Here is a 56,015-nt window from a genome sequence, read left to right on the forward strand (position 1 = left end):
CCAGCTCGCGTGCCACCGCCTTGGCCAGTTCGGCGCCGTGGTCGTCCTCGATCAGCGCCAGCGCCAGGTCGATGCCGGCAGAGATGCCGGCCGAGGTCCACACCGAACCGTCGCGCGACCAGATGCGGTCGCTGTCCACCAGCACCCGGGGGTGCATCTTCTGCAGCTTGGCCGCCATGCGCCAGTGGGTGGTGGCACGCTTGCCGTCCAGCACGCCGGCTGCCGCCAGCACGAAGGCGCCAGTGCACACGCCGGCGAGGCGGCGCGAGCGCTTCGCCGCGCGCAGGATATAGCCGCGCAGCTCCTCCGACACCAGCCCCTCGCGCGGCGCGCCGCCGCCGGCCACCACCAGCGTATCGAAACGCCGCTCGCCGATGCGCTCGGTCTGCACGCAGGCGCCGGCCGAGCTGCGGATCATGCCGCCCGGTTCGGACAGCAGCGAAAGCCGGTACAGGGTCTTGCCCGATACCCGGTTGGCGGCGTCGAAGGCCGACAGCGGGCCGGTGAAGTCGAGCATGCTGCAGTCGGCGAAGATCAGGAAGGCGGTGTCGCGGGCGGGCATGGCGCTCTCGGTCAGGATGGCTTGAAATGCCGGAATTATGACATTTTGGACAAAGGCTTGCCGGGCACACTGCGCAGGTTCCCACGCTCAACCTTTCATCCAACAGGAGCCTGTCATGCAACCAGCCGCCGCCCATGCGGGCGACACCGCGCCCGCCGCCAGCCATCGCTGGAAGGTGCTGGCCGCCGGCGTCGCCGCCAACGCCAGCTTTTCGGCGATCTTTTCCGGGATCCCGGTCACCTCGGTGGTGCTGCGCGCCGACTATCAACTGAGCAACGCCGAGCTGGGCCTGGCGCTGGGCCTGCTGAGCCTGGGCGTGGCCCTGGGCGAGCTGCCCTGGGGCGTGCTGACCGACCGGCTGGGCGACCGCAAGGTGCTGCTGGCCGGGCTGACCGGCACCATCGCCGCGCTCTGGCTGCTGGTGCTGATGGCGCTGCCGGGGCAGGGCGGGGCCACCTATTTCTGGCTGTGCGCCGGCCTGATGCTGGCGGGGCTGCTGGGTGGCAGCGTCAACGGCTCCAGCGGACGCGCCATCATGGGCTGGTTTCGCGACGGCGAGCGCGGCCTGGCGATGAGCATCCGCCAGACCGCGGTGCCGCTGGGCGGCGGCATCGGCGCGCTGCTGTTGCCGACGCTGGCGGCGCACGCCGGATTCGGCGCGGTCTACGGCGCGCTCATCGCGGGCTGTCTCGCCAGCGTGGGGCTGACCCTGCTGTGGCTGCGCGAACCGCCGCCCGCGGCGCACCCGCATGCCACCGCCGGCGCGCCGGCGCGGCCGGCCCTGCGCAGCGCCGTCGTGTGGCGGCTGGCGCTGGCCACCGGGCTCCTGTGCGCGCCGCAGGTGGCGCTGATCAGTTTCGGCGGCATCTTCCTGCACGAGGTCGGCCATGCCGGGCTGGCGCTGATCAGCGCGGCCATGGCGGCGGTGCAGGTGGGGGCGGCGGTATGCCGCATCGGCAGCGGGCGCTGGACCGACAAGCGCGGCAACCGTCGCGCCTACCTGCGCGGCTGCGCCCTGGCCAGCGCGGCGCTGTTCGCGCTGCTGGGCTGGTTGGCCACGCCCGGGGCCGCCGGCATGACGGCGCTGCTGCCGGCCTTGATCGCCGCCGGCGTCGCGGTCTCGGCCTGGCATGGCGTGGCCTATACCGAGCTGGCCGTGATGGCGGGGCCGGCGCAGATCGGCACCGCGCTCGGCCTGGGCAACAGCTGCGTGTTCTCGGTGTTCTTCCTGACCGCGCAGGCGGTGCCGCAGCTGCTGCAATGGCGCGGCTGGGCGGCCGTGTGGCTGGCGATGGCGGCCGTCGCATTGGCTGTGTGGCCGCTGTTTCCGGCGCCGCGCAGGGGCTGATTTCCTGAAAAAGACCGGTCTTAGACGACCGGTCTAATTTTTCGCTAAAATGGCGCCATGAGAGAAAGCTATGGCGAAAACAAGCGGAACATCCTGACGGCCGGGCGCGCGATCATCGCGCAAAAAGGCTTCTCGGGCGTGGGCCTGTCCGAGATCCTCACGGCGGCCGACATCCCCAAGGGATCGTTCTACCACTACTTCGGCTCCAAGGAGCAGTACGGGCGCGAGCTCATCGAGCACTACGTCGAGGGCTACCTGGAGCTGCTCGGCAAGGTGCTGGACGACGGCGCCTACGGCGCCAGCGCGCGCGAGCGCCTGCTGACCTACTGGGGCTACTGGCTGGAAAGCCAGTGCTGCCAGGAGTTCGAGCAGCGCTGCCTGGTGGTCAAGCTCTCGGCCGAGGTGGCCGACCTTTCGGCCGACATGCGCGTGGCCCTGCACGAGGGCACCGGCCGTTTCATTTCCCGCATTTCGGATGGCATCGCCGCCGGCGTCGCCGAGGGCTCGCTGCACACCGTGCTGGAGCCGCAGGCCACGGCCACCATGCTCTACCAGCTGTGGCTGGGCGCCAGCCTGCTCTCGAAACTGAGCCAGGACCGGGTGCCGATGGAAAGCGCGATGCACGTCACGCGCCGCGTCCTGGTGCCGCCGCAGTAACTCTCCTCCTGACGAACATTTTTCCTGAAAGGGCTACCCATGAGCGCAACTCACGCCGTCAACCGCCGCATCGTGCTGGCCTCGCGTCCCACCGGCGCGCCTACCGCCGATAATTTCCGCCTCGAAGAAGCGGCCGTCCCCGCGCTGCAGGATGGCCAGCTGCTGCTGCGCGCCGAATGGCTGTCGCTGGACCCGTACATGCGCGGGCGCATGAGCGACGCGCCGTCCTACGCGCCGCCGGTGGAGATCGACGGCGTGATGACCGGCGGCACAGTCTCGCGCGTGGCGGCCTCGCGTCATCCGGATTTCCACGAGGGCGACCTGGTGATGGCCTATACCGGCTGGCAGGAGTACGCCGTCTCCGACGGCACCGGCGCCACCCGGCTGCCCGAAGGCTTCGCCCATCCGTCGCATGCGCTGGGCGTGCTGGGCATGCCGGGCTACACCGCCTATGCCGGCCTGATGGATATCGGCCAGCCGCGCGCCGGCGAAACCCTGGTGGTGGCCGCGGCCACCGGCGCGGTCGGTTCGCTGGTGGGGCAGATCGCGAAGATCAAGGGCTGCCATGTGGTCGGCGTGGCCGGCGGCGCCGAGAAGTGCGAATACGCGGTCAAGGAGCTGGGCTTCGACGCCTGCATCGACCATCGCGCACCGGACTTCGCCGCGCAGCTCAAGGCCGCCTGCCCCAAGGGCATCGACATCTATTTCGAGAACGTCGGCGGCGCCGTGTTCGACGCCGTGGCGCCGCTGCTCAACATCCATGCGCGGGTGCCGGTGTGCGGCCTGATCGCGCACTACAACGGCGGCTCGCTGGCCACCGACAGCACCGCCTTGCTGCGCAGCGTGCTGACCAGGCGCATCCAGATCCAGGGCTTCATCATCTTCGACTACTACGTCAACCGGCCCGACCTGCACGCCGCCTTCCAGCACGACGTCGCCGGCTGGCTCAAGGACGGCAGCCTGCGCTACCGCGAAGACGTGGCGCATGGGCTGGAGAACGCGCCGCAGGCCTTCATCGGCCTGTTGCAGGGCAAGAACTTCGGCAAGCTGGTGGTCAAGCTGTCCTGAGTCGTCAGCAGATTCGTCAGAAGATTCGCAAGCAGATTCCGGACCGAGCGTCCGGCAACCCGGCGCGGCGGCGATCCCGGCGCGCCCTGAGGATCCATTCATGATTCCCTTTTCCGTACTCGACCTGTCCCCGATCAACAAGGGCAGCACCGCCACACAGGCCTTCAACAACACCAAGGAGTTGGCGCAGCTGGCGGAGAAACTGGGTTACAAGCGCTACTGGCTGGCCGAACACCACAACATGACCGGCATCGCCAGCGCCGCTACCTCGCTGGTGATCTCGCACGTCGCCGCCAACACCAGCCGCATTCGCGTGGGCGCCGGCGGCATCATGCTGCCCAATCATTCCCCGCTGGTGATCGCCGAACAGTTCGGCACGCTGGAGTCGCTCTATCCCGGGCGCATCGACCTCGGCCTGGGTCGCGCGCCCGGTTCCGACCAGCGCACCGCGCGGGCGCTGCGTCGCCACATGGGCGGCGACACCGCCGAGAATTTCCCGCAGGACGTGGTCGAGCTGCAGGACTACTTCGCCGAACCGTCTGACTACCAGGGCCTGCGCGCCGTCCCCGGCGCCGGCCTGCATGTGCCGATCTGGCTGCTGGGGTCCAGCATGTTCAGCGCCCAGCTGGCCGCCGAGCTGGGCCTGCCGTTCGCCTTCGCCTCGCACTTCGCGCCGGGCTTCATGAAGTCCGCGGTAGAGATCTACCGCGCCCGCTTCAAGCCGTCGGCCGCGCTGCAAAAGCCCTATGTGATGCTGGGACTGAACGTGTTCGCGGCCGACACCGACCGCGAGGCCGAGCGCCTGTTCAGCTCGCTGCAGCAGCAGTTCATCAACCTGATCCGCGGCACGCCGGGCCAGCTGAATCCGCCGGTGGACGACATCGCGCCCTACTGGCAGCCGGGCGAGCAGGCGCACGTCGAGCGTTCGCTGGCCTGCGCCGTGGTGGGCGACCGCGAGACGGTGCGCGAGGGCTTGCAGAACTTCATCGACGACACGGCGCCGGACGAGCTGATGATCACCGCGCAGATCTACGACCACGCGGCGCGACTGCATTCCTTCGATATCGTGGCCGAAGTGCGGGAAGAGTTGGAGAGCAGGGTGTCGATTTGAGCGCCGTTGACGTATCGACGGCGCCAATGTCGCTAGAGCTCCGCTTGGCGCGAATCCGGTGACCTGGCCATCGGCTGCCACACATTGACAGCCGCAAACAAAAACGGCATTGCCCATGACCGGCAATGCCGTTTTTCATTGGAAGAGAAAGAACTATTCCATCCCCAGCATCCGCGCCAGGTTGTTTTCGCTCTTGCCGCTTACCAGGTGGATGTGCTCTTCCAGCGATACCAGATGCGACTCCATCGCCGCCACCGCGCCCTCGGCGTCGCCGCGTTCGATCAGGTCGACGATGTGGGTGTGCTCCTCGTGCTCGCAGGAGGCGTAGCCGGCCGGCTCATGCAGCGCCACGATCAGCGAGCAGCGCGACACCAGCTCGCCCAGGTAGCGCTGCAGCGTGGCGTTGCGCGACAGCTCCGCCACCCGCATGTGAAAGGATGAGGCCAGCCGCGCCCAGCGGGTCTGGGCATAGCTGTGCATGACTTCGTGCTCCTCCTTGAGCTGGCGGCGCAGCTTGGCAAGGTCGGCGCGGGTCGCGTTCCTGACCGCCAGCCGCATGATGGCGGCCTCCAGCGAACGGCGCGCCTCGAAGATCTCGCGCGTTTCTTCCGGCGTCGGCATGGCCACCACCGCGCCGCGGTTGGGACGCAGTTCGACGATGTGTTCGTGTGCCAGCTTTTGCAGCGCCTTTTGCACCACCGTGCGGCCGACCCCGAAGAGTTCGCACAGCGCCGCTTCGGGCAGCTTGGTGCCGGGCGTCAAGCGCTGGTCCATCACGCTCTCGAAGACCGTGTTGTAGATGCGGGTGATGATGTCCTCGCCCGGTTCGGACTCGGCCTGCAGCACCGGCGCCTCGCCCAGCGCGTCGTGGCGCACGCGCGGGCGGCCGGCGCGACTCTGGCGGGCGGGCGCGGCAGCCGGCCCGGCGTGCTTGCCGGTACGCTTGGCTGCGCTCTTTTCGGCGGCCGCGCCGCTCTTGCCGGCGCGTTTGGCGGTATTGCGTGTGGAGGTGTCGCTCATCGTCTTTGCATCATTCGTGGTTGGCGCCGCCTTCCCTGGCGCGGGAGGCGGCGGCCGCTCAGTGCTGCTCCTGCAAGGCCCGGCGGATGCCGGTCGCCAGCCTGATCAGCGCCAGGTCGCTGCCGGCCGGGCCCAGCAATGATACGCCGATCGGCAGGCCGGCGGGCGTGGCGAAGGGGATGCTGACCTGCGGCAGGCCCGACAGGCCGGCGATGCAGGTGATGCGGAAGCAGCGCGCGCGGATGTCGTCGATCTCCTGCGGCGAGGCGTCGCGCAACGGCGCCACGCTGGCCGCCGACGGGATCACCGCCACGCCGTCGGCACCGAGGAAGGAGCGTACCTGGTGGCGCACCAGGTCCTGCTTCTCGCGCGCGGCCCGGGCGGCCTCGGCGCCGGTGTCGCGCGCCATGTCCCAGCGTCCTTGCACGGCCGGGCCGAACGAGGGCGCATGCGTTTCTATCCAGTCGCGGTGCGTTTGCCAGGCTTCATGGGCCGAGGCGCTGATGTAGGCGCGACGCCAGTTCTCCAGCTCGCCCCCGCCGGTGGTGAGGCGGCAGTGCTCCGCAGGCATCAGGCCGCGCAGCGCCTCGTAGACGCGGTGCACCACCGGGTGGAACACCTCGTCGGCCTGTTCCAGCACGTCGAAGGGCAACAGCGCGCGCCTGAAGGCCACGCCGCCGGTCTGCGGCAGCAGCGCCTGGCCCACGCGCTCGAAGGTGGCGGCATCGTGCGCCAGCCAGGTGGCGGTGTCGAATCCCGGCGAAAGCGGCGCCATGGCCGCGCAGGACAGCAGGCCGTGCGTGGTGCGCAGGCCCCAGATGCCGCAGTAGCTGGCCGGCACGCGGGTCGAGCCGCCGGTGTCGGTGCCCAGCGCGAAGTCGCACAGGCGCGCCGCCACCGCCGCGGCCGAGCCGCTGGAAGATCCGCCGGGCACGCGCCCCGGCGCTGCGGCGTTTTCGGGCGTGCCGTAGTGGTGGTTGTCGCCGTGGATGCTGTAGGCGATCTCGTCGGTCAGGGTCTTGCCGACCAGGTCGGCGCCGGCGTCCAGCAGCGCCTGCACCACGGCATTGGTGCGGGCCGGGACACCATGCGTGCGCAGCCAGTCGGGGTTGCCGGCGCCGGTGGGCCGCCCGGCGATGTCGAACAGGTCCTTGACGCCGAAGCGCAGCCCCGACAGCGGACCGTCGGGTGTGCCGTCCACGCGGTAGCGGCCATGGGGGACGAAGGCGCCGACCTGGTCGTCGATGTCGAAGGCGCCGAAGTTGAGGGAAGTGCCGGACTGCTTCAATGTGTTCTCCAATGCTTGTTCCATGCGCTCAGAAGGCCTGGCGCAGTTCTTCCAGCGCATCCACGTGTTCGCAGATCGCGCCCGGCGTGGTGAACCAGATCTCGCCGCGGTCGCGTGCCGCGGCCAGGTGTTCGAGCGCCGCGCGCAGGTGGCGCAGGCGATAGGGCTGGCCCACCAGGTAGGGGTGCAGGGCGATGCCCATCACCAGCGGTTGCGCGGCCGACTGCGCCAGCATCTCGTCGAAGTTGTCGACGATCATCTGCGCGAAGTCGCGGCTGTCCATCTGGCGCGCCACGATCATGGGGATGTCGTTGAGCTCCTGCGGATAGGGGATGGACCACAGGCTGCCGCCGTCGCGCGTGTTCATGCGTACCGGCTGGTCGTCGTGCGCCCAGTTCAGGTTGTAGCGGTAGCCGGCCTCCTTCAACAGGTCGGGCGTGAGCAGGCTCTCGGAGATCCAGGGCGAGAGCCAGCCGGTGGGCGCGCTCCCGCTTTCGGCGGCGATGCGTTCGCGGCAGTGGCGCAGCAGGGCCAGTTCTTCCGCCTCGGCCAGCGTGCCTTGCTGGCGCGCATTGGTGTGGCCGTGGCCGATGATCTCGTCGCCGCGCACGGCGAAGGCCGCCACCAGGTCCGGGCAGTGGTCGTACAGCGCGGTGTTGATCAATACCCCGGCCGGCAGGCCCAGTTGTTCGAACAGCTCAAGGCAACGCCAGGCGCCGACGCGGTTGCCGTACTCGCGCCAGGCGTAGTTGAGCACATCGGGCTCCGGGCAGACCGGGCCGAGCTTGGCGCCCAGCCCCTCGCCGAAGGCGAAATGCTCGATGTTGAAGCCCAGATAGACCGCCAGCCGCGCGCCATTGGGCCAGCGGTATTGCGGCCGCGCGTTGATCGCCGAGTAGCCGAAGCGGCCGTGGCTGCGCAGCGCGCCGTAGGGCGGCGCGATATGGTCGATATCGTGGCCCAGCGCGTCTTCGGCGCCCGGCGGCAGGATGGTGGCGTGCATGTTCATGGTCGCCCCTTCACAGTTCGGCCAGGCCGGCGCGCGCCAGCAGGCGCTCGGCGCTGTCGTTCCACACGTCCATCTGCACGATCAGGCCGTGCCGGATCACGTAGCGGTCGACATAGCGGTTGCCCTCGAAGGCCTGGCCGTCCGGCCACACGCCGTACAGCGTGCCGCGGTTGTAGACCACCGCTTCCTCGGCACTGGCGCCGGCCACCACTTCCGTACCCTCGAACTGCTTCTTGACCCAGCCGTAGCGGCCGGCGTTGAAAGCGGCGCACTGCGCCGGGTCGATCATTTCGCGCCCGCCGGTGAAGCGGATCTTCAGCTCCGGCGAGACGAAACGGCGCGCCGCCACCGGATCGGGAATCATCAGCACGCGCAGGTATTCGTCGACCAGGGCGGCGGGATCGTAGGGCAGGGATTTCTCCTGCGTCGTGTTTGATGATGGTGCGGCGTGCATCATTTTCTCCATGTCTTGCACAAGCTTTGTGCGTTATTGGCTGCAAAGTGATTCGATTATCAGCGGCAATAAATGAAGATATTTGCTACGTATATTAGATATATATTGTCGGCAAAAATTATCTTCACCAGCGGCGCTTGGCATAGCCCTTGCATAAGTCATGCCGGGAGCAATACCACTCATCAAGCCAACCTGGAGGGAAGTCAAATGATCCGTTTCACCCGCCGTACCCTGATCGCCGCGGCAGCCGCCACCGTCGCCGCCGCACTGTCGCCGCTGGCGCTTGCCGCCGACACCATCAAGATCGGCCTGGTCACCGCGCTGTCGGGCCAGTCCGCGCAGGCCGGCGAGGCGCTGACCCGCGGCATGACCATCGCCATCGACGAGATCAACGCCAAGGGCGGCCTGCTGGGCGGCCGCAAGCTGGAGCTGGTGCGCCGCGACGACGAGGCCAATCCGGCCAAGGGCGTGGTGGCCGCGCGCGAGCTGATCTTCAAGGAAAAGGTGGCGGTGCTGTTCGGCGGCCTGGATACCCCGGTGTCGATGGCCATCGTGCCCATCGCCAACCAGGAGAAGGTGCCCTTCGTCGGCCCGTGGGCGGCCGGCACCGGCGTGACCAAGAACGGCGCCAACCCGAACTACGCGTTCCGCGTCTCGGCGGTGGATGAGCTGGTCGACAAGGCCATGCTGAACTATGCGCAAAAGACCTTCAAGAGCAGCAAGGCCGGCCTGATCCTGGTCAACAATCCCTGGGGCGAATCCAACGAGAAGGGCATCGTCGCCGCACTGGCCGAGAAGGGCCTGAAGCCGGCCGGCGTGGAGAAGTTCGAAGCCAGCGACGTCGACATCGTGCCGCAGCTGTCGCGCCTGAAGGCCGCCGGCGCCGACACGCTGTACCTGGTCGGCAACGTCGGCCCCTCGGCGCAGGTGGTGAAGTCGCTGGACCGCATGGGCTGGAAGGTGCCGGTGGTGTCGCACTGGGGCCCGGCGGGCGGGCGCTTCACCGAGCTGGCAGGACCGAACGCCAGGAACGTGCACTTCATCCAGACCTTCAGCTTCTTCGGCAAGCTCTCGCCGGTGGGCGAGAAGGTGGTCGGCGAACTCAAGGCCAAGTATCCGGCCATCAAGGGCCCGGACGACATCACCCCGGCCGTGGGCGTGGCCAACGCCTATGACGGCATGCAGCTGGCCGCGCTGGCCATTGCCAGGGCCGGTTCCACCAACGGCGACGCGATCCGCGAAGGCTTCTACAAGATCGACCGCTACGAAGGCCTGATCAAGACCTACGTCAAGCCCTTCAGCCCGACCGTGCACGACGCGCTGCAGGCCGACGACTACGTCTGGGCGCAGTTCATCGACAACCGCATCCTGCCGGTGGGCCTGAGCCAGTAACGCCCGCAGGGCAAGCCGGGCGCGCAGGACCTGCCGCGCGCCCGGCGTATCGATCACAGGAATAAACGCAACACCAACGGGAAAGACCTGCGGCATTTGCCGGCAGGGCTGGGAGAACAAGATGCTGCTGTTGTCGGCACTTATCAGCGGATTCGGACTGGGCAGCATGTACGGTCTGATGGCGCTCGGTTTCTACATGACGTATGCCGTGTCGGGCACCGTCAATTTCGCGCAGGGCAGCTCCATGATGCTGGGCGCCGTGCTGTGCTTCACCTTCGCCCAGACGCTGGGCTGGCCGATGTGGCTGGCCGTGGTGCTGGCGCTGGCGCTGTGCGCGCTGTACGGCCTGCTGGTCGAAGTGCTGGCGGTGCGCCCCTTCGCCAGGCAGGGCTCGAACGCCTGGCTGATGTCCACCGTGGCGCTGGGCATCGTGCTGGACAACCTGGTCATGCACACCTTCGGCAAGGAGCCGCGCAGCCTGCCTTCGCCGCTGGCGCTGTCGTCCATCGAGGTGGGCGGCGTCGGCCTGGGCGTGTATCCGCTGCATCTGCTGATCCCGGCCATCGGCCTGGCGCTGGCGGCGCTGCTGCACACCGTTTCGCGCCGCACGCGCTGGGGCACGGCGTTGCTGGCGGTGGTGCAGAACCGCGACGCCGCGCGCCTGATGGGCATTCCCATCACCCGCGCCATCGCCGCCGCCTTCGCGCTCTCGACGCTCTTGGCCGGGGTGGCCGGCGTGCTGATCGCGCCGCTGTTCAACGTCAACGCCGACATGGGCACGCTGTTTGGCCTCAAGGCTTTCGCCGTGGCCATCCTGGGCGGCATCACCAGCGCCTGGGGCGTGATGATCGCCGGCCTGCTGTTCGGCATCGCCGAGGCACTGATCACGGCCACGCTTGGCTCCGGCTACACCCAGATCATCACCTTCGCGCTGGTGATCGCGGTGCTGGCAATCCGTCCCAATGGCCTGTTCGGCCGCGCACAGGTGAAAAAGGTATGAACAATCTTCCGCATTCGGTCACCGAGGCGCTGCGCCGCGCGGCGCAGGCGTCCTCGTCCGCTCCCGCCGTCGCCGATCCGCGCAGCAAGGTGCGCCTGGGCCTGGGCACGCCGGCCGCGCTGGCCTGGAGCGCGCTGGGCTTCATCGCCGCCGCCACGCTGGCGCTGTCGGTGAACAGCTACTACGTGTTCGTGCTGGCCGGCATCGCGCTGGTGGCCATCGTCGGCATCGGCCTGAACGTGCTGATCGGCCTGACCGGCCAGGTCTCGTTCGGCCACATCGGCTTTTACGCCATCGGCGCCTATACGGTGGCCATCCTCACCACCAAGGCCGGCTTGTCGTTCTGGCTGGCCTGGCCACTGGCGGCGCTGGCCGCCGGCGCGCTGGGCGTGCTGCTGGCCTTGCCGGCGCTGCGTGTGAAGGGGCCGTATCTGGCGATGATCACCATCGCCTTCAGCTTCATCATCCAGCACGCCATCATCGAGATGCGCGATCTGACCGGCGGCCAGAACGGCATCATGGGGCTGACGGCGCCGTCCTTCCTCGGGCTGCAGGCCGAGCGCGCCATCGCCGTGCTGGGCCTGGTGACGGCGGCGGTCATGCTGGCCTGTTACTGCTGGCTCTCGCGCGGCAGCTGGGGCGCGGCGATGCGCGCGGTGCGCGACAGCGAGACCGCCTCCGAATCCATCGGCCTGAACCCGCTGGTGATCAAGACCGCCGCCTTCGCCATCTCGGCCGCGCTGGCCGGGCTTGCCGGCGGGCTGTTCGCGCCGCTGTCGACCTTCGTCACGCCCGACACCTTCAGCTTCATGCAATCGATCCTGTTCGTGCTGGTGGTGGTGGTGGGCGGTTCCGGTTCCATCATGGGGCCGGTGATCGGCGCGGTCATCGTGGGCGCCTTGCCCGAGCTGCTCTCCAGCATGGAGGATTACCGCCTGCTGTTCTTCGGCGCCTTGCTGTTGCTGGTGCTGTGGATCGCGCCGGACGGCGTGACCGGCCTGCTGCGCAAGCTGGTTGCCGCCTTGCGCAAGCCCTCCGCCCCGGCGTTGCCGGCGGCGGGCGCGGCTGAAGACGTCTCGTTGCCGGTGCGCACCCGGCGCACGCTGTCGGCCGAGGGCCTGACCATGGTGTTCGGCGGCGTGCGCGCGGTCGGCGGGCTGGGCTTCGACGTGCCGGCCTCGGCCGTCACCAGCCTGATCGGCCCCAACGGCGCCGGCAAGACCACGGCGCTGAACATGCTTTCCGGTTTCTACCGGCCGACGTCGGGCGGCTTCAGGCTGGGCGACACCGCGCTGGCCGGCCTGCCGGCGTTTCGCATCGCCCGCCACGGCGTGGCGCGCACCTACCAGACTTCGCAGCTGTTCGGCAGCCTGAGCGTGCTCGACAACGTGGCGCTGGCCTGCGGCCGCGGCCGCCTGGGCGGCCTGCTGTCGGCGCGCGGCTTCGGCGACGCCGCGGTGCGCGAGCGCGGCATCAGCCTGCTGGCCTATTGCGGCTATCACGGCGCGGTCGATATCGTCGCCGCCGACCTGGCCCACGTCGACCGCCGCCTGGTCGAGATCGCGCGCGCCCTGGCCGCCGACCCCGATGTGCTGCTGCTGGACGAGCCGGCCGCCGGCCTGTCCCGCGAAGACAAGAGCATGCTGGCGCGCCTGCTGCAGAAGATCGCCGCCGCCGGCATCAGCGTGGTGGTGGTCGAGCACGACATGGAGCTGGTGATGCAGATCTCCAGCCGCATCGTGGTGCTGGACGCCGGGCAGCGCCTGGCCATCGGCACCCCGCAGCAAGTGCAGAACGATCCGGCGGTGCGCCAGGCCTATCTGGGCGAGAACGCGCAGCAAGCCGCGGCGGCGTCGCGCGCGCCGGTGCAGGGTGCGACCGAGCTGCTGGGCGTGGGCGAACTGGTGACGGGCTACGGCGCCGAGCCGGTCCTGCACGGCATCAACCTGCAGGTGAAGGCGGGCGAGATGGTTGCCCTGCTGGGCGCCAACGGCGCCGGCAAGTCGACGCTGATGCGGGCGCTGGCCGGCCTGCATCGCCCGGTCCAGGGCGGCATCCATGCCGGCGGCGTGAACCTGATGCACCTGCGCGCCGAAGAAATAGTGCGTCACGGCGTGGTGCTGGTGCCGGAGGGGCGCCAGGTGTTCCCCGAGCTTTCCGTGCTGGACAACATTCGCCTGGGCGCTTTTCTTTATCCACAGGACGTCGACGCGCGCGTGGAGGAAATGCTGGGTCGCTTCCCGCGCCTGCGCGAGCGCCTGCATCAGCGCGCCGGCCTGCTCTCCGGCGGCGAGCAGCAGATGCTGGCGATCGCGCGCGGCCTGATGTCGCGTCCGCGCGTGCTGCTGCTGGACGAGCCTTCGCTGGGTCTGGCGCCCAAGGTGATCGCCGAGCTGTTCGCGGCGCTGGACCGCCTGCGCAGCGAGAACATGACCATCGTGCTGGTGGACCAGATGGCGGCGCTGGCCTTGTCGCTGGCCGACCGCGCCTATGTGATCGAAGGCGGTCGCGTGGTGGCGCAGGGAACGGCGGCCGAGATCGCCGCCAATGACGCATTGGCCAAGGCTTACCTTGGCGGACATTGAGGAGTGATCCGATGGAAGCGAGCTTGCCGTTCGAGGTGAATATTCCGGAAGTGCTGGCCGAGGTGACGGCCGCCTTCCAGCGTTATGAAGTGGCGCTGACGACCAACCAGGTCGAGGTGCTGGACGAACTTTTCCTGGATGGGCCGCATACCGTGCGTTACGGGGCGACCGAGAACCTGGTGGGGGTCGACGAGATACGGGCGTTCCGGCTCGGGCGCTCGCCGAAGAACCTGATGCGGGTGCTGGGGCGGACGGTGATCACTTCCTACGGGCGTGATTTTGCCGTGGCCAATACCGAGTTCACCCGCGAGGGGGAGCGGCGGATTGGGCGGCAGAGTCATAGTTGGGTGCGGTTTGGGCAGGGGTGGAGGATTGTGGCTGCGCATGTTTCCTGGATGGGGTGAGTGTTGCGGTTTTTGTTGGTGCTGTCAGTTGCGTGCTTTCAGCGCTTGCCCATTCAGCGTGCCCTTCTCCCCACCGCCGTCATCCCGGCGCAGGCCGGGATCCAGTGTCGTTCGTTGCGTCTCGGAGAATTTCGTTCGGACTGAGTAGCCGCTTATGCGGCGTATCGAAGTCGGCGTGTATGCGGTTGTTTTTGTTTGGGTAGTCTGGTCTTGCTGCATGCCGATGTACTGGCTCTGGTTCTATCTTTCTCCGGTCGAAAGGGAGCGCCGGGGGCGGCCCGGCAGCCGCTCACTTTTCTTGCTCCGCCAAGAAAAGTAAGCAAAAGAAGGCGGCCCCTAAGGACCAGCCCCTCCTGCGGAGGGGTACCCGGCGGAGTGCGGGGAAAAATGGGAAAGGAGGCAAGTCGCTACGCTCCGGCCTCCTTTCTGATCCATTTTTCCCCGCCCTCCGCCGGCTGGCCCCCAAGGGGAAAGCGTAGTCGCCTCGCCTTCGGCATCGGGATGGGTAGGGTGGGGCACGATCATTGAAGTTGCGGATAAGTGATGGCTATGAACGTCCAAGAACCCAGTATTTGCCTGAACAACGACGCAAGAGATCGCGCCCCGATGACCCGAAGCCGAAGGCGAGCAGCAAGCAGAGCGATGCCGCAGGCGAGCCGGTAACGATTTCCCCTTGGGATCCAGCCGCCGGAGTGCGCTGAAAAATGGATCAGCAAGACAGTCGAGCGAAGCGACTCTGTCTTGCCCATTTTTTAGCGCGCTCCGGCGGGAACCCCGAAGGGACTGGATCTTAGGGGCCGCCTTCTTTTGCTTACTTTTCTTGGCGGAGCAAGAAAAGTGAGCGGCTGCCGGGCCGCCCCCGGCGCTCCGTTTCGACCGGAGAAAGATAGAACCAGAGCCAGTACATCGGCATGCAGCAAGACCAGACTACCCAACACTGACTTCGATACGCACCATAAGCGGCTACTCAGTCCGAACGGAGTTCAGGGAAGCGCAACAAACGGCAACGACACTGGATCCCGGCCTGCGCCGGGATGACGGCGATGGGGAAATCGGCAAGCTGAATTGGCAAGCGCTGAAAACGGAAAACGGAAAACGGAAAACGAACAGCAGACAGCAGACAGCAGCAAGCAAAGAACAGCAAGCAAACCAGCAAACCAAAACCCAACCTCAATGCCAATCCTGCACACCCCCTGAAACCCATCCCATCCACAGGTATCATCCCCCCCATCCCATCAAGAAAAACCCAGGAGCCCACCGAATGTTGTACAGCAAGACCTGCATAGGCGGCATGGTCACCGCCCCCCACCACCTCGCCGCGCAAGCCGGCGCCAACGTCCTGCGCGAAGGCGGCAACGCCGTTGAAGCGATGGTCGCCGCCGCCGCCGCGATCGCCGTCGTCTATCCGCACATGAACGGCATCGGCGGCGACGGCTTCTGGGTCATCAGCGAACCCGGGCGCGAACCGGTGGCGATCCAGGCGTGCGGGCAATCGGCCGCGCTGGCGACCAAGGAGTTCTACGCGTCGCACGGCGACCAGAGCATTCCCACGCGCGGCCCGCGCGCGGCGCTGACCGTTGCCGGCGCCATTGGCGGCTGGGCGGCGGCGCTGGATTACGCCGAGCGCTTCGGCCGTCCGTTGCCGTTGAAGACGCTGCTGGCCGACGCGATCCGCCACGCGCAGAGCGGCGTGCCGGTCACGCGCTCGCAGCACGAACTCACGCGCGACAAATGGAACGAGCTGAAGGACCAGCCCGGGTTTGCCGCCACCTATGCCCAGGACGGCATCCCCGCGCAGGGCGCGGTGCTGAAGCAGCCGGCGCTGGCCTCGACGCTGGCGCGCCTGGCCGATGCCGGCCTGGACGACTTCTACCGCGGCGACCTGGCCGCGACCATCGCCGCCGGGCTGGAGGCCGCCGGCAGCCCGCTGCGCGCCGCCGACCTCGCCGCCTATCGCGCGCAGGTGCTGCAGCCGCTGATGGTGCAGCTGAAGTCCGGCCGGGTCTACAACCTGCCGCCGCCCACGCAGGGCGTCTCCGCGTTGCAGATCATCGGACTGTTCGACCGCCTCGGCGTGCAGCAGGCCGACGGCTTCGAGCACATCCATGGCCTGGTGGAGGCGACCAAGCGCGCCTTCATCCTGCGCAACAGGCATGTCACCGACCCCGCCCACATGAGCGTGAACGCCGCCGACTGGCTGCTGGCCGAGGCGCTGGACCAGGAGGCGACGCATATCCATCCGCAGACCGCCGCGCCGTGGCCGCATCCGGCCAAGCCGGGCGATACCATCTGGATGGGCGCGGCCGATGCGCAAGGGCGCGTGGTCAGCTATATCCAGAGCATCTTCTGGGAGTTCGGCAGCGGCGTGGTGGCGCCCGATACCGGCGTCGTGTGGCAGAACCGTGGCGCCAGCTTCACGCTGGACGAGGGCGCCAACCAGCTGCAGCCGGGCAAGCTGCCGTTCCATACGCTCAATCCGTCGCTGGCGCGCTTGAACGACGGCCGCACGCTGGCCTACGGCACCATGGGCGGAGAAGGACAGCCGCAGACGCAGGCGGCGGTGTTTACCCGTCACGTGCTGTTTGGCCAGAACCTGCAGGCCGCGGTCAGTGCGCCGCGCTGGCTGCTGGGGCGCACCTGGGGCGACGTCTCCACCAACCTCAAGATCGAGGGACGGGTGCCGGCCGCGACCGTGGAGGCGCTGCGCCGCGCCGGACATGAAGTGCAGGTGGTGGAGGACTACACCGACATGATGGGCCACGCCGGCGCGGTGTGCGTGCATCCGGACGGCGTCATCGAAGGCGCCACCGATCCCCGCGCGGACGGGATCTGCGCCGCCATCTGAGCGGCACAGACAGCGGCAGCGGCGGCGCAAGCCCGCCGCCAGTCGACATGCGGTCCATCGACGGACGGCAGGCGATCCCCGGAGCGCCTGTCGTCCGTTGTCTTTTTGCACTTCCCCGCGCGGGCGAAAAAACCTCCCGCACTGCGGAATTTCAGCGCCTTGCCGCCCGGCATGGTGCTTGCCGTCTGGGTCTTCGCAATGAGGCCCGCCGCCGGTCGGAAAATTGAAATTGATAAATTTCCATGGGGAAATCATTTCTCCGAGTTTTTTCGCAAAGCCGGTGAAAAAACGTGAGCGATCTGGCAAGATGCCGTGTATACAAGCGCGGCCCGCAGGGGGAGCCGTGATGCATTCAGTCGTATCGCCGCATTTTTGCTCCAATTGAATAAGAAAAAAGCCCCAACCCCACTAAATCTGTCGTCGTTGATCACGATGGGGGTGGTTGTTACCGTATTGATCACGACCGTTTCGGTGCTGATCCTGGTGGATCAGTTCACCCGCGGTTACGCTCGTTCCGAGGCCGAGACCCGGCTCAAGCAACTGGCCTGGCAAATGCAGGACGCGCTCGAGCGCAGCATGACCGAGCGCCAGATCGACATGCGCATCCTGGTGGCGCGTCCTTCCATCCGCGAAGGCAAGGACCAGGACCGCATGCGCGCCGTCCTCAACGAACTGCAGGCCAACGTCCCCAACTACGCCTGGATCGGCCTGGCCAAGCCCGACGGCACCGTCATGGTGGCCACCAATGGCCTGCTGGAAGGCCAGAGCGTAGGCGAGCGCCCCTGGTTCAAGGAAGGCCAGAAGAACACCTATTCCGCCGACTACCACCCCGCGCTGCTGCTGGAAAAGAAACTGCCGCCGCAGCCCGAGCCCTGGCGCTTCGTCGACATCTCCATGCCGGTGCAGGACATGCAGGGCCGCTACATGGGCGTGATGGGCATGCACCTGTCGTGGACCTGGGCGCGCGAGATCGCGGCCAAGCTGCTCAATCCGGCGGGCGACCGCTACGACGTCGAAGTGATGATCGTGCGCGCCGACGGCACCGTGCTGCTGGGCCCCAAGGAACTTGAAGAAAAGAAGATCGACACCGACAGCTTCCGCGCCTCGCAGAAGGCCGCGACCGGCGGCGCCGTGCTGGAGCGCTGGCCCGACGGCCGCCACTACATCACCGGCTTCTCGCGCACCGGGCAGAGCGAAAACATGATGCTCAAATGGAGCGTGATCGTGCGCCAGCCCGAGCGCGTGGCGCTGGAAGCCTTCCGCGACCTGGAGCAGCGCGTGATCGTGGTCGGCGCGCTGATCGCGGTGGTGCTGGTGGCGCTGGCCTATGTGCTCACGCGCCGCCTGGTGGCGCCGGTGAACAACCTCTCCGCCGCGCTGGAGCAGCGCGCGCTGGGTATGCAGGACGTGCCCATCCCGCTGGTCAACAGCTATCGCGAGGTGCAGCTGCTGTCCTCGACCCTGGTCAGCATGGTCGAGCGCGAGGAAAGCTACCTGCGCGAAGTGCGCTCCCTGAACGAAAGCCTGGAGCAGCGCGTGGCCGAGCGCACCAGCCGCCTGCACGAGACCGCCATCGCCCTGCAGCAGTCGCTGGACGTGCAGCACGCCAACCAGATCCAGCTGGAAGAAAGCGCGGCCGAGTTGCGCGCCATCCTGGAAAACGCCCAGGACGCCTTCATCGCCGCCGACGAGGACGGCCTGATCGTCGAATGGAACCGCCAGGCCGAGCTGCTGCTGGGCTGGCAGCGCACCCAGGCGCTGGGCCGCCAGATGGCCGAACTGATCATTCCGCCCGACATGCGCGACGCCCATTACCGCGGCATGCAGGAATTCCTCGAGCACGGCACCAGCGTCGTGATCAACAACCGCATCGAGCTGCAGGCCCTGCACGCGGACGGCCACGAGCTGCCGGTGGAAATCACCGTCGGCCACGTCAAGCGCCACAACGGCCACCTGTTCATCGCCTTCCTGCACGACATCACCGAGCGCCTGGCCTTCCGCGACCAGATGCGCGAGCTGGCGCTGACCGACATGCTGACCAGCCTGCCCAACCGCCGCGCCTTCTCCGATCGCCTGCCCGAAGGCATGATGCGGGCGCGTCGCGCGCATGAGCTGATGGCGCTGTTCTTCATGGACATCGACGGCTTCAAGGGCGTCAACGACCGCTACGGCCATGAGGCCGGCGACGAGCTGCTGATCCAGTTCGCGCAGCGCCTGCAAAGCTCGGTGCGCGACGTCGACACCGTGGCGCGCCTGGCCGGCGACGAGTTCGTGGTGATCCTCGAAAAGCTCCAGACCCAGCAGGACGCGCTCAACGTCGCCGACAAGATCCTGCACGCCATGCGCGTGCCTTTCGAGCTGACGCACTCGCGCATCAACGTCTCCAGCAGCATCGGCGTGGCCATCTACCTGCCCGACGAAGACGGCGAAACCGGCCCCGAGGAACTGCTGGCCATGGCCGACAAGGCCATGTACGCCGCCAAGCGCCTGGGCAAGAACCGCGTCGAAGTGGGCAAGGTCACCGACGCCTGAGCCGGGCTTTGCGCCCGTCGTATTCCTTTTCTGCTTCCCGTTCTCAAACCTGGCGTCGTCCCTGCGCAGGCGCCGGTCTGGCGACGCCTGTCGCGCCTGACGACGTCCGCCGTGCCTCGGCGAAGCCCGGACAACGCTTTTGTTTACGCGTTGTTTACACCCCATCCCCATAGTTTTACCCGGATTTAACGCCCATCCCCCTATCGTTCGACTGTCTCCGATTCCGTACGCCGGAACCGGATCGAACAACGTCAACAATGGAGTGGGAAATGTGGCAAACGGATTTTCTCTACCTGGGCATGCTGCTCTTGTGCGGCATCTCGATGTGGGCCTTCATCGCCCTGTGCAGCCGCCTGGAGCGGCAGGAGGGCGAGAAGAAATGAACGCCATGACCCTGCTCGGCCTGGCCGTTTCGGTCGGCCTGCTGGCTTACCTGGTCTATGCCCTCATCAAGCCGGAGGACTTCTGACATGGACGCCAACAACTATCTCCAGCTGGCCATCTACCTGGCCGTGCTGCTCACGCTCTCGGTTCCGCTGGGCTGGTACATCGCCCGCGTGATGGAGGGCAAATCCAGGGTGAACCGCCTCTTCGGCGGCGTCGAGCGCGTGTTCTACCGCCTGTGCGGCATCAGCCGCGAAGCCGAGATGGACTGGAAGCAGTACGCCATCGCGGCGGTGCTGTTCAACTTCCTCGGCCTGGTCTTCGTCTACGCCCTGCAGCGCCTGCAGCAATGGCTGCCGCTGAACCCGCAGGGGCTGGCCAACGTCGGCACGGATTCTTCCTTCAACACCGCCATCAGTTTCGTCGCCAACACCAACTGGCAAGGCTATGTGGGCGAATCCACCATGAGCTACCTGACGCAGATGGCCGCGCTGGCGGTGCAGAACTTCGTCTCGGCCGCCACCGGCATCGCTATCGCCTTCGCGCTGATCCGCGGTTTCGCCCGCCACAGCAGCAAGAGCATCGGCAACTTCTGGGTCGACATGACGCGCTCCTCGCTCTATGTGCTGCTGCCGATGTCGGTGATCCTGGCGCTGGCGCTTGTACAGCAGGGCAGCATCCAGAACTTCAGGCCCTATCAGGAAGTGAAGACGCTGGAAGTCACCAACTATACCGTGCCCAAGCTGGATGCGGCCGGCCAGCCGCTGAAGGACGCCAAGGGCGAGCCGGTGACGGAGGCGAAAAGCACCGACCGGCAGACCCTGCCCATGGGGCCGGTGGCCTCGCAGGAAGCCATCAAGATGCTGGGCACCAACGGCGGCGGCTTCTTCAACGCCAACTCGGCGCACCCGTACGAGAACCCGACGCCGCTGTCGAACTTCCTGCAGATGCTGGCGATCCTGATCATCCCCGCCGCGCTGTGCACCAGCTTCGGCGCGCTGGTCGGCGACCGTCGCCAGGGCTGGGCCATCCTGGCGTCGATGACCATCCTGTTCATCGCCATGACGCTGACCATCATGTTCTTCGAGTCGCAGCCCAACCCGATGCTGGCTTCGCTGCACGCCTCCGGCCCCGGCATGATGGAAGGCAAGGAGACCCGCTTCGGCATCACCGCCTCGGCGCTGTTCGCGTCCATCACCACGGCGGCCTCCTGCGGCGCGGTCAACGCCATGCACGATTCGTTGTCGCCGCTGGGCGGCCTGGTCCCGATGCTGCAGATGCAGCTCGGCGAGGTGATCTACGGCGGCGTCGGCGCGGGCCTGTACGGCATGCTCATCTTTGCGGTGCTGGCGGTGTTCATCGCCGGCCTGATGATCGGCCGTACGCCCGAATACCTGGGCAAGAAGATCGGCGTGTTCGACATGAAGATGATGTCCATCGCCATCCTGATGACGCCGGCGCTGGTGCTGATCTTCACCGCCGTCTCGGTGATGGTGGAGAACGGCCTGGCCGGCATCGCCAACCCCGGCGCGCACGGTTTCTCCGAGATCCTGTACGCCTTCAGCTCGGCCGCCAACAACAACGGCAGCGCCTTCGCCGGTCTCTCGGCCAACACGCCGTACTACAACGTCACCACCGGCTGGGCCATGTGGCTGGGCCGCTTCGGGATCATCGTCCCGGTGCTGGCGATGGCGGGCTCGCTGGCCGGCAAGAAGCGCCTGGCCGCGACCTCGGGCACCTTGCCCACGCACGGGCCGCTGTTCGTGGCGCTGCTGATCGGCGCCGTGATCCTGGTCGGCGCGCTGACCTATGTTCCCGCGCTGGCGCTGGGACCGGTGGTCGAGCACCTGCAGATGATGGCGATGTAACGAGCAACCGGAAATGGATACCAACATGACTACCCCTTCTAGCAATACCCCGTCGGGTCCGGCGCTGGCCGCCGACGCGATCCCCTCGGCACCCAGCACCGCGCGCTGGATGTTCGATCCCAAGATCGTCAAGCCGGCGCTGGCCGATTCTTTCCGCAAGCTGTCGCCGCGCGTGCAATGGCGCAACCCGGTGATGTTCGTGGTCTACCTCGGCAGCATCCTGACCACGCTGTTGTTCATCCAGGCGCTGGTCTCCAGGGGCGAGGCGCCGGCCGGCTTCATCTTCGCCATCGCGGCCTGGCTGTGGTTCACGGTGCTGTTCGCCAACTTCGCCGAGGCGCTGGCCGAAGGCCGTAGCAAGGCCCAGGCCGCGGCGCTGCGCGGCGTCAAGAAGAGCGTGCTGGCCAAGAAACTGCGCCGCGCCGACCAGGCGCGCATCGTCGGCGCGCAGCTCAAGGCCGACCAATGCGAAGTGGTGGAGGGCGGCGCCTTACGCAAAGGCGACCTTGTGCTGGTCGAGGCCGGCGACACCGTGCCGGCCGACGGCGACGTCATCGAAGGCGTGGCCACCGTCGACGAAAGCGCCATCACCGGCGAATCGGCCCCGGTGATCCGCGAGTCCGGCGGCGACTTCTCGGCCGTGACCGGCGGCACCCGGGTGCTCTCCGACTGGATCATCGTGCGCGTCTCGGTCAACCCGGGCGAGGCCTTCCTCGACCGCATGATCGCCATGGTCGAAGGCGCGCGCCGCCAGAAGACGCCCAATGAACTGGCGCTGACGCTGCTGCTGGTGGCGCTGACCATCGTGTTCCTGCTGGTGACGGTGACGCTGCTGCCGTTCTCGCTGTTCTCGGTCAATGCCGCCGGCAGCGGCTCGCCGGTGTCGGTGACGGCGCTGATCGCCTTGCTGGTGTGCCTGATCCCGACCACCATCGGCGGCCTGCTGTCGGCCATCGGCGTGGCCGGCATGAGCCGCATGATGCAGGCCAACGTGATCGCCACCTCCGGTCGCGCGGTGGAAGCCGCCGGCGACGTCGACGTGCTGCTGCTGGACAAGACCGGCACCATCACCCTGGGCAACCGCCAGGCCGCCGCCTTCATGCCGGCGCCGGGCGTGGCCGAGCGCGAGCTGGCCGATGTCGCGCAACTGGCCTCGCTGGCCGACGAGACGCCGGAAGGCCGCAGCATCGTGGTGCTGGCCAAGAACCGCTTCAACCTGCGCGAGCGCGAGATGGCCGGCCTGGGCGCGCAGTTCATCCCGTTCTCGGCGCAGACCCGCGTCTCCGGCATCGACCTCGGCACCCGTCGCATCCGCAAGGGCGCGGCCGACGCCATTCGCAAGCTGGTGCGTTCGGCCGACCAGCGCCTGCCCAGCCAGGTCGAGGGCGACATCGAAGCCATCGCCCGCCGCGGCGGCACGCCGCTGGTGGTGGTGGAGTGGAACAACGAGGCCGCCGTCATCAACCATGGCGCGCCGATCCGCATCCTCGGCACGGTGGAGCTGAAGGACATCGTCAAGGGCGGCATCAAGGAGCGCTTCGGCGAACTGCGCCGCATGGGCATCAAGACCGTGATGATCACCGGCGACAATCGCCTGACCGCCGCCGCCATCGCCGCCGAGGCGGGTGTGGACGACTTCCTGGCCGAGGCCACGCCGGAGCAGAAGCTGGCGCTGATCCGCCAGCACCAGGCCGAGGGCAAGCTGGTGGCGATGACCGGCGACGGCACCAACGACGCCCCGGCGCTGGCCCAGGCCGATGTGGCGGTGGCCATGAACAGCGGCACCCAGGCCGCCAAGGAGGCCGGCAACATGGTCGACCTCGACAGCAACCCGACCAAGCTGATCGAGATCGTCGAGATCGGCAAGCAGATGCTGATGACGCGCGGCAGCCTGACCACCTTCTCGATCGCCAACGACGTGGCCAAGTATTTCGCGATCATCCCGGCGATGTTCGTGGCCACCTATCCGCAGCTGGGCGCCTTGAACGTGATGCATCTGGCCAGCCCCGATTCGGCCATCATGTCGGCCGTGATCTTCAACGCGCTGGTGATCGTGGCGCTGATCCCGCTGGCGCTGCGCGGCGTGCGCTACCGCGCGCTGGGCGCGGCCGTGCTGCTGCGCCGCAACCTGCTGATCTACGGCGTGGGCGGGCTGCTGGTGCCGTTTGCCGGCATCAAGCTGATCGACATGCTGCTGGCCGCTTTCGGGCTGGTCTGAACGTATTCATCCAAGCAATTGAGGACATCATCATGAAACAAACCAATACCAGGAGCCAGCTGCGTCCCGCGCTGACCTTGTTCATCCTGCTGGGCGTGGTGCTGGGCGGGATTTATCCCGCCATCGTGACCGGACTGGCGCAGGCGTTCTTCCCGCACCAGGCCAACGGCAGCGTGATCGAACGCAAGGGCGTGGCGGTCGGCTCCGAGCTGATCGGCCAGAACTTCACCGGCGCCGGCTATTTCTGGGGTCGGCCGTCGGCCTCGGGCGTCTTTCCCAACAACGGCGAGGCATCGGGCGGCAGTAACCTGGGGCCAACCAACCCGGCCTTGAAGCAGGCGGCCGAGGAGCGCGCGAAGGCCTTGCAGGAGGCCGGCGGGCAGGGGCCGGTGCCGATGGATCTGCTGAGCGCGTCGGGCAGCGGGCTGGATCCGCATATCAGCCCTGCCGCGGCCGAATACCAGGTGCGGCGGGTGGCGCAGGCGCGGGGGCTGGATGTTGAGCGGGTGCGGGCTTTGGTTCGGGCCAATAGCGAGGCGCCGCAGTGGGGGTTGTTTGGTGAGGCTCGGGTGAATGTGTTGGGGCTTAATTTGGCGTTGGATGAGGTTGGGGGGAAGTGATTTTTTGGGATTGATGGGGAGAGGGGTGTTGTCTGGTATTGATGATGTTGTTGCTGACGTTGCCGATGGTGATCTCTGAAACGACTCGAGTTGAGGTCGACATTCTTGGTGACCACCATGTCGGTAGCTGTTTCTCAGCGTTTGCCAATTCAGCTTGCCGATTTCCTCATCGCCGTCATCCCGGCGCAGGCCGGGATGACGGCGGTGGAGGAAAGGAAAACGACTTCAAAGACACCCCCTGCCAACCACCATCACCACACCAAGACAACAGACGCCAACCAACCCAACCACAGCCCCCACCACTGCACTACAATGCACCCAAAACCCCTCCCAAGATGAGCACCCGCCCCAACCCCGACGACCTGCTCGAACGAGTGATGCGCGACGAAGAGCGCCAGGCGCGCGGACGCCTGAAGATTTTCTTCGGCTTCTCCGCCGGCGTGGGCAAGACTTTCGCCATGCTCGAGGCCGCCCAGGCGTTGGCGCGCCAAGGGACCGACGTGGTCGCCGGCGTGGTCGAGACCCACGGTCGCGTCGAGACCGAGGCGCAGCTGCATGGCATGCAGCGCCTTCCCATGCGCATGGTCGCCTACCGCGAGCGCCAGCTGCCCGAGTTCGACCTCGACGCCGCGCTTGAACGCAAGCCGCAGGTGATGCTGGTCGACGAGCTGGCCCATTCCAATGTTCCCGGCTCGCGCCACGCCAAACGCTGGCAGGATATCGACGAGCTGCTGCGCGCCGGCATCGACGTCTACACCACCCTCAACGTCCAGCACATCGAGAGCCTGAACGACGTGGTTGGCCAGATCACCGGCATCCGCGTGTTCGAGACCGTGCCCGATCACGTGTTCGACCAGGCCGACGACGTCATGCTGGTCGATATCCCACCCGACGAGTTACTGGCGCGCCTGAAGCAGGGCAAGGTCTACCTGCCGCAGCAGGCCGAGAAGGCCGGGCGCAATTTCTTCCGCAAGGGCAACCTGATCGCCTTGCGCGAGATCGCGCTGCGCCGCACCGCCGACCGCGTCGACGCCGACATGCGCGAATACCGCGCCGACCGCTCCATCGCCCAGCTGTGGCAGGCGCGCGAGCGCATCGTCGCGGCCATCGGCAGCGGTTCCGGCGAGGAGCGCGTGATCCGTGAAGCCGCGCGGCTGGCCGCCAAGCTGCAGGCCGAGTGGCTGGCGGTGCACGTCGACCTGCCGGGGCGGCGCCAGGACATGGCGGCGCGCGAGCGGGTGGTGGGCTACCTGAAGCTGGCGCAGTCGCTCGGCGCCGAGACGGCCAGCATCAGCGGCGAGGATCTGTCGGCCACGCTGCTGCAGTTCGCCAAGGGCCGCAACGCCGGCAAGCTGGTCATCGGCCAGGAGGGCGGCGGCCTGCGGCGCCTGTTGCGCCGGCCGGGCGGCGCGCTTACGCAGCGTATTGCGGCTTCCGGCGAGAACATCGATATCTACACCGTCGCCCGCGGGCGCGTCGGCCCCGGCGCCGGCGATGAGGACGAGCGCCGCGACAGCGCCGCCGACGCCGCCGAGTCCCTGCTCACGCGCCGCCGTCGCGCGCGTGGCACGCTGTGGGCGGTGGCCAGCTGCGCCGTCACCACGGCGCTGGCGTTCGTGCTCAACGACTTCCTGCACCCGGCCAACGTCATCATGCTGTACCTGGTGGGCGTGATGCTGGTGGCGATGCGCTATGGACGCTCGGCCTCGGCGCTGGTATCGGTGCTGTCGGTGCTGTGCTTCGACTTCTTCTTCGTCGCGCCGCGCTTCTCGATCTCGGTGTCGGACGCGCAATACCTGCTCACGCTGGTGGTGATGCTGGCGGTGTCGCTGTTCATCAGCTCGCTCACCGCACGCCTGCGCCGCCAGGCGCGCGTGGCCATGCAGCGCGAGGCGCGCGCCGGCAACCTCTACATGCTGGGCAAGGAGCTGTCGGCGCTGCTGACGCTGGACCAGATCCTGGAGATCGGCCGCCGCCACCTGGCAGCGGTGTTCGGCGCGCGCATCGCCTTCTTCCTGCCCGACAGCGCCGACCGGTTGCGCCTGGCCGAGCCGGAGCCGGACGCCGGATCCGCCCATGTGCTCAGGAGCGTCGATGCCGGCGTAGCGCAATGGGTCTATGACAACGGCCAGCCCGCCGGGCGCGGCACCGCCACGCTGCCGTCGGCGACGGCGCTGTACCTGCCGCTGACGGCCACCATGCGCACCCGCGGCGTGCTGGCCTTCGCGGTCGAGGCGCCCAGCGACGAAGAGCGCCAGCTCGCCGCCGCGCAGCTGGCCCTGCCGGAAAACCGCCAGATGCTGGAGATCTTCTGTTCCCAGATCGCCATGGCCATCGAGCGGCTGCACTACGCCGAGGTGGCGCAGGATGCGCTGGTGACGATGGAGTCCGAGCGCCTGCGCAATTCGCTGCTCTCGGCCATCTCGCACGACCTGCGCACGCCGCTGACCTCGCTGGTGGGCAGCGCCGACGTGCTGGCGGCCAACGCCGCGCTGGACGCCGATGCGCGCGCGATGGCGCGCACCATCAGCGAGCAGTCGCAGAAGATGGTGGGCCTGATGAACAACCTGCTCGACATGGCCCGCCTGCAGGCCGGCGCGGTGACCTTGAACCGCCAGTGGAACGCGCTGGAGGAAGTGGCCGGCTCGGCCCTGCGCCTGCTGGCCAAGGCGCTCGAAGGGCGCGGCGTCGACACCCGCATTCCCGCCGATCTGCCGCTGCTGCGCGTGGACGCGGTGCTGCTGGAGCGCGTCTTTTCAAACCTGGTGGAAAATGCCGTCAAGTATTCGCCGCCGGGCAGCGGCATCGTCATCGCCGCCCAGGTCGAGCAGAGCGAGGGTGCGCGCCAGGTGAAGGTCAGCGTCAGCGACGGCGGGCGCGGCTTCCCGCCGCAGATGGTGCAGCACGCTTTCGAGAAATTCACGCGCGGCGACGTCGAGTCGAGCACGCCCGGCGTGGGCCTGGGCCTGGCGATCTGCCGCGCCATCGTCGAGGCCCATCAGGGCAGGATCTGGATCGCCCGGCAGGAGCCGGGGCAGGGCGCTACCGTATGCTTCACCCTGCCGGTGGAAGCGCAGCCGGCATTGCCGGAAGAATGAGGACAGGAACATGCAGGAACACGCAGGCAATATCGTCTTCATCGAAGACGACCCGCACATCCGCAAGCTGGTAAAAGGCGCGCTGGAGCAGGAGGGCTTCATCGTCCACGAGGCGCGCAGCGCGCGCGAAGGCGTCACCGAGGCCGGCACGCGCAAGCCCGACCTGATCATCCTCGACCTCGGCCTGCCGGACATGGACGGCAAGCAGGTCATCGCCGAGATCCGCAGCTGGAGCGGCGTGCCCATCGTCATCCTGTCGGCCCGCACCCAGGAGTCCGAGAAGGTCGAGGCGCTGGACGCCGGCGCCGACGACTACCTGGTCAAGCCCTTCGGCATGCCCGAGCTGCTGGCCCGCATGCGCGCCCAGCTGCGCCGCCACGCCCGCGCCGCGGGTGAAGGAAAGGCCAGCGGCCGCTATCACCTGGGCGACGTCACGGTCGATCTGCCGGCGCGCAGCGTCACCCGCAACGGCGAGGCGCTGCACCTCACGCAGATCGAGTATCGCCTGCTGGCCACGCTGCTGCGCGACGCCGGCCGCGTCATCACGCACCGGCAGCTGCTGGTGGCGGGCTGGGGGCCCTCGCATGCCGAGGATCACCACTACCTGCGCATCTACATGCAGCGGCTGCGGCAAAAGCTGGAGAAGGATGCGGCGCAGCCGGTGCATATCCTGACCGAGATCGGCGTCGGGTACCGGCTGGCCGAGGTGGTGGGCGAATAGGCGGGACGCCCTCCACGCCGGGCGCGATGTCGCGGATCAGAAGCAGGAGTGCCGGGCGATGCGCGCCCCGACGGCATACACCTTGCCGCTTGCCGCATCGGCGTTGAAGGTCACGTAGCGCCGCTGGGGGCACATGAGCTCGGCCGAGGTCTTGTCGCATTCAAGCGTGTCTGAGCGCCGCACCCCGTCGGCCGTGGCCACCGATACGTTGCGCCGGACCTGCGCATCGCAGGCAAAGCCGTTCTCGACAGCCTTCGCGCGGGCGGCCTCCAGCGTCAACCCGACGGCATCGAGTTCGTCGACCTCCTTGCGGTGAGCGCCATCGGAGACGCGCGTGAGCGCACAGGCGCTCAGCAGGGAAAGCGAGATCAGCATCAACGTGAAGCGAAGCATGTAAGAGTCCTTGGCGTGCCGTGAGCCCGCCATGTTACAAGCTGTTTCCATCTTTATTCTTCCGGACACAAAGATCGGTCGGCGCCGCGCGCATAATTGGCCCAGCCGTCGGCAAGACGGCTGCAAACCGCCAAGTCCATATCTTCATGCAGCAAGCAAGTCGGGAGCCAGGAATCATGAGTCCTCAGGAAACACAAACGCTTCAGGATTTTCTCAACCAATTGACCCAGGTGCGCGGCATCGCCAAGGATGCCCAGGCCGAAACGATGATCGCCGCGGCCGTCGCCCAGCAGCCGGATGCGGCCTACCTGCTGGTGCAGCGGGCGCTGCTGGTGGAGCAGGCGCTCACGGCATCGAAGGCGCAGGTCGCCGCATTGCAGACCCAGTTGCAGGCCTCGCAGCAGGGCGGCGCCCAGGCGCCGGGTTTTCTCGACGGCAACGCCTGGGGCCACGCGCCGGCGGCGCGGCCCGCTCCCGCGCCCGCATTTGCGCCGGCTTATGCCGCTGCGCCCGCGCAACCTGCGCCGCAGTCGGTCCAACAATTGTCTCCGCAGCCGGCTCCGCAATACCAGGCCGCGCCGGCGCCGTCCCCCGGGTTCTTCGGCGGCGGCATGGGCAGCATGCTGGGCACGGTGGCGGCCACTGCCGCCGGCGTGGCGGGCGGCGCCTTCCTGTTCCAGGGCATCGAGCACCTGATGAATGGCAACGGCAGCTCGGGCATGGCGCATCAGAACGGATTGAGCGCGCCGGTTGAAAACGTGGAAAACACCACCGTCAACAACTACTACGGCAGCGATGCCGACAAGCAGGCCGACAAGCGGGCCGACCAGTCCGCCGACGACGGCGCCGGCCAGGCGGCGTCCGGCAATGAGCTCTCGGACCTCGCCAACTTCGACCTCGACGACAGCGGCGGATACGACGATTCCATCGTATGAGCGCATTACCGGCCGGAGAGCGTTAAAACGGAAAAGCCCGCGGATGCGGGCTTTCTGCTTTTTCCGGCAAGGGAATGTTCAGCCCCAGTTGATCAGCGGCAGCCCCAGCACCACCATGACGATGCATCCGGCGCTGAGCAGCATCTGGCGGCGCTTCAGGCCGAAGGACAGCACCCACGCTCCCAGCAGGAACAGCACGAAATTGACCAGGTATTGCTTGGCGGCCGCCGCGATCGGCAGCGCTTCGCCGGCTTCTTCCACGCCGCCCATGGCCGCCAGCAATTTCCATGAACACGCCAGCGCGGCCAGCACCGCGCAGTTGAAGTAGGTGTTGAGGTTGGGGAAGGGCGCGCCGCTATAGGGGCGCAGTTCGATGCCGGTGCATTTGCCGTCGCGGTAGAAAGCCTCGAGCGACTGGCGGTCGCCATGCCATGCGCAGGCGCTCTGGCCGTGGTCGAGTTCGCCCCGGCCGGCGGGGGCGCCCAGCTGGCGGATCAGGGCTTCAGGCGCGGTATCGATCCATTGGCCGAGCGAGGCGGCCTTGATCTTCATGTCCAGTTCACGCCCCTTGCGGCGCTTCATCACCTGGCGGAAGGCCAGCTGGATCAGGGCGATGGAATTGAACAGGTAGATCCACTGGAGAACGGTGCTGTAATCGGTTTGCATGGGGACGGACCGGGTTGGAAACGATGGCGCATCTTGCCGTCACTTACACGCTTTGTCCACCCGGCGAGGTCCCGCTAGCGGCGTGTGACGAACCTAAAGATCCCCCCAGACGTCGATCTGCCGGCGGATCTCGCCGGTGCGCGCATCGCAGATGAACATCACCTCGCGCAGGTCCTTGCGCACCACATAGCGGAAATATTCGCGGTCGGTGCGGGCGACGAAATCCTCGCTCTCGATCTTGCCGTCCAGCGACTGCAGCACCTGCTGGCGGCACCCGGCGCGGTGCTGCTGCGCCTGCAGCGACGGGCCGTAGTCGTCCGGCGAGCGATACGGGACCACGGCATTGGCCAGCGGCAGCGCACCGGCGCAGGCCACGAAGATGATCGCGACTGCCAGCGCGCAGCGGTATTCGCGGCGGTGGCCGGTGCGCAGGAACAGGTGGCGCACTGAGAAGGGATGGAGGCGTTGCAGGCGCTTGTGCATGATGGGCTCCGGTGGCGAGTCGTTGATCGTCATTGACGACCGGGGGCGGGAGCGGCGCGGTGCGTGATTCACCGTCGCCGGCCCCGGCATCGGCCGGGATGATGGAGAGGGCGGTAAGCGGCTGGGATCGCCCGGACCGCCTGCTTCAGAACGTCTTGTTCATCGACAGCACCACCTGGCTGCGCCCGATGTTCTTGCCGCGGATGGTGTAGCCGGCGTCGGCGGCATTGGTGTCGGTGTAGGCCAGGCCCAGCACGTAGCCGGAGAAGTCGCGCGTGAGGCCGAGCTTCCAGTCGGTATAGGACAGCGCCGAGGCGTTGGGGCCGGTGTAGCGCTGGCGGCCGATGTGGGCGACGCCGTTGATGCCGGCGAACAGTTCATGGTTCAGCGACATGTCGGCGTAGCTGCTGCCGCTGGTGCCGGCGTTGCCGAAGGTGTTGCCGGTGCTGTACGAGTACTTGAAGGCGATCCACTTCGCATCCAGTCCGGCGTAAAGCTCGGTGGTGTCCGGCTTGGTCATGCCGGTCGGGTAGCTGCCGGGATAGGCGTAGTGCAGCACGCCGAGGTCGGCGTTGAGCCAGTCGGCCAGCGCCGGTTTCCAGCCGGCGTAGACGTCCGCTTCGAGGCTGGCCGAGGCGGCCGGGTTGGTGTCGGAGATCCAGCTGATGTTGGACAGCCAGACGCCGGCGTACAGGCCGTTGTCGTGCGTGAGGTCGAAGCCGCCCTGCAGGGCTGGCTTCTCGTTGGTCTGGGTGGTGCCGCGGAAGATGTACTGGCTGACCACGCCGATGTTGCCGGCGAGGTGCAGCGGCGAGGCGTCGGCGGCCGGCGTGTCTTCGGCAGCCTGCGCCGGCGCCATCACGGCGATGGCCAGAAGCGCGCCGGCGCAGGCCAGCGTGGCCAGTCCGGCGAACTGCGCGTTGCGCAGGCGGCGACGGCCCAGGGGCGCGCGCTGCGGGACGGATGGGCCTTGTTCTTGTTGTGTCTTGCGGTTCATGCTGGATGCTCCACGGGTTGAGGAGCCGCCAGCTTAGTTTTGCGCGCGTTTAATCCGGGTAAAACTTTGGGGTGGGCGCGTTAACATGGCGTAAATGTCACGGCGTAGATGCCACGGCGCAAACAACGCGGTGCAACGAATGCGCTCCGGGGAATCCCGTACGCCCATTACACCGGCGGCGCCCATTTCGGCGGCCGTTTCTCCAGGAAGGCGCTGATGCCTTCCATCGCATCGTCTTCCATGATGTTGCGCGCCATGACGTCGGCCGCGTATTCGTAGGCGTCGGCCAGTCCCATCTGTTTTTGCCGGTAGACCATGGCCTTGCCATGGCGGATCGCGGCCGGGCTCTTGGCGACGATCTGCGCGGCCAGCGCGGCGACGGCGACGTCCAGTTCATCCTCCTCCACCGCCTGGTTGACCAGGCCCCAGTCCGATGCGGTCTGCGCGTCGATGAATTTGCCGGTCACCAGCATCTCGAAGGCGCGCTTGAGCGGCACGTTGCGCGTGAGCGCCACCGAGGGTGTGGCGCAGAACAGGCCGACGTTGATGCCCGACACCGCGAAACGCGCCGCATGCGACGCCACCGCCAGGTCGCAGCTGCCCACCAGCTGGCAGCCGGCGGCGGTGGCGATGCCGTGCACCCGCGCGATCACCGGCACCGGCAGCGCCTGCAGGGACTGCATCACGCGGCTGCAGCGGCGAAACAGGTCCTGGTAATAGCCGATCTGCGGCGTGGCGCGCATCTCGCGCAGGTCGTGGCCGGCGCAGAAGGCGCGTCCGGACGCGGCCAGCACGACGCAGCGCACGCTGTCGTCCTTGGCCAGCAGGTCGAGCTGCATCTGCAGCGCTTCCAGCATGGCTTCCGAGAGGGCATTGAATTGCTGCGGGCGGTTCAGCGTCAGCGTGGTGACGCCTTGCCTGTCGTCGCGCAGCAGGATGGCTTGGGATGTCTCGTCGCGCAGGGTCATCGCCGGTCTCCTTTTTTATCGGTATGGGGAGATGGTAACGCGATGCGCTCGCGGCGCGCTTGCAATCATTTCATCGGACGGCGCTTCACTTGACGCGGGTCCAACGGCTGCTGTTGTCGGCCAGCCACCGGGCGGCGACGGCGCGGTTGTCGTCGTCATCCGGGTGGAACGACGGGCGCAGGTAAGCCAGCAGCGCACGCGCGCTGCGGCGCAGCTGCCCGTTGCGGCCGAACCAGAAGCCCAGCGCGGCGCGCCAGGTGCGGACTCGCAGCAGGCTGCCGTCGCGCTTGAGATTGAGCAGGGTCTGCACATTGCTTTCCAGCGAGAAGATGCAGAACACATACAGGTACCAGGCAATGCGCCGCAACGCGCCGCCGCCCATGGCGCGGTAGAGCTCGAAGGCGACCGCCTTGTGTTCGGTCTCCTCGGCGGCGTGCCAGGTCCACAGGGTTTGCATCTTCTCTTCGGCGCCTTCCATCAGGCCGTGGCTCAGCAGCGTGTCGGCGAAGACGGCGGTGAGGTGTTCGTAGGCGGCGGTCACCGCCACCACGTTCAGCGGCGACAGGCCGAAGCTGTTGCACCAGTTCACGCGCCGCTGCGCCCAGCCCTGCCAGCGGTTGCGCAGGTTCTGGCGTTCCAGGTGGCGGTTGTAGAGGCCGTGCAGGTGGCGGTGCGTGGCCTCCTGGCCGATGAATTGCGCCACCATCGCCTGCAGCGGCGCATGCCGTTCGTGCGGCGGCAACGCGGCGGCGCCGGCCCGCACCGAGTCGATGAAGAACTGTTCGCCCACCGGGAAGCTCATCGACAGCGCATTGAAGTACATGCTGCGATAGGCGTCGCCGCCATGCCAGTGACGGCCGAAGCCCGAGGCGAGGTCGACGGCGAGCTTGCGTACCGGCAGGTCGATGATGGCGCTGTTCATGGGGCTGGGCATGGGCGGGGCTTGCTGCGTCGATTGAATGTGAGCATTATTCAGTTTTCATCGCCGTCCCTCAACTCGTTTCGGGCTCAGTTTTTCATCATGCCACTTTCCCGCAGGAAAAATCCGCCGCAGGCCGCGCAGGCCATGCGCAAGCAGCCGGTGCAGGATCGTGCGCAGCGCACCATCGAGACCATTTTCGACGCTACTGCTCAGATCGTCGACGAACAGGGCGAGGCCCAGCTCACCACCAACCGCATCGCCGAGCGCGCGGGCTTTTCGATCGGCACGCTGTATCAGTATTTTCCGACCAAGGAAGCGATCCTGCTGGCGCTGATCCATCGCGGGCGGCGGCGGGTGATGGACGAGATGCAGGCCGCGCTGGCCCGGCAGGTGGCCGCAGGCGTGCCGCCGCAGCAGATCGTGCGGGAGCGCATCCGCATGCTGATCGAGGCGTTCGGCTCGGGCGGGGTGTTCAAGCGCTCGATGATACGGCTGGCATGGCGCATGGATCACCATGAAAACATCATGCAGGCCATGCGCGAGGGCGCCGAGCACATCGCCGTGGCGCTCGCGCAGATGGAGGGACCGGGTTTGCGCCCGCCCAATGCGGCCACCTTGTTCGTGCTGACGCGGGCGGTGATGGGCGCCATTCGCAGCGCCTCGCTGGAGGAGTCGCCGCTGCTGGGAACGCGGCAGTTCGAGGATGAACTGGTGGGCCTGGCGTGGGGGATGCTGAAGGCCTGATCCCGGCCGCCGCCTGCCGGCGTGTCTGCCGTTGTGCATGGCGCCTGTGCGCAACAGGCGGGGCTTCAATTTATTGCACTTGATTTATTCTCCCGATCAACGTAACTTTTGATCAATCAAGTTACGTTGACAGCACTCGTGTCGCGTCGCGCAAACGCCAGGGCCCAAAGGGAGGGGACATGAAGAGACGATTGTTCTGTGCCTCGCTGTTGCTGATGTTCGCCCGGCTTGCCGGCGCCCAGCAGACCGTCATGCTGGAGCAGGACATCGCTTGCGACAGCGTCGAGGTCCAGCAGCTGCGTGTGCAGCTGACCCGGATCATCATGACCACGGACAACGAACAGTCCAAGGATGAGGCCACGCGAAAGATCGTCGAGCTGACCCGTCAGCGCTGTGTGCCGCTCACGGGCATTTTTACCGTCAAGGAAAAGACCAACGGCCTGCTCAAGGTCATCACCACGGACGGCACGCAACTGTGGCTCGTGGAATGAGCCTGCGCCCAGGCGACTTGTCCTCGCTGCAGACATATTGAGCGCGCCCGGTCCGTCACCGGATCGCGGCGCTCAGATCATGCCCAGCATTTCTTCCAGATCCTCTTCCTCGCTGGGCGGCGCCGACATGTCCAGCACTTCCTCGATGTGGTTCAGGTGCTCGATCATTGCCGCCACCGCGTCTTCGGCGCGGCCGGCGGCGATCGCGTTGATGATGTCGCCGTGTTCGTCGTGCGTGCAGGCGGGGACGGTGGGCGAGTCGTAGAGCACGATGATCAGGCAGGTCAGCGAGGCCAGTTCGCGCATCATCTTGCTCATCACCGGGTTTTCCACCATGTCGGCGATGCGGATGTGGAATTCGCCCGAGAGGCGGATGATGGCCCGGCGGTCGTTGTTCTCGCGGGCGCGGGCTTCCTGCGCCACGTGCTCGCGCAGCTGGGCGACGTGCTCGGGCCGGGTGTGTTCGCACAGGTGGCGCAGCAGCGCCGGCTCCAGCAGGCGCCGCGCGGCGAAGATGTTGCGCGCTTCTTCCGGCGTGGGGCTGGCGACGAAGGCGCCGCGGTTGGGGATGGTGGTGATCAGGCCTTCATGCGACAGCCGCGCCAGCACTTCGCGCACCCGCGTGCGGTTCACGCCGAAGATGCTGGCCAGCTTTTCTTCCACCAGCTTGGTGCCGGGCGTGAGCCGGTGCTCCATGATCGAACCCAGGATGCGCTCGTAGATCGCATCGCCCGCCATGGGCCTGGCGCTGATGGCTTGGCCGGGCAGGGGGCTGTTTTCCGGTTTGTCCTGCTTGCCGCTTTTCTTGCGCGTGGATGCTGCGGTGCTGGTGCTGGTGCTGGTGTTGGTGCTCATGTCGTCTCGGCAGATTCTTGTGCGCCGGTGTCTGGCGGATGTTGGATGGATGAGGCCTGGATGATGTGCCGCCATGATAGCTGAAAATTGTGGAAATTTTTTGTCACAATAAATTAAAAATATCCGTACAGAAAAAATCTTTTTTGGCGCACAAGGCTGGGGCGTCTTTTGCTGCTTCTGCCCGGTTTCGATGCAAAAGCGTAGCAGGCTCCCGCTTTTCCTTCACCCGTCTCCCGCATCGTGAATGCCTGTCTATCCCTTGTTGGTGGCGATATTCAAGGCGTCTTCATGGTTTTTCGACAATCGGTTTTCTCCCTGGCACAGCTATTGCATTGATCGTGGCAATGCAAAATTAAATTGTCACAATTTATATTTGGTTTGTTCATCTCAGGGAGAGAAACGATGCAAAAGCAAGTTCGCAAGTCCCCGTTCGGTCTGTCCATCAAGGGTGCGGCGCTGGCCGCCATGCTGGCCTGCGGCGTGATGGCCGCCGGTTCCGCCGCGGCGCAGTCCAAGCCGAAGATCAAGCTGGCCTACGCCAAGTGCGCGCATTGCATGTCGATGTCCATGGTGCCGGCGCTGGCGCAGAACGTGGACATCGAAGGCATCAACTTCACCGCCGGCAGCGACGCGCTGACCGCGCTGGTCTCCAAGAGCGTGGACATCGCGCAGGTGACTTACCTGGCCTACGTCAGCGGCCTGGACAAGGGCTTCGACCTGGTGGCGGTGTCGGGCCAGGTCAACGGCGGCTCAGAGATGCTGGTCGGCAAGGATACCAAGCTGGCGTCCGACGACTGGGCCGGGCTGAAGAAGCTGGTCGCCGAGTACAAGGCACAGGGCAAGCCCTTCCGCATCGCGGCCTCGCGCGGCAACGCGCAGGACCTGCACATGCGCGGCGAGCTGGCCGGCCACGGCATCGATCCGTCCAAGGACGTGCAGTTCGTGAACATCCCCAACCCGTCCGATCACGCCGCCGCCTTGTCGCGCGGCGAGGTCGAGCTGATCTGCTCGGTCGAGCCGTTCGCCTCGCAGATCCGCATGACCGGCGTGGGCAAGCACTTCGCCTATCCATATGACCAGGCCGCCGGTCGCCTGACCAACCTGATCGTGACCCGTTCGGACGTGATCAAGGAACACCCGGCCGAGGTGAAGGAGACGGTGGCCGCCGTGGTCAAGCTGGTGGACGGCCTGCAGAAGGACAAGCAGGGCTGGATCAACAGCATCGTCAAGGGCACCGGCCTGGATCCCAAGATCGCCACCGAGGCGCTCAACAACGCCTACCCCGACTACCGCATGTACCGCACCCAGACCAAGGCGATCGCCGGGATGATGAAGGACCTGAAGTACGTCTCCAGCGATGTCTCCGCGCAGGCGGAGAAGAACATGGACTACAGCTTCCTGATGAGCGTGACGGGCAAGCCGAAGTCCGAGCTGGGCTATTGATCCGACGACCCGGGAAGAGAAGGAGTCACCATGAGTGGAATGAAGTTTTCCCTGTCGCATTCGCTGTCGGAGGCGAAATGGCGCTTCGCGGTGCCGGTGCTGCTGGTGCTGTTCTGGGAGGCGTTCTCGCGGTCGGGCGTGATCCCGGCCTCGCTGCTGCCGGCGCCGTCGCGCGTGTTTTCCACCTGGATGGACTGGATCTTCGGCATCAACGAAGCGGCCCAGGACAGTAGCGGCAAGTGGATCTACGACGCCTTCGCCAGCTGCATGCGGGTGACTGCGGGCTACCTGATCGCGGCGGTGTCGGGCATCGCGCTGGGCGTGGCCATCGGCTGGTGGCGCTGGGTCGAGCGCGCCATCGAGCCGACCGTGCAGATGCTGCGTCCGGTGCCGCCGGTGTCGTGGATCCCGCTGGCGATCATCTGGTTCGGCATCGCCAACAAGCCGGCGATCTTCCTGGTGTTCCTCGGCGCCTTCTTCCCCATCCTGATGAACACCGTGCACGGCGTGAAGACCTCCGACCGCAACCTGCTGCGCGCGGCTGCCATGGCCGGGGCGAAGCAGGGGCAGTTGCTGCGCTTCGTGATCCTGCCGGCGGCCATGCCCAGCATCTTCGCCGGCCTGCGCATCGGCATCGGCAGCGCCTGGATGCTGACGGTGACCGCAGAGATGGTGGCCGTCAAGAGCGGCCTGGGCTACGCGCTGTGGGATTCGTATTACTTCCTGCGCTACGACCTGGTGATCGCGGCCATGATCAGCATCGGCCTGCTTGGCTTCCTGGCCGACTGGATCCTGAAGCAGATCATGAATTCGGTGCTGCGCTGGCAGCAGGTGTCGACTGTCCAAGGTAAAGCGTAAGAGAGGAACATCATGGCATTCATCGAACTGAACGACATCGTCAAGGTGTTCAAGGACCGCAAGCGCGGCACGGATATGCTGGCCATCGACAACGTCAGCCTCAAGCTGGAGAAAAAGGAGTTCCTCTGCCTGCTCGGCCCCTCGGGCTGCGGCAAGTCGACGCTGCTGAACATGATCGCCGGCTTCGAGTTTCCGACCAGCGGCGAGGTCAAGGTGGCCGGCAAGCACATCGCCGGCCCCGGCGCCGACCGCGGCATGGTGTTCCAGCAGGCCAACCTGATGCCCTGGCTGCCGGTGTGGGACAACGTCGCCTTCTCGCTGAAGCTGCAGGGCAAGAGCGCGGCCGAACGGCGCGCGGCGGCCCAGCCTTTCATCGAGACCGTCAAGCTCAAGGGTTTCGAGAACCACTATCCCAGCGAGCTTTCCGGCGGCATGGCGCAGCGCGTGGGCATCGCCCGCGCGCTGTTGCAGAACCCGTCGGTGATCCTGATGGACGAACCCTTCGCCGCGCTGGACGCGCAGACCAAGATGGAAATGCAGGAAGAGCTGGTCGCGCTGTGGCAGCGCTATGAAGGTACTATCGTCTTCGTGACCCACAGCGTGGACGAGGCGCTGGTGCTGGCCACCAAGGTGGCCGTGATGACGCACCGGCCGGGGCGCATGCGCGAGCTGATCGACATCGACCTGCCGCGTCCGCGCGACACCACCACTACCGAATTCAACCAATACAAGCGCCATGTGCTGAGCCTGATCCGCGAGGAATCGGCGCTGGCGCATGCCGATGCCGCCATGCTGGCGGCCTGAAAGGAAACCAGATGACCCAACGCACCTTGCTCGGCATGCTGACGCCGTCCTCCAACACCACGCTGGAGCCGGTCACCACCGCCATGATCGGCGAGATCCCCGAGGCCAGCGCCCACTTCGGGCGCTTTCGCGTGACCGAGATCGCGCTGTCCAGCCAGGCGCTGGCGCAGTTCGACGACAGCGAGATCCTGCGCGCGGCCGAACTGCTGTCGCACGCCAAGGTCGGCAGCATCGGCTGGAACGGCACCTCGTCCGGCTGGCTCGGTTTCGAGGCCGACGAGCGGCTGTGCAAGCGCATTACCGACGCTACCGGCATTCCGGCCTGCACCTCGGTGCTGGCGCTCAACGAGATTTTCGACATCACCGGCGTCAAGCGCTTCGGTCTGGTGACGCCCTATCTGGATGAGGTGCAGGCCGCCATCATCAAGAACTACGGCAGCGCCGGCTACGAATGCGTCTCCGAACGTCATCTGCGCAAGCAGGATAATTTCTCCTTCTCCGAAGTCGGCGCCGATGAGTTGCGCGCGATGGTGCGTGAAGTGGCAAAGGATAAGCCGCAAGCCATCACCATCTTCTGCACCAACCTGCGCGGCGCGCCGCTGGTGGAGGAGCTGGAGAAGGAAGTCGGCATCCCGATCTACGACACCATCTCCACCGTGGTGTGGAAGTCGCTCAAGCAGGCCGGCGCCGATCCTTCGCGGATCCGCAACTGGGGCAGCCTGTTCCGCGACGTCGATTAAGCGCACCCGGTCCTCTCTTATCGCCACACAGCATGCCGTCGCACCGACGGCAGCGGGGCCGCTTTGCCCCGCGTTCTGGAGAAACCACCATGGAACAATTTGACGTAGTGATCCGCAACGGCACGGTTGCCACCGCCTCCGACATCATGCAGTGCGACGTCGGCATCAGGGACGGCAAGGTCGCCATGCTGGGGCGCGGCCTGCCGGCCGGCAAAGAGGAGATCGACGCCGCCGGCAAGCTGGTGCTGCCGGGCGGCGTGGATGCGCATTGCCACCTGGACCAGCCGATGGAAGAGGGGCTGAAGATGGCCGACGACTTCAGGAGCGGCACCATCTCGGCCGCCTGCGGCGGCACCACGACCGTGATCCCGTTCGCGGCGCAGGCCAAGGGCCAGTCGCTGCGCGCCGCGGTCGAGGACTACCACCGGCGCGCCGAGGGAAAGGCGGTGATCGACTACGCCTTCCACATGATCGTCAGCGATCCCAGCGAAAAGGTGCTGAAAGAAGAACTGCCGCAGCTGGTGCGCGAGGGCTATACCTCGTTCAAGATCTACATGACCTACGACGACCTGAAGCTCAACGACCGCCAGATCCTCGACCTGCTGGCGCTGGCGCGGCGCGAAGGCGCGATGGTCATGGTGCACGCCGAGAACGCCGACTGCATCGGCTGGCTGACCGAGCAGCTGGAAGAGGCCGGGCTGACCGCGCCCAAGTACCACGCGACCTCGCGCCCGATGCTGGTCGAGCGCGAGGCCACGCATCGCGCCATCGCGTTGTCCGAACTGGTGGACGTGCCCATCCTGATCGTGCACGTCTCCGGCAAGGAAGCCATCGAGCAGATCCGCTGGGCGCACGGGCACGGCCTGCGCATCTATGCCGAGACCTGCCCGCAATACCTGGTGCTGAGCGAGGACAATCTCGACGACGGCTATCACGGCGCCAAGTGCGTGTGCAGCCCGCCGCCGCGCGACCGCGCCAACCAGCAATACGTGTGGGACGGCCTGGCCAGCGGCCTGTTCACGGTGTTCTCGTCGGACCACGCGCCGTTCCGTTATGAGGATCCACAGGGCAAGAAACCGGGCGGCAAGGAAGTGCCGTTCCGCTACATCCCCAACGGCACGCCGGGGCTGGAGACGCGCATGCCCATCCTGTTCTCGGAAGGCGTGGGCAAAGGTCGCATCGATCTCAACCGCTTCGTCGCGCTGACCGCCACCGATCCGGCCAAGATGTACGGCCTGTATCCGCGCAAGGGCACCATTGCCATCGGCAGCGACGCCGACATCGCCATCTGGGACCCGCACAAGGAAGTCGTGGTGCGCAACGAGATGCTGCATCACGACGTCGACTACACGCCTTATGAAGGCATGCATCTCACCGGTTGGCCGATGACCACGCTCTCGCGCGGCGAGGTGGTGTGGCGCGACGGCAAGTTCGACGCCGCGATCGGGCGCGGGCAGTTCCTGCCCTGCGGCCTGCCCGATCCGGCGCGCCCCAGGAAAGTGATTCCTGCCTGACGGGAAATAAATAATCCCGGCATTCCCTTCCCAACCCTTTAGCGCGTCATGGCGCGCGCCGTAAACGAGGTCGGGGAGGGATGCATGCCGCGCGCAGGTCGTGACCGGCGCGGTCGTCGCATATTGCTTGATTGCAATGCGCGACGGTTTGCCATCGGCTCCCCGGACCATTCAAACAACACTCCGACGCCGACGATGAACAATCTCTCGCTCAAGAAAAAACTCTGGCTGCCCCTGATTTTCTCCTGGATGGCCTTGCTGTTCCTCTCCGTCTGGCACGCCTACCAGACCCGCGACCTGCAGATTTCCGAACGCCAGCGCGCGCTGGAAGACGTCACCGAGATGGCCTACAGCCTGATCTCGGGCTACGCCAAGCTGGAGGGCGAAGGCAAGATGTCGCGCGAGGACGCGCAGAAGGGCGCCATCGCCCGCGTCCGGGACCAGCGCTACACCGGCGACGGCTACGTGACGCTGGTGGGCGGCGACTCGGTGATCGTGATGCATCCGATCAACACCAAGCTCGACGGCAAGAACATGATCGATTTCAAGGACGCCAAGGGCAACGAGCTCTACAAGATGATCGCCGCCACCGGCTCGTCGGCGTCCGGTAAGGGCTTCCTCGAATACTGGTGGCCGCGGCCCGGCGCCGACAAGCCCAGCCCCAAGATGGGCTTCGTCAAGCGCTTCAAGCCCTGGAACTGGGACCTGATCTGCAGCGTGTATTCGGATGACATCGAGGCCGACTTCCGCCGCGCGCTGGTCCAGGCCGTGGTGGTGCTGGTGGGGCTGGGCGTGCTGCTGTCGCTGATCGCCGGCATGGTCTCGCGCAATATCTTCCGCTCCATCGGCGGCGAGCCGACCGAGGCCGCCGACATGGCGCGCAAGATCGCCGCCGGCGACCTGACCGGCAGCATCCGCACCGTCGGCGGCGACAGCCACAGCCTGGTGGCGGCGGTGGCCTATACCCGCGACCGCCTGGTCGATACCGTGCACGGCATCCAGAACGCCACCGAGTCGATCAAGACCTCGGTCGACGAGATCGCCACCGGCAACATGGACCTCTCCAACCGCACCGAACAGCAGGCCGGTTCGCTGGAGGAGACCGCCTCGGCGATGGAGGAGCTGACCTCCACCGTCAAGCAGAACGCCGCCAACGCCCAGCACGCCAACCAGCTGGCGGCGACCGCGTCAAAGGTCGCCATCGAAGGCGGCGAGGTGGTGGGGCAGGTGGTGCAGACCATGGCCTCGATCAACGAATCCTCGCGCAAGATCGTCGACATCATCAGCGTGATCGACGGCATCGCCTTCCAGACCAACATCCTGGCGCTGAACGCGGCGGTGGAAGCCGCCCGTGCCGGCGAGCAGGGCCGCGGCTTCGCGGTGGTGGCCTCGGAGGTGCGCTCGCTGGCCCAGCGTTCGGCCGCGGCGGCCAAGGAGATCAAGGGCCTGATCGACGACTCGGTCGGCAAGGTCGACGCCGGCACGCACCTGGTGCAGCAGGCCGGCCAGACCATGCAGGAGGTGGTGGCCAGCATCCAGGGCGTGTCCACCGTCGTGCACGAGATCGCCACCGCCAGCCACGAGCAGAGCTCGGGCATCGAGCAGGTCGGCCACGCCATCACGCAGATGGACGAGACCACCCAGCAGAACGCCGCGCTGGTGGAGCAGGCCGCCGCCGCCGCGCAGTCGCTGCAGGAGCAGGCCGACAAGCTGGTGCGGCTGGTCGGCGTGTTCACGCTGGACCGCACGCGCGCCGCGCCAGGCAGCGCGCAGCTGCTGAACTGAGTGCGCCCGGGCGGGGCTTGTGCATCACGGCAAGCCCCTGCGGCGCATCCGCTGGATGCACCGGGAAGCTGCACATGCTGCGCCAAAATGGTTTGAAAAAATAATAAATCTGAAAAAACCAATTTTGCAGCATTAAGTGCCGGATATGGCGTTGCTCGACGTCAAATTCGGCAGCACTATCCGTCCCCCATTCTCTACCATTGAGGCCTGTTTGGATGCGCCGCAACATGCGCGGAAACGGCCCTCGACGCGTGTTGCACGATCGCCTTTTCGCCCACGCGACGCTCCGTTTTCACCCCATGGAGCAAGAGATGTCGACCCAATCCGCGGCCAGCCGCGCCCACCCCAATCCCGCCGCCAAGCAAAAGCCCCTGAGCGGGCTGTTCCTGGTCTGCGTGGTGGTGGCGATCTGCATCTGGGGCGGCAACTGGCCGGTGATGAAGATCGGCAGCCAGTTCATCTCGCCGCTGTGGTTCGCGGCCAGCCGTTTCTTCTCGGCGGCGGTGCTGAGTTTCCTGATCGCCTTCGCCATCGGCAAGCTGCGCCTGCCGACCCGCCGCGAATGGCCGGTCGTGATCGGCGTGGGCGTGCTGCAGATGGGTTTGTTTACGGCGCTGGTGACCGGCGCGCTGCATTTCGTCATGCCCGGCCGTGCGTCGCTGATCGCCTACGCCACTTCAATCTGGGTGGTGCCGGGCGCGGCGCTGTTCCTGAAGCAGAAGCTGAGCGGCCAGCAGTCGCTGGCCACCGTGTGCAGCTATGCGGGCATGGCGGTGATCGTGCTGCCGGCGCTGTTGCATGCCGACCTGCACAGCATGATCGGCTACCTGATGCTGGGCGCGGCCTCGCTGTCGTGGGCCATGAACATCCTGCAGATCAAATTGACCCCGGGCGTGAAGCTGGATTTCGATCTGCTGCCCTGGCAGACGCTGGTGGCCGGCTTGCCGCTGTGCGTGCTGGCCTTCGTCTTCGAAGGCGCGCCGGCGTTCCTGCTGGACCATCACTCCTGGTACGTGATCGCCTATACCGGCCCGCTGGCAACCGCCTTGACCTTCCTGATCGTGCTGCAGATGACCCAGCGCCTGTCGCCGGTGACGGTGTCGGTGTGCATGCTGGGCGTGCCGGTGGTGGGCCTGACGCTGTCGTCGCTGGTGTTCGGCGAGACGCTCTCGCCCGACCTGATGCTGGGCATGGGCCTGCTGTGCATGGGCCTGGTGCTGCCGGCACTGCCTTCGTTCGGCTGGCGCCGCGTGGCGCTCAAGGGCTGAGGGGCCGGGCGCGGCCACGCTGGAAATCGACGCGGTGCCGATGGACGGCTTCAACGCCTAGATGCTCGACGAGGAGCCTGGCCAGGGCCGGCCGAACCGGCTCAGACCTCGACCACCAGATCGGGATCGTATTGGAGGTTTTCGGTCCCGCCGTCGCGCCGCACGTAGCCGCAGGGATTGCAGACCACGCGGCACTTGCCGATCTTGTAGTCGAAGGAGTCGTGCGTGTGACCGTGCACCCACAGGTCGGCGCGTTCGGCCAGCGCATCCAGGTTGGAGGAGAATGCCGCCGACACCAGGTCGTCCGCATAGCGCGGCGCCACCGAGCGCAGCGAGGGCGACATGTGGGTGACCACCACCGTCGGGCCGTCGAAGGGCGTCTCCAGCCTTTCGCTCAGCCAGGCCAGGTCGGCGCGGTGCAGCGCGACCGTGTCGGCCGGCGTCATCATGCGCGCCTCGCCGTCGCGTTCCACCTCGATGCGGCGATAGTCCAGCATCACCGGTTCGGCTGCGCTCATCGCGCTGTCCTTGCGGTCTTTTCCGAACAGTTCATAGTCCGTCCACAGCGTGGCGCCCAGGAAGCGCACGCCGCCGATCACCGTCTCGCCGCGGTCGAGGAAGCGCACGTTGGACGAGGCCTCGCCCTGCCGCGCCAGCGTGCGCAGCGCGCCTTCCCAGCTTTGTCCGTAGCCTTCATGGTTGCCGCTGACGTAGATCACCGGCAGGCCGGCGAAGGTGCGCTCGGCCCAGGCCAGGGCGCGTTCGGTCTTGTCGATGTCGCCGGCCAGGATGACGGCGTCGGGGCGGGAGCGGTCGAGATTGATGGCCGGCGCGTTCTCGCGCCAGACTTCGAGGTGCAGGTCGGAAAGGATCAGCAGGCGCATGCGCGGATGGGGTGGCTGTTGGCTGGATCCGCTACCTTAGCAAAGATCGCGGCCGCTCACAGTCGGCGCGGCGACAGTGCGACAGTGCGACAGTGCGGCAGTGCGGCAGTGTGGCAGTGTGGCCGTGTGGCCGTGTGGCCGTGGCGCCGCCCTCAGAGCGGCTGGCTGTCCTTGATGCGCTGTTTTGCGGCGTCTTCGTCGGCCTGTTGCTTGGCCACGGGGGCCTCCGGACGCGCCTCGACCTTGGCGCGGATCTTCTCGCGCACGTGGAGGAAGGCGTCGACGTCGAGCATCGAGAACTTCGATTTGAGCTTGTCCTTCTCGCGCGCCAGCTGGGCCTGGGTGCGCGCCTGGGTCGCGCTGGTGTCGGGCACGCCGGCCAGCGCCTGGTCGATCTGCGCAATGCCGTCCAGGTCGGGCAGGGCCAGCGGGCCGGTCTGGCTTGCCGAAGCGGCAAGTTGCAGCGCCTGCGGCGACAGCGACACGATGCTGGCGCCGGGCGCGGCGGGAGCAGCGGACGCTGCATCGCCGCCGGCAGGCGTTGCGGCTGCCGCGGTCGGGCCGGCGCCGTTGGCGCTGGAGTCGGCCGGGGCGGGGAAGGAAGGGGTGATCTGCATGCGCTTGCCGTTCAGGTTGGCGTCGATCCTGTATTTACGGCATCCGCTAGTGAAACTTGATGAGGATTCTTCATGCGCGGATGCAACTTTCGTCCTGAATCGGAACCTTAATCACATCGTGGGCGAACGTATAATGCGCATAAAAATTGCCTCTTTCATAAAATAATTCAGGGTCGGGTCATCCCCATGAGCGACAACAAGCAGATCGACAACGTGACCGAAGGCAAGCCGGGACGGTCCAATCGCATTCCATTGCTCCGCACCGGCATCGCCGGTTTCGACGACATCCTCGGTGGCGGCCTGCCGGCGGGCAGCCTTTACCTGATCCAGGGCCTGGCCGGCAGCGGCAAGACCACGCTGGCCTGCCAGATCGGCTTCACCCAGGCGCGCCAGGGCAAGAAGGTGCTGCTGCTCACGCTGATCGCCGAATCGCACGCCAAGATGCTCAACCACGTGAGCAATTTCGACTTCTTCGACGACAGCCTGGTCGGCTCCCAGATGCAGATGCTGAGCGGCTATTCCAGCCTGGCCAGCGAAGGCCTGCGCGGGCTGCTGCGCCTGATCACGGCCGAGCTTAATCGTTTCCGGCCGGCGATGCTGGTGATCGACGGCTTTCGTTCGGTGCGCGATTCGGGACCGTCGGACCTGAACCTGTCGGAGTTCATGCATTCGCTCAATTCGCTGGTCTTCACGATGAACTGCACCACCATCCTGCTCTCGCCGGTGGAGGGCAACATGCCCGAATCCGAGAACACGCTGGTGGACGGCGTCATCGAGCTGAGCCAGTACGAGCAGGGCATGCAGCTGGTGCGCGAGATCAAGGTGTTCAAGGTGCGCGGCGCCGACCACCTGCTGGGCAAGCATGTGTTCGAGATCAACGCCAGCGGGGTGGAGATCTTCCCCCGTTTCGAGGCAACCGCCACCCGCGCCGGCAAGGTGCCGGGCACGTCCGGGCGTTATGTCAGCGTCGGCATTCCCTCCTGGGACAAATGCATAGGCGGCGGCGTGGTCAGCGGTTCGATCACCTGCCTGCTGGGCAGCCCCGGCGTGGGCAAGACATTGATGGGCCTGCATTTCATCGAGCAGGGCCTGAAGGACGGCGAGCAATGCCTGATCGTGGGCTTCTATGAGGCGCCCGAACGCCTGCTGGCCAAGGCCCGCAAGGCCGGCATGCAGATGGACGCCTACATGGACAGCGGCCAGCTGGAGATGATCTGGCAACTGCCGCTGGAGATGCTGTGCGACGACCTGGCCAAGCGCATGCTGGACAACATCGCGCGGCGCGGCGTGACGCGCCTGCTGATCGACGGCGTCGACGGCCTGCGCAGCATCGTGGTGCAGCCGCAGCGCATCCGGCCTTTCCTGGTGGCGCTGACCAACGAGCTGCGCGCGCTGGGAGTGACCAGCTTCGTCACCGAGCAGCTGCCGTATTTCCGCGAATCCCGTCCCCAGGCCGACCCGACCTCGTCCCAGCTCTACGAGAACGTGATGCTGCTGGAGTACATCCTGTTCGGCGACATCAACCGCCGCCAGATTTCGGTGATGAAGCTGCGCGAGAACGGTTATGACGGCGCCAACCGCCTGATGAATATTTCCGACGCCGGCATCGAGATCGATGGCCCGGCGGCGGGCGCCAGCGGGCCGGCGGTAAACGGAAGCTGACATGTCGACCGCTTCGCCATCCCTGTCGCAACCCGTCATCCTGATCGTGGATGACGAGGTCGACATCACCGACACCTACGCCATGCTGCTGGAGCTGCACGGCTTCAGCGTGGTGACGGCCGGTCACGGCGCCGAGGCCTTGTCCAAGGCGCAGCTGGCCATGCCCGACCTGGTGATTTCGGATTGCATGATGCCGGTGATGAACGGGATCGATTTCTGCGCCGCGCTGCGCCGGCTGCCCGGCGGCGGCACGGTGCCGGTGATCCTGTGCAGCGGCGCGCCGGAGCTGCACGACCTGTCCCAGTCCAGCCACAACCTGTTCCTGCGCAAGCCGGTCTTCTTCGAGCGCCTGCTGGAGGAAATCCAGCGACTGCTGCCGCCGGGCGCCTGAGGCGCCCCTTCGCTACCCCGGCGTCGCCGCCGGCTCCTTCCAGGTTTCAGCCGTCCACGCGTCCGGGGCAGTAGTAGCCCTGCCAGCGATAGCTGTTCTGTTTCTTGCGCTCCTCCCCGCGGTGCTTGCGCCGGCGGGCGATGCCGGCGCCGGCGCGCGAGGCCGGCGGCGCCGACGGATGCAGGGGAAAGGGCAGGCAGGTGGAAAAGTGCCGGGCGACGCTGCCCGGTTTGGCTGTGCTCATGTGTTCCTCGCGATGCGGTGGCGTGCCGCCGGATCCTCCCGGCGACGGAAACACATGGTGGGGCGCCGCCGTGCTTCACGCCATCGGCGCGCCGAGCATATGCGTGTAGGAATGCGCTGTCGTCATCGCCCGCGCAGCGCCGCTTGCCACAGCGGCAATACCGCCTCGCGCGTGAGCGGCGCCAGCGTCACGGCGCCGGCCTCTTGCGGCAGCAGCCAGCGCGCTTCCTCGATTTCGGCCGCCGCTTCCACTTCCCCGTCCCATTCCGCCCGGAACAGCCGGCAATGCACCATGCTGTCCGGCTCGTTGGCGGCCACGGCGCTGTGCAGGCCGAGGTCGGTCAAGCTTGCCGCGTCGGGCGCGATGCCCAGTTCTTCCTTCAGCTCGCGCAGCAGCGCCTGCTGCGCTCCTTCCCCCGCATCGATCTTGCCGCCTGCCTGCATGAAATGCACGCTGCCGCGCTTGCGCACCACCAGCATGGCGCCGTCGGCGCGCAGCAGCAGCGCGGCGGCGATGTGGATGTCCTTCGGGCGCGCGCCGCTCATGGCCTGCCCGCCGCGATCTTGACGCCCGGCGTCTCGTCCGAGGCCACGCGCAGCAGGTAGTCGCCCGCGCGCAGGTGGAACTTGAGCGCCTTATGGATGCCCGCGCAGCGCAGGCCGTGGTTGAAGGTCAGCGGCTCCAGCTCCCGGCCGCCGTCGACCACGTCGATCCAGGCGCCGGAATCGGCCGCCAGCCAGTAATCGCCTTCCTCTGACACATGCCAGCGCAGCTGCAGCGCGTATTGCATCTGTTTTTTCGACTTGAAGCTCAGCGGGCCGAACTGCGCCTGGGCCTGCGCGATCGGCAGCAGCGCGGCCTGCACCGGGCCGAAACCGTCTGTCGCCTCGGCCCCGGCCGGCGCCGGCGTGTTCCATTTTTGCTGCATGGCGCTGATGACGGGGTTGTCGCTTTCGCAGGCGGCCTGGGCCATGGCCGCAGGTGTGGCGAAAACGCACAACATCGCGGCCAGGCCGATGGCGGTGGCCGATACAGAGAAATGAGGGGAGAGGCAGGACAGGCGCGGCATGGCGGGCGATCGCTCCAGGCAAATGGGGAAGTTTGCCATTCTAGCGCGGCTGGACATTAGAACCATTTTGTTGTCAATATTGAAATGTTGTCGTTTTAATCAGGAATTTCCTGATACCGGGAATCGTCGCCAAAGCTCACCATCGCTTCATGAAACCACCGTCCGGCTGAATCGGGCGGAACACGGAGGGAGAGGAAAAATGGCAAGCAGCGCAGAGCGCAAGACAGTGCTGGTGGTGGAGGATCACGAGGATTCCCGCGAGATGCTGTGCGAAATCCTGGAAAACAGCGGTCTTTCGGTGATCGCCGCCGGCAACGGGATCGAAGCCATCGAGCGTATGCAGTCGCAGGTGCCCAATGTGGTGCTGACCGACCTGAGCATGCCCCGCATGGATGGCATCGAGCTGGCGCGCTACATCAAATCGCACGACCGCTACGGACATATCCCGGTGGCGCTGATCAGCGCCAACCTGCCGGCCGCCAGTCCGCACTTTCCGGAGATTTCAGCCTTCCTGCTCAAGCCCTGTTCGGTCGACCACCTGTTGACCACGGTGGCCCAGCTGCTGCGCTGATCGGGGATTGGGCAAAGATTTTTCAAGGGTGAAATATCTGCGAGTTTTTATGATTTTCTCGACAGATATTTTCTGTATAACGTTGTGATTATGGAAAGCATTTCCGCGCCCGTGGGGTGGGCCGGATGCGCGTCCCAAGGGCGCGGCGGAATGCTCCGGCAGTCATAAAAAAGGTTCGTCCGGAACGCTACAGTAATGAAAGTATTGATCGTAGAAGGCGAGATCGACTGGCGCAATACACTCGCCGCGCATGTCGGGGGATTGGGGTACGAAGCGGCAAGCTGCTCGGCCCTGGCGCACGCGCTCGAGATCCTCAAGAGCCGCACGCCGGACATCCTCATCGCCGACGCCGGATTGCCCGACGGCAGTTTCCTGCCGGAACTGGCATCCATCCGCCAGCACTTCCCCTCGATGGGCATCGTCATCCTCACTTCAACCACGCGCCTGGAAGACCGGGTGCGCGGCATGAGCGACGGCGCCGATTACTACCTGGTCAAGCCGGTCAAGCTGGAAGAAGTCTCGGCCACGCTGACCGCGCTGGCGCGCCGCATGAAGACCGCGCCGCACGACAGCTCGCCGCAGTCCGAGAAGTGGAGCTTCAACCGCAAGTCGGGCCGCCTGTCGGCCAACGGCTCGATCGCGCTGCAGTTCACCGACAAGGAAAGCACCGCGCTGGCGGCGCTGCTGCAAAGTCCCAATTACCCGGTATCGCACGGCCAGCTGTTCGACCTGCTGCGTTCGGGCGCCGAAGAGTACGACGCCCACCGCATCGACGCGCTCATCTACCGCGTGCGCCAGAAGCTGCGTTCGCTGGAAGAAGCGCCGATGCAGATCCGCAACATCTACGGCGAAGGCTTCCTGATGCTGCGCCGGAGCGCCGCGGTCGACATCGTGCTCGACATCTGAGGCCGGCGGCTCGCAAAATTTCTCCCTCGCGATTCGCATGCCGGCAGGAACCAGGGCATGCACAATTGTGCGCGGTGGCAGGCAATATTTCCGGACCGCTCGCGCAATATTGCAAAGCCGACTCGTTTTGAGGCCGGTGTTGCAATGCGAATACCGACATGCTGTTCCGACGCGGCACCCCCACAAATGCCCGATGCTGCAGCCGTTGAAAAACACGGCAAGAAATGCTGCATCGCGAAAGATTTGCCGCTTTCGGGTATCATGTTCGAAGTTTCTCCGCTAAATCTTCGAACTTCGCTTCAGGTTTTCCGCTGATTCTGTCCTTCGCGGACACGCCGTCCGCGATCCACCCGCTTGAAGAAAAATGAAGCAGGCCCTCCGGCCCGCCGCTGCATTGCCGTTCGCATCGCGAAGGCAGGGCGCGGGGCCGGTGTTCCGCTTTTTCTATCGTGCTGAACGAACATGACCACTTCCTCTGAATTTACCGGGGCCTTGAACGAGTCCCGCCACCGACCACTTTCCTCGTCCGACTACAAGACGCTGGGCCTGTCCGCCCTGGGCGGCACGCTGGAGTTCTACGACTTCGTCATCTACGTGTTCTTCGCGGCGGTGGTCGGCAAGCTGTTCTTCCCGGCCGACATGCCCGAATGGCTGCGCATGCTGCAAACCTTCGGCATCTTCGCCGCCGGCTACCTGGCGCGTCCGGTGGGCGGCATCATCATCGCCCACTACGGCGACATCATCGGCCGCAAGCGCATGTTCACGCTGTCGATCTTCCTGATGGCCGTGCCCACGCTGGTGATCGGCCTGCTGCCGACCTACGCCAGCATCGGCGTGGCCGCGCCCATCCTGCTGCTGCTGATGCGCACGCTGCAGGGCGCGGCGATCGGCGGCGAGATGCCGGGCGCGTGGGTGTTCGTGGCCGAACACGTGCCGGCCAACCGCTACGCCTTCGGCGTCGGTTCGCTGACCGCCGGCATCACCGGCGGCATCCTGCTGGGTTCGCTGATGGGCATCTTCATCAACAGCGTGTTCGAACCGGGCGAAGTCACCGGCTATGCCTGGCGCATTCCCTTCATCCTGGGCGGCGTGTTCGGCCTGGTGTCGGTCTACCTGCGGCGCTACCTGGAAGAGACCCCGGTGTTCCGCGAGCTGGCCGCGCGCCGCGCGCAAGCCAATGAACTGCCGCTCAAGACCGTGCTGCGCGAACACCGCGCCGCCAGCGCGCTGACCGCCGGCATGACCTGGTGCCTGTCGGGCGCCATCGTGGTGGTGATCCTGATGGTCCCGTCCTACCTGCAGACCGTGCACCACCTGCCGGCCAAGCTGGTGATGCAGGCCAACTGCGCCGGCACCCTGATGCTGACCGTCGGCTGCCTGGCCATCGGCTGGCTGTGCGACCGCATCGGCACCCGCGCCTGCATGATCATCGGCTGGGGCGGCCTGGGCCTGTCCACTTACTGGTTCTTCGGCCAGCTGCCCGGTTCGCCGGAATCGCTGGTGTGGGGCTACGCGCTGGTGGGCCTGTTCGTGGGCAGCATTTCGCTGACGCCGATCGTCTCTACCCGCGCCTTCCCGCCGCCGGTGCGCTTCACCGGCCTGTCCTTCGCCTACAACATGGCCTATGCCGTGTTCGGCGGCCTCACTCCGGTGCTGATCTCGCTGTGGATCAAGGCCGACCCGCAAGGTCCGGCGCACTACGTGGTCGCACTGTCGATCCTGGGCGTGCTGCTGGCCTTCGTGCCGATGAGCAGCAAGGGCTACAAGGCGCAAGCCGGCAACTGATCCTGCCGCCAGTCCACACCCCGGGGCCCGGAGACAGCAACGCTGCTCCGGGCCTTGTGTTTTCCGGCGCCGCGCTCGCGTACAATGCCGTCCAAACGCCAAGGACCCATTCGCCGCGCCCACGACGCCGTCCATGTTCCACCTCCTCCACGCCAGGTTTTTCGCCGCGCCCCGGCCCGCACGCCGGCGGCTGCGCCTCGCCGTCTTTGCGCTGGCCTGCCTCGCATTGCTGGCCGCCTGCTCGCGCGATCCGCAACCGCGTTCCATGCTGCCGCAGGACGTCTACATCTGGCAGCGCCAGTGGACGCCGGCGCTGCGCGCCGCGCTTGCGGCCTCCAATGCGCAGGTGGCGCGCTGGCATGTGCTGGCCGCCGAGCTGGGCGCGTCCGGTCGCTGGATCGACGTCGCGCCGGACGAGGCCGCGCTGTCGGCCTCCGGCAAGCCGCTGCTGATGACGGTGCGCATCAACGGCCAGCTGGCGCGCTTCGACGCCGCCGCCGTCGAGCAGCACATTCTTCAGCTGATGGACGACTGGCGCCGCCGCGGCCTGGCGCCGGCGGCGCTGGAGATCGACTACGACTGCGCCACCGCGCGGCTGCCTGAATACACCGCTTTCCTTGCCCGCCTGAAGCCCAGGCTGGGCGGCGCCGCGCTCGCCATTACCGCCTTGCCGACCTGGCTCGCCAGCCCGCGCCTGGATGCGCTGCTGGCCGCGGCCGACGAGGCCACGCTGCAGGTGCACGCGGTGATGGATCCCCGCCAGGGCTTGTTCGACCCGCAGCGCGCGCAGGCATGGATGGAGCAGTTCGCGCAGCACACCCGCCGGCCCTGGCATGTGGCCTTGCCGGCCTATGGCTCGCGCGTGGTATGGGACGGCAACGGCGGCATCGCCGCGGTCGAGAGCGAACGCCCGGTGCTGGCCGGCGGCATCGCCAGCGAACTGGTCGCGCAGCCGCGCCAGCTGGCGCAGTTCGCGGCTGCGCTGGAGCAGCGTCAGCCGGCGGGCCTGGCCGGCATCGCCTGGTTCCGCCTGCCCACCGGCGACGACCGGCGCGCCTGGAGCCTGTCGACCTGGCTTGCCGTGCTGGCGCGCCATCCCCTGCGCGAAGGGCTGGAGGTGCGGCTGGCGTCTGCGCAGGGCGGCGACGCGCTGCGCGAGATCATGCTGGACAACCCCGGCAACGCCGACGCGCCGCTGCCGCCGCGCATACGCATCGCCTCGGCCTGTCCCGGCGAGATGGCCGGCGACGGCATCAACGGCTACACCATGGAAAGCGACGGCCGGGGACGCTACCTGCGCCTGACGCAAAACGGACTGCTGCGCGCCGGCGCGCGGCGCAACATCGGCTGGCTGCGCTGCCCGGACGGGACGGCAAGCCAGGACGGCATCGCCTTACAGATCGGATCCTGAATGAAGAACATCGGCAAGACCGCCAAGACCGCCAGGGCTGCCAAGGCAGCAAGAATCGCCTGGGCGCTGGGCGGCTTCATCGTCGTCGGCGCCGCCACGGTGGTGGCCTGCGGCCCCGACTTCCCGCTGCAATTGCTGGACAACCGCGCCGGCACGCTGAAGAACACCCCGGCCAATTCCTTCGCGTGGGAAGCCGCGCACCTGGTGGCGCCGGTCGGCAAGCTGCAGGCCGACGAAGGCAGCACCTATGAAGGCCAGCGCGAGGACGCTCCCGGTTCGCTGCGCATGCGCGAGAAGGGCCAGCTGGACGACGCCCAGTTCGCCATGCTCAAGGCCATGCGCGCGCAGCCCGACGGCGAGGCCGCCTATGCCGCCGGCGCCGGGCTGCCGGCCGCCGTGCGCCTCTACACTGCCGGCGCGCAGGACTATCGCGCCGGCGGCGACCTGCTGGCGCGCGCGCAGCAGCGTTTCGAAGCGGTGCTGGCGCTGCCGGCGGCGCAAGCTTCCGAGCGCGCCGTCTGGGCCGCCTACATGCTGGGCCGGCTGCATGCCGCCAACCTCGGCGCCGCCGGCAAGGATGGCGCCGCCGAACGCAAGCAAGCCATCGCCGCCTACGAGAAGACGCGCGCGCTGGCGCTGGCCGGGGCTGCCGATCCGCTGGGCCTGGCCGTGGCCAGCTACGGCGAGCAGGCGCGCCTGCACCTGTTCGCCCGCGGCGAGCAATGCGGCTGGAACGACTTCAGCGAGGGCAAGGACTGCGTCGACGGCATCGCCCCGGCCGACCTGAAAGAAGCCATCCGGCTGTACGCGCAACAGGCCGCGCAGGGATCCGCCGGCGCCCTGTCTTCGCTGCAGGCGATCGCCTTCTGGGCCTTGCAGAGCGGCGACTCCACCGCACCGCTGATCGACGACGCCCTGGCGCGCCGCCTGCTGGTGGCTTACGCGCTGGCGCGCATGGGCGACATCGTCAACGACCAGAAGGACAGCGTCTACGCCTATGACGCCGGCGCATCCACCAGCGGCGCCTCGGGGTTTGCCGATGCCGCGCGCGGCGACGCCGGGGTCAAGCCCAATCCGGTGCTCTCCAGCCTGGTCGACGCCCTGCGGCGCCGCGCGCTGGAAGGCGCGCCCGGCGCCGATCGCGTCGCCGCGCTGGCTTACCGCACCGGCCGCTACGACCTGGCGCAGGCGCTGGCGCAGAAGCAGGACACGGCCTTGTCATGGTGGCTGCGCGCCAAGCTGGCGCTGCGCAGCGGCGACAACGATGCGGCCGCGCAGGCCTATGCCCGCGCGCTGCAAAGCTTCCCCAGGACCGACGGCAGCCTGGAGCCCGCCAACGCCGGCCTGCTGATGGCCGAGCAGGGCGTGTTCACGCTCTCGCGCGGCCAGTACGTCGAAGCGCTCGACCAGTTCCGCCGTGCCGCGCGCGGCAGCACGGAGCAGACCGGCAGCGAGGCTTACTACTATTCGTCGTTCGGCAACTACGTCAACGACATGTCTTATGTGGCCGAACGCGTGCTGACAGTGGACGAGCTGAAGACCTACATCGACGCGCGCGTGCCGGCCTCGCCCATGCCCGCCGCCGACGCCGTGGCCAAGGCGACCAAGAAGGAGCAGGGGCCGATGGCCGCGCGCTACGCCGCCATGAGCCTGTCGCCGCCCACCGTCGACGACCGGCTGCGCCAGCTGCTGGCGCGGCGCCTGGTGCGCGAGGGACGGGTGGAGGAGGCGCTGCCTTACTTCCCCGACGAGCGCGACGAGCGCTTCGTCGACAGCAGCTATGACGAGAACGGCAAGGAAAGCCCGGTCGCCTGGCGCACCCGCGCCAAGGCCCGCGAGTACGGCCAGGCGCTGGACCAGGCCCGCCACGCGTGGCGCTCCACCTGGCGCGCCGAAGGCTGGTACCGCGCGGCGCAGATCGCGCGTCGCCAGGGCATGGAAATCATGGGATATGAACAGGGGCCGGATTACGCCGCCTATGGCGGCAGCTATCCTTTCGGCGCCGGCCGCGACGGCTCGATCTACTACGACGAAAGCGCCAGGGCGCCGCGCCCGGACACGCCGCTGGGCCGGGCCCAGGCGGACCTTGTCGGCCCCTACATCACCGACGGCGAGCGCCGGCGCTACGCCGACAGCGAGGCGCGTCCGTACAAGCGCTTCCATTACCGCGACGTCGCCGCCGGCTACACGCTGAAGGCCGCCGACGAATTGCCGGCGCGCTCGCAGGCCTTCGCCGCCGTGCTGTGCCAGGGGACCGGCTTCGTGTTCTACGACGCGCCGCGCGCCGCCGAACTGTATCGCCGCTATGTGAAGGAGGGCGCGGCCGTGCCCTTCGCCGTCGACTTCGGCCAGAACTGCGTGGAGCCGGACTTCGCAGCGGCGGCGCGCTTCCCCTATGTGCAAGCCTGGCGCGGCACGCGGCGCT

The 56,015-nt window shown here is 66.9% G+C and carries 49 protein-coding genes and 2 pseudogenes (2 of these 51 only partly in view); 34 read left to right on the forward strand and 17 right to left on the reverse strand.

Annotated features, from left to right (window positions below; genetic code table 11):
* Positions 1 to 562, reverse strand: the 5' portion of a protein-coding gene (locus tag CEJ42_RS18475; protein ID WP_088752077.1) for a GlxA family transcriptional regulator. It extends 440 nt beyond the left edge of the window; 562 of the gene's 1,002 nt are visible here — the first part of the coding sequence; the start codon lies at positions 560 to 562; its stop codon lies off the left edge, out of view.
* A 115-nt stretch (positions 563 to 677) separates the two neighbouring features.
* Between CEJ42_RS18475 and CEJ42_RS18480 the strand changes: the two genes are divergently transcribed.
* The 4 genes from CEJ42_RS18480 to CEJ42_RS18495 all read left to right on the forward strand — a co-directional run bounded on the left by CEJ42_RS18480 (position 678) and on the right by CEJ42_RS18495 (position 4,746).
* Positions 678 to 1,910, forward strand: coding sequence for an MFS transporter (locus CEJ42_RS18480; protein ID WP_088752078.1), 1,233 nt, complete (start codon positions 678 to 680; stop codon positions 1,908 to 1,910).
* Positions 1,911 to 1,967: 57 nt separating this feature from the next.
* Positions 1,968 to 2,567 carry a TetR/AcrR family transcriptional regulator gene (locus CEJ42_RS18485; protein ID WP_088752079.1) on the forward strand — a complete coding sequence of 200 codons (600 nt, stop codon included), beginning with the start codon at positions 1,968 to 1,970 and terminating at the stop codon, positions 2,565 to 2,567.
* 39 nt (positions 2,568 to 2,606) lie between these two features.
* Entirely contained in the window at positions 2,607 to 3,635 is a 1,029-nt protein-coding gene (locus CEJ42_RS18490; RefSeq protein ID WP_079218349.1) for an NADP-dependent oxidoreductase, read from the forward strand.
* 100 nt (positions 3,636 to 3,735) lie between these two features.
* The gene (locus CEJ42_RS18495) at positions 3,736 to 4,746 is read left to right on the forward strand and encodes an LLM class flavin-dependent oxidoreductase (RefSeq protein ID WP_079218350.1); all 1,011 of its coding nucleotides are present in this window, start codon (positions 3,736 to 3,738) and stop codon (positions 4,744 to 4,746) included.
* 153 nt (positions 4,747 to 4,899) lie between these two features.
* Here the strand turns inward: CEJ42_RS18495 and CEJ42_RS18500 are convergent, their stop codons facing one another.
* From CEJ42_RS18500 to CEJ42_RS18515, 4 genes are read right to left on the reverse strand one after another with little or no spacing between them, the layout of a single operon-like run.
* Complete coding sequence (locus CEJ42_RS18500; protein ID WP_088752080.1) at positions 4,900 to 5,766, reverse strand: GntR family transcriptional regulator; 867 nt, start codon at positions 5,764 to 5,766, stop codon at positions 4,900 to 4,902.
* A 58-nt stretch (positions 5,767 to 5,824) separates the two neighbouring features.
* Positions 5,825 to 7,078, reverse strand: a complete 1,254-nt coding sequence (locus tag CEJ42_RS18505) for an amidase (RefSeq protein ID WP_088752081.1) — start codon at positions 7,076 to 7,078, stop codon at positions 5,825 to 5,827.
* A gap of 4 nt (positions 7,079 to 7,082) precedes the next feature.
* Positions 7,083 to 8,057: a polysaccharide deacetylase family protein gene (locus CEJ42_RS18510; protein ID WP_129587784.1), complete on the reverse strand. Its 975-nt coding sequence runs from the start codon at positions 8,055 to 8,057 to the stop codon at positions 7,083 to 7,085.
* Positions 8,058 to 8,073: 16 nt separating this feature from the next.
* Positions 8,074 to 8,517, reverse strand: a complete 444-nt coding sequence (locus CEJ42_RS18515; protein WP_088752183.1) for a hypothetical protein — start codon at positions 8,515 to 8,517, stop codon at positions 8,074 to 8,076.
* 207 nt (positions 8,518 to 8,724) lie between these two features.
* On the opposite strand from CEJ42_RS18515, the gene CEJ42_RS18520 reads away from it, so the two are divergent.
* From CEJ42_RS18520 to CEJ42_RS18575, 13 genes and pseudogenes are all read left to right on the forward strand, one after another.
* A complete protein-coding gene (locus tag CEJ42_RS18520; protein ID WP_088752082.1) occupies positions 8,725 to 9,909 on the forward strand; it encodes an ABC transporter substrate-binding protein in 1,185 nt (394 codons plus the stop codon).
* A gap of 121 nt (positions 9,910 to 10,030) precedes the next feature.
* Positions 10,031 to 10,909: a branched-chain amino acid ABC transporter permease gene (locus CEJ42_RS18525; protein ID WP_079218354.1), complete on the forward strand. Its 879-nt coding sequence runs from the start codon at positions 10,031 to 10,033 to the stop codon at positions 10,907 to 10,909.
* Complete coding sequence (locus CEJ42_RS18530; RefSeq protein ID WP_088752083.1) at positions 10,906 to 13,494, forward strand: branched-chain amino acid ABC transporter ATP-binding protein/permease; 2,589 nt, start codon at positions 10,906 to 10,908, stop codon at positions 13,492 to 13,494. The genes CEJ42_RS18525 and CEJ42_RS18530 overlap by 4 nt, the downstream gene beginning before the upstream one ends.
* An 11-nt stretch (positions 13,495 to 13,505) precedes the next feature.
* Entirely contained in the window at positions 13,506 to 13,898 is a 393-nt protein-coding gene (gene hpxZ, locus CEJ42_RS18535) for an oxalurate catabolism protein HpxZ (protein WP_088752084.1), read from the forward strand.
* 1,261 nt (positions 13,899 to 15,159) lie between these two features.
* A complete protein-coding gene (locus CEJ42_RS18540; protein ID WP_088752085.1) occupies positions 15,160 to 16,743 on the forward strand; it encodes a gamma-glutamyltransferase family protein in 1,584 nt (527 codons plus the stop codon).
* 432 nt (positions 16,744 to 17,175) lie between these two features.
* Positions 17,176 to 19,275, forward strand: coding sequence for a diguanylate cyclase domain-containing protein (locus tag CEJ42_RS18545; protein WP_175354990.1), 2,100 nt, complete (start codon positions 17,176 to 17,178; stop codon positions 19,273 to 19,275).
* A gap of 379 nt (positions 19,276 to 19,654) precedes the next feature.
* Positions 19,655 to 19,744 carry a K(+)-transporting ATPase subunit F gene (kdpF, locus tag CEJ42_RS18550; RefSeq protein WP_079218359.1) on the forward strand — a complete coding sequence of 30 codons (90 nt, stop codon included), beginning with the start codon at positions 19,655 to 19,657 and terminating at the stop codon, positions 19,742 to 19,744.
* 1 nt (position 19,745) lies between these two features.
* Positions 19,746 to 21,527 (forward strand): potassium-transporting ATPase subunit KdpA, encoded by a 1,782-nt coding sequence (gene kdpA, locus CEJ42_RS18555; protein ID WP_088752086.1) that lies wholly within the window; start codon positions 19,746 to 19,748, stop codon positions 21,525 to 21,527.
* 25 nt (positions 21,528 to 21,552) lie between these two features.
* Positions 21,553 to 23,745 (forward strand): potassium-transporting ATPase subunit KdpB, encoded by a 2,193-nt coding sequence (gene kdpB / locus CEJ42_RS18560; RefSeq protein ID WP_088752184.1) that lies wholly within the window; start codon positions 21,553 to 21,555, stop codon positions 23,743 to 23,745.
* A gap of 32 nt (positions 23,746 to 23,777) precedes the next feature.
* On the forward strand, positions 23,778 to 24,365 hold the full coding sequence (kdpC, locus tag CEJ42_RS18565; protein WP_088752087.1) for a potassium-transporting ATPase subunit KdpC: 588 nt from the start codon (positions 23,778 to 23,780) through the stop codon (positions 24,363 to 24,365).
* A 377-nt stretch (positions 24,366 to 24,742) separates the two neighbouring features.
* Positions 24,743 to 26,950 (forward strand): annotated as a pseudogene (locus CEJ42_RS18570) (DUF4118 domain-containing protein); the annotation flags it as partial.
* A gap of 156 nt (positions 26,951 to 27,106) precedes the next feature.
* Positions 27,107 to 27,463: pseudogene (locus tag CEJ42_RS25445) on the forward strand (sensor histidine kinase); the annotation flags it as partial.
* Positions 27,464 to 27,473: 10 nt separating this feature from the next.
* Positions 27,474 to 28,184, forward strand: coding sequence for a response regulator (locus tag CEJ42_RS18575; RefSeq protein ID WP_079218363.1), 711 nt, complete (start codon positions 27,474 to 27,476; stop codon positions 28,182 to 28,184).
* Between the two features lie 36 nt (positions 28,185 to 28,220).
* On the opposite strand, the gene CEJ42_RS18580 is transcribed toward CEJ42_RS18575, so the two are convergent.
* Complete coding sequence (locus tag CEJ42_RS18580) at positions 28,221 to 28,577, reverse strand: hypothetical protein (RefSeq protein WP_088752185.1); 357 nt, start codon at positions 28,575 to 28,577, stop codon at positions 28,221 to 28,223.
* 176 nt (positions 28,578 to 28,753) lie between these two features.
* On the opposite strand from CEJ42_RS18580, the gene CEJ42_RS18585 reads away from it, so the two are divergent.
* Positions 28,754 to 29,512, forward strand: coding sequence for a DUF2076 domain-containing protein (locus CEJ42_RS18585; RefSeq protein ID WP_088752089.1), 759 nt, complete (start codon positions 28,754 to 28,756; stop codon positions 29,510 to 29,512).
* Between the two features lie 78 nt (positions 29,513 to 29,590).
* On the opposite strand, the gene CEJ42_RS18590 is transcribed toward CEJ42_RS18585, so the two are convergent.
* From CEJ42_RS18590 to CEJ42_RS18610, 5 genes are all read right to left on the reverse strand, one after another.
* On the reverse strand, positions 29,591 to 30,178 hold the full coding sequence (locus CEJ42_RS18590) for a hypothetical protein (protein ID WP_088752090.1): 588 nt from the start codon (positions 30,176 to 30,178) through the stop codon (positions 29,591 to 29,593).
* Positions 30,179 to 30,271: 93 nt separating this feature from the next.
* The gene (locus CEJ42_RS18595; protein ID WP_079219334.1) at positions 30,272 to 30,661 is read right to left on the reverse strand and encodes a hypothetical protein; all 390 of its coding nucleotides are present in this window, start codon (positions 30,659 to 30,661) and stop codon (positions 30,272 to 30,274) included.
* A gap of 145 nt (positions 30,662 to 30,806) precedes the next feature.
* Complete coding sequence (locus tag CEJ42_RS18600; protein ID WP_088752091.1) at positions 30,807 to 31,658, reverse strand: TorF family putative porin; 852 nt, start codon at positions 31,656 to 31,658, stop codon at positions 30,807 to 30,809.
* A 167-nt stretch (positions 31,659 to 31,825) separates the two neighbouring features.
* A complete protein-coding gene (locus CEJ42_RS18605) occupies positions 31,826 to 32,626 on the reverse strand; it encodes an enoyl-CoA hydratase (protein ID WP_088752092.1) in 801 nt (266 codons plus the stop codon).
* Between the two features lie 85 nt (positions 32,627 to 32,711).
* The gene (locus CEJ42_RS18610) at positions 32,712 to 33,560 is read right to left on the reverse strand and encodes a metal-dependent hydrolase (RefSeq protein WP_243397900.1); all 849 of its coding nucleotides are present in this window, start codon (positions 33,558 to 33,560) and stop codon (positions 32,712 to 32,714) included.
* Positions 33,561 to 33,647: 87 nt separating this feature from the next.
* Here CEJ42_RS18610 and CEJ42_RS18615 point away from each other — a divergent pair, with 87 nt between their 5' ends.
* Both CEJ42_RS18615 and CEJ42_RS18620 read left to right on the forward strand, forming a co-directional pair.
* On the forward strand, positions 33,648 to 34,292 hold the full coding sequence (locus CEJ42_RS18615) for a TetR/AcrR family transcriptional regulator (protein WP_243397901.1): 645 nt from the start codon (positions 33,648 to 33,650) through the stop codon (positions 34,290 to 34,292).
* 179 nt (positions 34,293 to 34,471) lie between these two features.
* Positions 34,472 to 34,783 (forward strand): hypothetical protein, encoded by a 312-nt coding sequence (locus CEJ42_RS18620; RefSeq protein WP_129587779.1) that lies wholly within the window; start codon positions 34,472 to 34,474, stop codon positions 34,781 to 34,783.
* A 72-nt stretch (positions 34,784 to 34,855) separates the two neighbouring features.
* On the opposite strand, the gene CEJ42_RS18625 is transcribed toward CEJ42_RS18620, so the two are convergent.
* The gene (locus tag CEJ42_RS18625; protein WP_088752095.1) at positions 34,856 to 35,638 is read right to left on the reverse strand and encodes a GntR family transcriptional regulator; all 783 of its coding nucleotides are present in this window, start codon (positions 35,636 to 35,638) and stop codon (positions 34,856 to 34,858) included.
* A 402-nt stretch (positions 35,639 to 36,040) separates the two neighbouring features.
* On the opposite strand from CEJ42_RS18625, the gene CEJ42_RS18630 reads away from it, so the two are divergent.
* From CEJ42_RS18630 to CEJ42_RS18660, 7 genes are all read left to right on the forward strand, one after another.
* Complete coding sequence (locus CEJ42_RS18630; RefSeq protein WP_088752096.1) at positions 36,041 to 37,081, forward strand: ABC transporter substrate-binding protein; 1,041 nt, start codon at positions 36,041 to 36,043, stop codon at positions 37,079 to 37,081.
* Between the two features lie 30 nt (positions 37,082 to 37,111).
* Entirely contained in the window at positions 37,112 to 37,939 is an 828-nt protein-coding gene (locus CEJ42_RS18635; protein WP_079218376.1) for an ABC transporter permease, read from the forward strand.
* 12 nt (positions 37,940 to 37,951) lie between these two features.
* On the forward strand, positions 37,952 to 38,743 hold the full coding sequence (locus tag CEJ42_RS18640) for an ABC transporter ATP-binding protein (RefSeq protein ID WP_079218378.1): 792 nt from the start codon (positions 37,952 to 37,954) through the stop codon (positions 38,741 to 38,743).
* 11 nt (positions 38,744 to 38,754) lie between these two features.
* Positions 38,755 to 39,483, forward strand: a complete 729-nt coding sequence (locus tag CEJ42_RS18645) for a maleate cis-trans isomerase family protein (protein WP_088752097.1) — start codon at positions 38,755 to 38,757, stop codon at positions 39,481 to 39,483.
* 89 nt (positions 39,484 to 39,572) lie between these two features.
* Positions 39,573 to 40,997, forward strand: a complete 1,425-nt coding sequence (gene hydA, locus CEJ42_RS18650) for a dihydropyrimidinase (RefSeq protein ID WP_088752098.1) — start codon at positions 39,573 to 39,575, stop codon at positions 40,995 to 40,997.
* Between the two features lie 195 nt (positions 40,998 to 41,192).
* On the forward strand, positions 41,193 to 42,782 hold the full coding sequence (locus tag CEJ42_RS18655) for a methyl-accepting chemotaxis protein (RefSeq protein WP_088752099.1): 1,590 nt from the start codon (positions 41,193 to 41,195) through the stop codon (positions 42,780 to 42,782).
* Positions 42,783 to 43,093: 311 nt separating this feature from the next.
* On the forward strand, positions 43,094 to 44,050 hold the full coding sequence (locus CEJ42_RS18660; RefSeq protein ID WP_207760456.1) for a DMT family transporter: 957 nt from the start codon (positions 43,094 to 43,096) through the stop codon (positions 44,048 to 44,050).
* 101 nt (positions 44,051 to 44,151) lie between these two features.
* Here the strand turns inward: CEJ42_RS18660 and CEJ42_RS18665 are convergent, their stop codons facing one another.
* Together CEJ42_RS18665 and CEJ42_RS18670 are read right to left on the reverse strand one after the other, a co-directional pair.
* Positions 44,152 to 44,934 (reverse strand): metallophosphoesterase family protein, encoded by a 783-nt coding sequence (locus tag CEJ42_RS18665; protein ID WP_088752101.1) that lies wholly within the window; start codon positions 44,932 to 44,934, stop codon positions 44,152 to 44,154.
* Positions 44,935 to 45,086: 152 nt separating this feature from the next.
* Positions 45,087 to 45,551 carry a hypothetical protein gene (locus tag CEJ42_RS18670; RefSeq protein ID WP_088752102.1) on the reverse strand — a complete coding sequence of 155 codons (465 nt, stop codon included), beginning with the start codon at positions 45,549 to 45,551 and terminating at the stop codon, positions 45,087 to 45,089.
* A 186-nt stretch (positions 45,552 to 45,737) separates the two neighbouring features.
* Between CEJ42_RS18670 and CEJ42_RS18675 the strand changes: the two genes are divergently transcribed.
* Together CEJ42_RS18675 and CEJ42_RS18680 are read left to right on the forward strand one after the other, a co-directional pair.
* Positions 45,738 to 47,213 (forward strand): ATPase domain-containing protein, encoded by a 1,476-nt coding sequence (locus CEJ42_RS18675; protein WP_088752103.1) that lies wholly within the window; start codon positions 45,738 to 45,740, stop codon positions 47,211 to 47,213.
* 1 nt (position 47,214) lies between these two features.
* Complete coding sequence (locus CEJ42_RS18680) at positions 47,215 to 47,604, forward strand: response regulator (protein WP_088752104.1); 390 nt, start codon at positions 47,215 to 47,217, stop codon at positions 47,602 to 47,604.
* A 46-nt stretch (positions 47,605 to 47,650) separates the two neighbouring features.
* Here CEJ42_RS18680 and CEJ42_RS18685 read toward each other — a convergent pair whose 3' ends face one another.
* The 3 genes from CEJ42_RS18685 to CEJ42_RS18695 all read right to left on the reverse strand — a co-directional run bounded on the left by CEJ42_RS18685 (position 47,651) and on the right by CEJ42_RS18695 (position 48,917).
* A complete protein-coding gene (locus tag CEJ42_RS18685; protein WP_079218395.1) occupies positions 47,651 to 47,848 on the reverse strand; it encodes a hypothetical protein in 198 nt (65 codons plus the stop codon).
* A 122-nt stretch (positions 47,849 to 47,970) separates the two neighbouring features.
* Complete coding sequence (locus tag CEJ42_RS18690; protein ID WP_088752105.1) at positions 47,971 to 48,393, reverse strand: NUDIX hydrolase; 423 nt, start codon at positions 48,391 to 48,393, stop codon at positions 47,971 to 47,973.
* Positions 48,390 to 48,917, reverse strand: a complete 528-nt coding sequence (locus CEJ42_RS18695) for a hypothetical protein (RefSeq protein WP_129587780.1) — start codon at positions 48,915 to 48,917, stop codon at positions 48,390 to 48,392. Before CEJ42_RS18695 ends, CEJ42_RS18690 begins: the two co-directional genes overlap by 4 nt.
* Before the next feature lie 199 nt (positions 48,918 to 49,116).
* Here CEJ42_RS18695 and CEJ42_RS18700 point away from each other — a divergent pair, with 199 nt between their 5' ends.
* The 5 genes from CEJ42_RS18700 to CEJ42_RS18720 form a co-directional block, all read left to right on the forward strand.
* Positions 49,117 to 49,488: a response regulator gene (locus CEJ42_RS18700; RefSeq protein WP_079218401.1), complete on the forward strand. Its 372-nt coding sequence runs from the start codon at positions 49,117 to 49,119 to the stop codon at positions 49,486 to 49,488.
* Positions 49,489 to 49,683: 195 nt separating this feature from the next.
* Positions 49,684 to 50,394, forward strand: a complete 711-nt coding sequence (locus tag CEJ42_RS18705) for a response regulator transcription factor (RefSeq protein ID WP_088752107.1) — start codon at positions 49,684 to 49,686, stop codon at positions 50,392 to 50,394.
* Between the two features lie 462 nt (positions 50,395 to 50,856).
* Positions 50,857 to 52,179, forward strand: a complete 1,323-nt coding sequence (locus CEJ42_RS18710; protein ID WP_079218405.1) for an MFS transporter — start codon at positions 50,857 to 50,859, stop codon at positions 52,177 to 52,179.
* 133 nt (positions 52,180 to 52,312) lie between these two features.
* On the forward strand, positions 52,313 to 53,590 hold the full coding sequence (locus CEJ42_RS18715) for a DUF3142 domain-containing protein (protein ID WP_088752108.1): 1,278 nt from the start codon (positions 52,313 to 52,315) through the stop codon (positions 53,588 to 53,590).
* On the forward strand, positions 53,591 to 56,015 hold the 5' portion of the coding sequence (locus CEJ42_RS18720) for a hypothetical protein (protein WP_088752109.1). 107 nt of this gene lie beyond the right edge of the window; the window shows 2,425 of its 2,532 coding nt (coding positions 1-2,425); it begins with the start codon at positions 53,591 to 53,593; the stop codon falls past the right edge of the window.

Origin of the sequence: Herbaspirillum robiniae, assembly GCF_002213415.1 — a bacterium.
GTDB lineage: Bacteria > Pseudomonadota > Gammaproteobacteria > Burkholderiales > Burkholderiaceae_D > Herbaspirillum > Herbaspirillum robiniae.

What these genes read in the sequence shown, in the direction of transcription:
- CEJ42_RS18665 (WP_088752101.1), bottom strand. Translation starts at nt 44,934, where the DNA reads ATGCGCCTGCTGATCCTTTCCGACCTGCACCTCGAAGTCTGGCGCGAG.
- kdpB (WP_088752184.1), top strand. Translation starts at nt 21,553, where the DNA reads ATGACTACCCCTTCTAGCAATACCCCGTCGGGTCCGGCGCTGGCCGCC.
- CEJ42_RS18500 (WP_088752080.1), bottom strand. Translation starts at nt 5,766, where the DNA reads ATGAGCGACACCTCCACACGCAATACCGCCAAACGCGCCGGCAAGAGC.
- CEJ42_RS18510 (WP_129587784.1), bottom strand. Translation starts at nt 8,057, where the DNA reads ATGCACGCCACCATCCTGCCGCCGGGCGCCGAAGACGCGCTGGGCCAC.
- CEJ42_RS18675 (WP_088752103.1), top strand. Translation starts at nt 45,738, where the DNA reads ATGAGCGACAACAAGCAGATCGACAACGTGACCGAAGGCAAGCCGGGA.
- CEJ42_RS18700 (WP_079218401.1), top strand. Translation starts at nt 49,117, where the DNA reads ATGGCAAGCAGCGCAGAGCGCAAGACAGTGCTGGTGGTGGAGGATCAC.
- CEJ42_RS18615 (WP_243397901.1), top strand. Translation starts at nt 33,648, where the DNA reads ATGCCACTTTCCCGCAGGAAAAATCCGCCGCAGGCCGCGCAGGCCATG.
- CEJ42_RS18580 (WP_088752185.1), bottom strand. Translation starts at nt 28,577, where the DNA reads ATGCTTCGCTTCACGTTGATGCTGATCTCGCTTTCCCTGCTGAGCGCC.
- CEJ42_RS18710 (WP_079218405.1), top strand. Translation starts at nt 50,857, where the DNA reads ATGACCACTTCCTCTGAATTTACCGGGGCCTTGAACGAGTCCCGCCAC.
- CEJ42_RS18605 (WP_088752092.1), bottom strand. Translation starts at nt 32,626, where the DNA reads ATGACCCTGCGCGACGAGACATCCCAAGCCATCCTGCTGCGCGACGAC.
- CEJ42_RS18490 (WP_079218349.1), top strand. Translation starts at nt 2,607, where the DNA reads ATGAGCGCAACTCACGCCGTCAACCGCCGCATCGTGCTGGCCTCGCGT.
- CEJ42_RS18525 (WP_079218354.1), top strand. Translation starts at nt 10,031, where the DNA reads ATGCTGCTGTTGTCGGCACTTATCAGCGGATTCGGACTGGGCAGCATG.
- CEJ42_RS18630 (WP_088752096.1), top strand. Translation starts at nt 36,041, where the DNA reads ATGCAAAAGCAAGTTCGCAAGTCCCCGTTCGGTCTGTCCATCAAGGGT.
- CEJ42_RS18530 (WP_088752083.1), top strand. Translation starts at nt 10,906, where the DNA reads ATGAACAATCTTCCGCATTCGGTCACCGAGGCGCTGCGCCGCGCGGCG.
- CEJ42_RS18540 (WP_088752085.1), top strand. Translation starts at nt 15,160, where the DNA reads ATGTTGTACAGCAAGACCTGCATAGGCGGCATGGTCACCGCCCCCCAC.
- CEJ42_RS18715 (WP_088752108.1), top strand. Translation starts at nt 52,313, where the DNA reads ATGTTCCACCTCCTCCACGCCAGGTTTTTCGCCGCGCCCCGGCCCGCA.
- CEJ42_RS18640 (WP_079218378.1), top strand. Translation starts at nt 37,952, where the DNA reads ATGGCATTCATCGAACTGAACGACATCGTCAAGGTGTTCAAGGACCGC.
- CEJ42_RS18515 (WP_088752183.1), bottom strand. Translation starts at nt 8,517, where the DNA reads ATGCACGCCGCACCATCATCAAACACGACGCAGGAGAAATCCCTGCCC.
- CEJ42_RS18655 (WP_088752099.1), top strand. Translation starts at nt 41,193, where the DNA reads ATGAACAATCTCTCGCTCAAGAAAAAACTCTGGCTGCCCCTGATTTTC.
- CEJ42_RS18480 (WP_088752078.1), top strand. Translation starts at nt 678, where the DNA reads ATGCAACCAGCCGCCGCCCATGCGGGCGACACCGCGCCCGCCGCCAGC.
- CEJ42_RS18575 (WP_079218363.1), top strand. Translation starts at nt 27,474, where the DNA reads ATGCAGGAACACGCAGGCAATATCGTCTTCATCGAAGACGACCCGCAC.
- hydA (WP_088752098.1), top strand. Translation starts at nt 39,573, where the DNA reads ATGGAACAATTTGACGTAGTGATCCGCAACGGCACGGTTGCCACCGCC.
- CEJ42_RS18520 (WP_088752082.1), top strand. Translation starts at nt 8,725, where the DNA reads ATGATCCGTTTCACCCGCCGTACCCTGATCGCCGCGGCAGCCGCCACC.
- CEJ42_RS18590 (WP_088752090.1), bottom strand. Translation starts at nt 30,178, where the DNA reads ATGCAAACCGATTACAGCACCGTTCTCCAGTGGATCTACCTGTTCAAT.
- CEJ42_RS18495 (WP_079218350.1), top strand. Translation starts at nt 3,736, where the DNA reads ATGATTCCCTTTTCCGTACTCGACCTGTCCCCGATCAACAAGGGCAGC.
- kdpC (WP_088752087.1), top strand. Translation starts at nt 23,778, where the DNA reads ATGAAACAAACCAATACCAGGAGCCAGCTGCGTCCCGCGCTGACCTTG.
- CEJ42_RS18695 (WP_129587780.1), bottom strand. Translation starts at nt 48,917, where the DNA reads ATGCCGCGCCTGTCCTGCCTCTCCCCTCATTTCTCTGTATCGGCCACC.
- CEJ42_RS18545 (WP_175354990.1), top strand. Translation starts at nt 17,176, where the DNA reads ATGGGGGTGGTTGTTACCGTATTGATCACGACCGTTTCGGTGCTGATC.
- CEJ42_RS18610 (WP_243397900.1), bottom strand. Translation starts at nt 33,560, where the DNA reads ATGCCCAGCCCCATGAACAGCGCCATCATCGACCTGCCGGTACGCAAG.
- CEJ42_RS18685 (WP_079218395.1), bottom strand. Translation starts at nt 47,848, where the DNA reads ATGAGCACAGCCAAACCGGGCAGCGTCGCCCGGCACTTTTCCACCTGC.
- CEJ42_RS18635 (WP_079218376.1), top strand. Translation starts at nt 37,112, where the DNA reads ATGAGTGGAATGAAGTTTTCCCTGTCGCATTCGCTGTCGGAGGCGAAA.
- CEJ42_RS18485 (WP_088752079.1), top strand. Translation starts at nt 1,968, where the DNA reads ATGAGAGAAAGCTATGGCGAAAACAAGCGGAACATCCTGACGGCCGGG.
- CEJ42_RS18690 (WP_088752105.1), bottom strand. Translation starts at nt 48,393, where the DNA reads ATGAGCGGCGCGCGCCCGAAGGACATCCACATCGCCGCCGCGCTGCTG.
- CEJ42_RS18620 (WP_129587779.1), top strand. Translation starts at nt 34,472, where the DNA reads ATGAAGAGACGATTGTTCTGTGCCTCGCTGTTGCTGATGTTCGCCCGG.
- CEJ42_RS18670 (WP_088752102.1), bottom strand. Translation starts at nt 45,551, where the DNA reads ATGCAGATCACCCCTTCCTTCCCCGCCCCGGCCGACTCCAGCGCCAAC.
- hpxZ (WP_088752084.1), top strand. Translation starts at nt 13,506, where the DNA reads ATGGAAGCGAGCTTGCCGTTCGAGGTGAATATTCCGGAAGTGCTGGCC.
- CEJ42_RS18680 (WP_088752104.1), top strand. Translation starts at nt 47,215, where the DNA reads ATGTCGACCGCTTCGCCATCCCTGTCGCAACCCGTCATCCTGATCGTG.
- kdpA (WP_088752086.1), top strand. Translation starts at nt 19,746, where the DNA reads ATGGACGCCAACAACTATCTCCAGCTGGCCATCTACCTGGCCGTGCTG.
- CEJ42_RS18600 (WP_088752091.1), bottom strand. Translation starts at nt 31,658, where the DNA reads ATGAACCGCAAGACACAACAAGAACAAGGCCCATCCGTCCCGCAGCGC.
- CEJ42_RS18585 (WP_088752089.1), top strand. Translation starts at nt 28,754, where the DNA reads ATGAGTCCTCAGGAAACACAAACGCTTCAGGATTTTCTCAACCAATTG.
- CEJ42_RS18645 (WP_088752097.1), top strand. Translation starts at nt 38,755, where the DNA reads ATGACCCAACGCACCTTGCTCGGCATGCTGACGCCGTCCTCCAACACC.
- CEJ42_RS18625 (WP_088752095.1), bottom strand. Translation starts at nt 35,638, where the DNA reads ATGAGCACCAACACCAGCACCAGCACCAGCACCGCAGCATCCACGCGC.
- CEJ42_RS18595 (WP_079219334.1), bottom strand. Translation starts at nt 30,661, where the DNA reads ATGCACAAGCGCCTGCAACGCCTCCATCCCTTCTCAGTGCGCCACCTG.
- CEJ42_RS18705 (WP_088752107.1), top strand. Translation starts at nt 49,684, where the DNA reads ATGAAAGTATTGATCGTAGAAGGCGAGATCGACTGGCGCAATACACTC.
- CEJ42_RS18660 (WP_207760456.1), top strand. Translation starts at nt 43,094, where the DNA reads ATGTCGACCCAATCCGCGGCCAGCCGCGCCCACCCCAATCCCGCCGCC.
- kdpF (WP_079218359.1), top strand. Translation starts at nt 19,655, where the DNA reads ATGAACGCCATGACCCTGCTCGGCCTGGCCGTTTCGGTCGGCCTGCTG.
- CEJ42_RS18505 (WP_088752081.1), bottom strand. Translation starts at nt 7,078, where the DNA reads ATGGAACAAGCATTGGAGAACACATTGAAGCAGTCCGGCACTTCCCTC.